Raw genomic sequence first — 54,371 nt, 5'->3', positions numbered from 1 at the left:
TCGCGCGCCGTCACGAGCCCTGCATCGCCCGTCGGCGGCACCCGTCCCGCATCGCCCGGCGCCACACGCCCCGCGCCGTGCGCCGCCACACGCCCCGCATCGCGCGCCGTCACGAGCCCTGCATCGCCCGTCGGCGGCACCCGTCCCGCATCGCCCGGCGCCACACGCCCCGCGCCGTGCGCCGCCACACGCCCCGCATCGCGCGCCGTCACGAGCCCTGCATCGCCCGTCGGCGGCACCCGTCCCGCATCGCCCGCCGCCACACGCCCCGCGTCATGCGCCACCACGAGCCCTGCATCATCGCGCGCCGTCACGAGCCCTGCATCGCCCGCCGGCACGCGTCCCGCATCGCCCGGCGCCACGCGCCCCGCGTCGTGCGCCGTAACACGCCCCGCGTCGTGCGCCTTCAGGAAGGCGTCCACCGCGGCGCCCCAGCTGAAGCACTCCGCACGCGCGCGTGCCGCCTCCCTGCGTTCGTCCCCGTTCCGTGCGACAAGGTCCTCCACCGCTGCGGCGAACGCCTCCCCGGTGTCGGCCGCGACTCCCCCGGCGGGCCCCACGATCTCGGGCAGGGCGGAGGAGGCGCTGGCGACGACAGGGGTGCCGCAGGCCATCGCCTCGAGCGCGGCCAGCCCGAACGTTTCCGCGGGACCCGGCGCGAGACACACGTCGGCGGCGGCCTGCAGCGCGGCGAGCCGCCCCCGGTCGGCGACATGCCCGAGGAACGTCACCGGCAGGCTCCGCGCGCGTGCCCGCTGTTCCAGCCTCGCCCGCAACGGCCCGTCCCCGGCGACGACGAGCACCGCCGGCGTCCCCCCGCGGCGCAGGGCGGCCAGGGCGTCGAGCGCGGTCCCGGGCCGCTTCTCCACCGACAGGCGCGAGCACAGGACGAGCAGCACCTCGTCCACGCGCGCGTACCTCTCGCGCACGGCGGCGTCCCGCAGGCGCGGGTGGCAGCGCTCCAGGTCGACGCCGAGCGGTGCCCGTACGACGTTGCGCGCCCCGATGCGGACGAACTCGCGCTCGGCCCACTCGGTCGTGCACACCACGCGCGCGTAGGCGTGCGCGGTACGGGAGTTGAGGGCGTCGGCGGCGCGCAGGGCGAGCCGCTCGGGCAGGCCCCAGGTCCGCAGGACCCCGTCGGCCGTCTCGTGGGACACCATCACGGCGGGCACGCGGGCGCGGCGTGCCCACTCCCCCGTCCACCGCAGGGTGGTGCGGTCGGAGACCTCGATCCGGTCGGGGGCGAGGTCTTCGAGGAGGGCGGCCACGCGCCGCCGGTCCGTGAGGACGCGGTAGCCGCCGGTGCCGGGCAGCGGCGCCCCGGGCAGGGTGATGACGCGCCCCTGTGGGGTGTCCCGGTCGTCGGCCCGCTCACCGGGCACGATCAGGACGGGCTCGTGGCCTGCGGCGCGGTAGCCGGCGCCCAACTCCCGCAGGGCGGTGCGCAGTCCGCCCGACGCGGGCGCGACGAAGTTCGCGAGCCGCACGATCCGCAGCGCCCCGCTCATACCGCCACTCATGCCGCCGCTCATGCCGCCACCGCCGTCCGTGCGTCGAGGATCTCTTCGTAGTGGCCGAGGAGCTGGTCCCCGACGGCTTCCCAGGTCCGCCCTTCGACGGCCCGGCGGCCGGCGGCCCCGTAGGCGAGGCGGCGCAGCGGGTCCTCGGCGAGGGACCACACGGCGTCGCACACGGCGGACGCGTCGCCGGGGGCGACCAGGACGCCGGTCCGGCCGTGGGCGACGAGGTCGAGGGGGCCGCCGGCGGCGGGCGCGACGACGGGCACGCCGCTGGCCATGGCCTCCTGCACGGTCTGGCAGAACGTCTCGTAGGGCCCCGTGTGCGCGAAGACGTCCAACGAGGCGAAGATCCGGGCGAGTTCGGCGCCGGTGCGGCGGCCGAGGAAGACGGCGCCGGGCAGGGCCTCGTGCAGGCCGGGGGCGCTGGGGCCGTCGCCCACGACGACGAGGCGCACTCCGTCGAGGGCGCACACCCCGGCCAGCAGGTCGACCTGTTTCTCGGGGGCGAGGCGGCCCACGTAGCCGACGATCAGCTCGCCGCCGGGGGCGAGTTCGCGCCGCAGGGCCTCGTCGCGCAGGGCGGGCCGGAAGCGGGCGGTGTCCACCCCGCGCGGCCACAGGCGCACGCGGGGCACCCCGTGCGCCTCCAGGTCGTGCACGGCGGCGGTGGACGGGGCGAGCGTGCGGTCGGCGGCCGCGTGGACGCCGCGGATCCGCCGCCACGCGGTGGCCTCACCGGCGCCCATGTACGTACGGGCGTAGCCGGCGAGGTCGGTCTGGTAGACGGCGACGGCGGGGATCCTCAGCCGTGCGGCGGCGGCCATGCCGCGTGCGCCGAGGACGAACGGGCTGGCGAGATGGACGAGTTCGGCGCCGTGCGCGGCGACGGCCGCGGCCACCCGGCGGCTCGGCAGCGCCACCCTGACCTGCGGGTAGCCGGGCAGCGGCAGGGAGGGCACCCGTACGACGGGGCAGGGGGCGTCGGTGTCGACGTCAGGGCCCGGCGCGGTGGCGGGGGCGATGACGAGGGGGTCGTGGCCGCGCGCGGCGAGGTGCCGGGCGGTCTGCAGGGCGCAGTGCGCCACACCGTTGATGTCGGGGGGAAAGGACTCGGTGACGATGACGACACGCATACCCGTGTTGTCGTCGCGCGGAGCGTGGGCACGTCAACGTGGATCTTTCCTGGCGAGGAACGTCCCATGAGCGTTCGCCCTCGGCCGCGGCGGCCGGGAGGGGGCGCGCACGCGCGCTCCACCTCCCGGAAAGCTGCCGGTCCCCCTCCCGGAAAGCTGCCGGTCCCCCTCCCGGAAAGCTGCCGTTCCCTCTCCCGGAAAGCCGTCGGTCACATAGCCGTCGCGTCCGGTCCGATCCTGCTGCGCACGGCGGTCTGCACCTCGGCCTCCTCGGCCGGATCGGCGGCGAGTCTCCGGAGCTGGTCCACGACGCGCGCGTCGCCGGTCTCCGCGTGGCGGGCGGCGACCTCGCGGGTGGACTCCTCGCAGTCCCACAGGCATTCGACGGCGAACCCGGCGGCGAAGGAGGGGTCGGTGGCGGCCAGCGCCCTGGCGGCGTGGCCGCGCAGATGGGACGAGGCGGTCTCGCGGTAGACGTGCCGCAGGACGGGGGCGGCGCAGCCGATGCCGAGCCGTCCGGCCCCGTCGACCAGGGGCCACAGTGAGGGTGCGTCGGCGCCTTCGCCGCGCACGGCCTCGCGCAGGGCGGCGAGGACCAGTTCGGCGTCCTGGGCTCCGCCGCGGCAGGCGAGCATGCGTCCCGCCGCGGCGCCGAGGGCGTCGGGCCGGGGGGCCCAGCGGCGGGCCCGCTCCAGCGCCTCGGCCGTCCTCATGCGTTCGAAGGCGTCGAGGGCAGCGTCCACCACGGCGTGCGCGGGACTTTCCACGGCGGCCTCGATCAGGTCGAGGACGGCGGGGTCGTGGGCGTCGGCGAGGTAGCGCAGCGCGGTGCTGCGGCCGCCGTCGTGGCCGGTGAGGGCGGCCCGGACGATCTCGGCCCGGTCCTCGGGACCGGCGACGGCGCCCAGGCAGCGCGCGGCGGGCACGTACAGGACGGCTCCCCGTTCGAGGCCTTCCTGCGCCCAGTCGAGGACGGCCCGCACGCTCCATCCGGGGCGTGGCCCGGCGGGGCGCAGCTGACGCTGCCACTGGTCGAAGGAGCCGCGCTCCTGGGCCGCGCGGATCCGGGCGCCGATGGCTTCGCGGGGGTCGTCGGCCCACAGCCGCCAGGGCCGCGGTTCGTACGCGTCCCGCACGGCGGCGGCGAGTTCCGCGTCGCCTTCGGGGCCTTCGGGGAATCTGTCGAGGATCGGGGCGGCGAGCAGGCGCAGGCCCGCGTCGTCGTCGCGCAGGGCGAGCTCGTCGAGCGCCCAGGCCCAGCTGGTGCCGAAGGCGGCGTAGCGGCGCAGCAGTTCCAGGGCGTCGCGCCTGCCGTAGGAGGCGAGGTGGCCGAGGACCGCGAGCGCGAGGCCCGTGCGTGACTCGTCCGTGTTCAGGACGTCGTCGGGGTCGAAGAGGTGGCGCTCGATCTCCCCGAGCTCTCCGTGGAGGTCGAGGTAGAGGCGCGCGTAGTAGAGCGAGCGGTTCTCCACCTGCCAGTCGTGGCGGGGATCGCTCAGCACACAGTGATTGAGAGCCGCGAGCGCTTCGTCGCGCGGCGCCGTCAGCGCGTGCAGGGTGCCGTCGCCGCGGCCCCGCTGCAGCAGGCCGAGCAGCGTACCGCTGGGCGCTATGACCGGATCGAACATGGGAAACAGCCTCACATCAAGCGTCGACGCAACCGGGGGAACCGCATTACCTGGCCGCGCGACAACACTGCGGGGCGCCCGCCGTCTCTTGCTTGCTGAAGACCATCTTCCTCTGCCTCTCGTTCTGTGGCCCGAATCGGACCGTTCAGGGTCCACGCGGTGTGGCACCATCTGCCCCGCCGTCGCGTCCGTGAATCACGTCGTCATGATGACCCAGCGGTTCTTCCCCCCGCGACCACATTTCCTGCTCCCCCGTTCTGCCTGGTCAGAGGCGGTGTGTCAGGACGCCCCGAAGAGTTCGAGCAGCTCGCCCTTGCCGAACATCCGGGCGGTGTCGACGGCCGACGGGGTCCCCGCTGCCGGGTCGGCCCCGCCGTCCAGGAGTGCCCTGATCACCTCGTCCTCGCCCTTGAAGACGGCGCCGGCGAGCGGGGTCTGGCCGCGGTCGTTGGCGCGGTCGGCGTCGGCGCCACGGGACAGGAGCTCGCGGACCGCGCCGGCGTGCCCGTGATACGCCGCGAGCATCACCAGGGAGTCACCGCGGTCGTTCGTGAGGTTCGCCGGGACGCCCGCGTCGACGTAGGCGGCGAGCTGGTCGCTCTCGCCGCGGCGCGCCAGGTCGAAGACCTTGGACGCCAGTTCCACGACCTCCGGGTCGGGGGCTTCGCTCATCGGGACGGACCGCCTTTCCGTGTACGGGCTGTGACGACCGTGCGGCCGTACGAGTGAATCGACAGAGTACTGCCCGGTTCGGTACATGAGCAGGCCCGGCCGAGGCGAAGATCACGAAGAGCCCCGGAGGCCGCACGGCACTCGCCCAGGAGGCTCAGCAGACGCCTGTCAAACGGGTGAAATCGAGAATAATCCACCCATTTGCACCTTTTATCGTATGGATACATGCTGTGAGCCTGGAAGAACTCATGGTGACTGTCCCCATCAACCAGGAGAACTCAAATGATCCTGTCCATCTCAGGCGTGGTGCTGCTCGGAATCATCGTCTTCCTCTTCTTCCGCAAGGACGGACTCAAGGCCTCGCACGGCCTGGTCTGCGCCCTCTTCGGGTTCTACCTGGCGGGAACCGCCATCGCCCCGAGCATCAAGGCGGGCGGCGCGAGCCTGGCCAGCCTGCTCGGCGGGATCAAGTTCTGACCCTCACCCCCCTCGCACGCACCTTCAGGAGACAGACGTGGCCCGGCGCCCCCTCCCCCGCATTCTGAGCAACGGCAGCGCCCCCATCGCCCGGAGCCGGGAACTGGCACGGACGGCAGCCGACGGGGCCACCGACGTACTCCATCCCCTGATCACGATCACCCGTGGCCTGCGCCGCCTGGCATCCGCCGGACGGCGCAAGTGGGCCGACACCCCCAAGGACCGGCGCGGACCGCTGCTGTTCCTGGTGGCGGCGGTGATCCTGGTCGTGGTGCTGATTCCGTACGGGCCGCTGCTGGCGCTCATCACCCTGATGGCAGCGGCCGCATGGACGGGCCGGGACCGTACCCCGCCGGCGCCCACCGGCCCCGACGAGTCACAGGTCCAGCGGCTCACCGCGCTCTACGAAGCGCTCGTCCCGTACTTCTCCGTCCCAGAGGACCCCAGCCCGCTCTTCGCCCACGGCGGCGAGTGGGAGAAGGCCTTCGAGTCGTACGACTTCGACGACACCGGGCGCGTCTCACGGATCGTGCTGCGCTACCCGGCGTACTTCACGGACGGCGAGGCCGACTCCCGCGCCCGGATCGAACAGCTCCTGCACGCCAAGTCGGGCCGGGGCCGTGAGTACCGCTTCGAGTGGGACGAGGAGGGCAACCGCCTCTCGGTCACCGTCCTGCCGCCGCTGCCCACCGACATCGCCGCCCAGCGGTTCGTCACCGCGCCCGGCGAGACGGTCCTCGGCTTCACCGACGAGAGCGGCACCCAGCGGACCCTGCCCGTCACCGACGGCGGCGAGCGGCGCGACATGCCGCCCGTCGTCTGGCGTACGGGCGTCCGCTCCACCGAACCCCACCTCCTCGCCGTCGGTCACCCCGGCAGCGGGACCACCACGCTCCTGCGCTCGATCGCCCTGCAGGCCCTCCAGCACGGTGACGTCCTCATCGTGGAGGGCAGCGGCACCGGCGACTACGCGTGCCTCGCCGGGCGCAGCGGAGTCCTCGCCGTCGAGTGCGGGCTCGCGGGCGCGCTGGCGAGCCTGGAATGGGCGGCCCACGAGACGGAACGGCGACTGATCGCCGCCAACCGCGCACGTCAGGCCGGCCGCCCCGCGCCGGACGACACCCGGCGTCCGCTGTGGATCCTGTTCGACCGGCCCAGCGTCCTCGGTCATCTGGCCGCGGCCGACGGGCGCAAGGACCCGCAGGCCCTGCTCCAAGTCCCCCTGCGGCACGGCCGCGCGGCCAACGTGACGGTGGTCGTGGCCGACCAGTTCGACAGCCTCGACGCCCTGACGGACTCCGTCTGTCAGCACACACGCGCGCGCGTGGTGCTCGGTCCGGCCACGTACGACCAGATCGAGGACGTCCTCGGCGTCGCGCCCCACACGACGCCCACACCCGACGTCCCCGCGGGGCGTGGCTACGCGCGCCTCGGCGCGAGCGCCGTCCACCGCCTCCAGGTCCCGGCCACCCCCGACCCGTACGACGACGCGACGAGCGACGCGGACCGGCAGGCCGTGCTCGCGCTGCTGCCGCTGCGGACGACTCCGGCCGACGACAGCCCGGAGGTCCGGGCGAGCGACGGGCCCGAGCCGGTCGAAGCGGCCGAGCCCGCCGAGCCGGTCGAGGTCGAAGCGGTGGGGACGGTACGCGCGGTGGCCGCCGAAGGGTGACGACCGGGGCCGCGTGCCCCGGGCGAACTGTGGCCCCGTGCCGAACGAGAGGTCCTAGGCGATGAGCGTCCGTGGCGGTTCCGCCCCGGACGCTCCGCCTTCCCGGACGAGGCGGGCCGCCGCGGCGAGCCGTACCGCCGCCTCGTCGGCGACCGCCCCGGCCACCGTGAACGGCAGCCGCACGTACCCCTCGAAGGCGCCGTCCACCCCGAAGCGGGGACCCGAAGGGACCCGTACGCCGACGCGTTCGCCGACCTCCGCGAGACGGGACCCGGAGAGCCCTCCGGCGCGCACCCACAGCGTCAGTCCGCCGACCGGCACGTCGAACTCCCAGTCGGGCAGCTCCCGGCGCAGCGCGGCGATCAGAGCGGCGCTGTTCTCCCGGGCCTGGCTGCGCCGCAGCTCCACCGCCTCCTCCCAACCACCCGTGCTGAGCAGCCAGTTCACGGCCAGCTGCTCCAGGACGGGGGTGCCGAGGTCGGCGTAGGCGCGCGCGGCGACCAGGCTGCGGATCACGTCGGGCGCGGCCCGTACCCAGCCGATGCGCATGCCCGCCCAGAAGGCCTTGCTCGCCGAGCCGACCGTGATGACGGTGGAGCCCGCGGGGTCGAAGGCGCAGACGCGGCGGGGCATCTCCAGGTCGCGGTCGAAGTGGAGTTCGGTCATGGTCTCGTCGACGACGAGGACGGTGCCGGCGGAGCGCGCCGCCTCGACGAGCTGCCGGCGCTGGTCCTCGTCGGCGAGCGCGCCGGTGGGGTTGTGGAAGTCGGCGACGACGTAGGCGAGCCGGGGCGCGGCGTCCCTCAGGACCTGCCGCCAGCGGTCGAGGTCCCATCCCGTGAGCCCCTCGGCCATGGCGACCGGAACGAGCCGGGCACCCGCCTCGCGCATCAGCTGGAGGATGTTGGCGTAACTGGGCGACTCGACGGCGATGCGCTCGCCGCGGCCCGCGAACAGATGGCAGATCGCGTCGATCGCGCCCATGGCGCCGGTGGTCACCATGATCTGCTCGGGCATGGTCGGGATGCCCTGGGCGGTGTACCGCTCGGCGAGCATCTCGCGCAGGGCGGGCAGGCCGGCCGGGTAGTCGCCGTGGGTGTGCGCGTAGGGCGGGAGTTCGCCGAGGGCGCCCTGGACGGCGCGGGTCAGCCAGGGTTCGGGGGCGGGCAGGGCCGCGGTGCCGAGGTCGATCATCGAGCCGAGGGCCTCGGGCGGCAGGGGCTCGAGACCGCGCGCGGGCAGCGGGTTGCCGGCCGGGACGGCGGTCCAGCTGCCCGCCCCTCTGCGTGATTCGAGGAACCCCTCGCCGCGCAGCGCCTCGTAGGCGGCGGCGACGGTCGTCCGGCTGACCTTCAGGGAGACGGCGAGCTCGCGTTCGGCGGGCAGGCGCGCCGCGACGGGCACGCGCCCTTCGAGGACGAGGAGGCGGATGCCGTCGGCGAGGGCGCGGTAGGCGGGCGGGCGGCGGCTGCCGGGGCCCCCGGGCCGCGTCTCCTGCTGGGAGGTGAGCAGCCGCGCGAGCTGAGCCGCGCCGACCGCCGAAGTCCACTGAGCCATGTCAGTCCAGTCCACCTTCCCCGAATTGGCCATGGTTGGCCTGCGTTCCCCTGCCACAGAGTGTCACGGGTCAGTCCACCACCACCACAGGGGGCACCACTTGTCCGCGTCGTCCACGCCACCCGGCGCCGGTCTCACCCGCCGGCTTCTCCAGCTCTACGTCGGTCTTGCGCTGTACGGCGTGAGTTCCGGCCTCCTCGTCGAGGCGGGGCTCGGTCTGGAGCCGTGGGGCGTGCTGCATCAGGGGCTCGCCGAACGGACGGGGATCTCCATCGGCGTCGTGTCGATCATCGTCGGCGCCGTGGTGCTGCTCCTGTGGATCCCGATCCGGCAGCGCCCCGGCCTCGGCACCGTCTCGAACGTCTTCGTGGTCGGCCTCGCGATGGACGGCACGCTGGCCCTGGTGCCCGACGTGCACGCCCTCGCGGTCCGGATCCCGCTGATGGTGGTGGCGATCGTCCTGAACGGCGTCGCGACGGGCCTCTACATCTCCGCGTCCTTCGGGCCCGGCCCGCGCGACGGTCTGATGACGGGGCTGCACCGGCTGACCGGCCGCTCGATCCGGCTGGTGCGGACGACGCTCGAGATCGCCGTGGTCGCGACCGGCTTCGCGCTCGGCGGCACCATCGGCGTCGGCACCGTTCTGTACGCCGTGGCGATCGGCCCGCTGGCCCAGCTGTTCCTGAAGGTGTTCGCCGTCCCGGCGAAGCCCGCCGCACCCGCCCCGGTTCCCGACGGGTTTACCACCGCGTCACCCGAAGGGACGATACTGCCGCAGTGACCACGCGCGTACGCCATCCGTATCTCGACCATCCCACCCCGCTCGCCTTCGCCCATCGCGGCGGGACCGCGGACGGCCTGGAGAACACGATGGCCGCGTTCCGGCGCTCCGTGGACCTCGGCTACCGCTATATCGAGACCGACGTGCACGCCACGGCCGACGGCACCCTCGTGGCGTTCCACGACACGACGCTCGACCGGGTCACCGACGCGGCGGGCCGGATAGCGGACCTCCTGTGGAGCGACGTGCGCCACGCGCGCGTGGCGGGCCGCGAACCGCTCCCGCTCTTCGAGGAGCTCCTGGAGACCTTCCCCGACGTGCGCTGGAACGTGGACGTCAAGGCCGAGTCCGCGCTGCTCCCGCTGCTCGACCTCATCGGCCGCACGGACGCGTGGGACCGGATCTGCGTCGGCTCGTTCTCGGAGGCCAGGGTGGCCAGGGCCCAGTCCCTCGCCGGCCCCCGCCTCGCCACGTCGTACGGCACGCGTGGCGTGCTCGGTCTGCGGCTGCGCTCCCTGGGCCTTCCGGCGGCGCTGCGTCCCTCCGCGGTGTGCGCCCAGGTACCCGTCGCGCAGTCCGGCATCCCTGTCGTCGACCGCCGCTTCGTCCGCGCCGCCCACGCGCGCGGGCTCCAGGTCCACGTCTGGACGGTCAACGACCGTGAACAGATGGGCGAACTCCTCGACCTAGGGGTCGATGGCATCATGACCGATCACATCGAGACGCTGCGTGACGTGCTCAAGGACCGGGGATCCTGGACCTGAGGGTGCGGGGGCGCCGCGTCCGGCCACGGGGATCACGGGGACATCGAGGGGGCGCGGGTGGGCATCGACACCGTGCGGGCGGACACGGCGGCCGACGAGGCGGCGCGGCGGCGGGAGCAGCGCGGCTGGTACTTCTACGACTGGGCGTGCTCCGTCTACTCGACGAGCGTCCTCACCGTGTTCCTGGGGCCCTATCTGACGGCGGTCGCCAAGTCGGCGGCCGACGCGGACGGCTTCGTGCATCCGCTGGGGATACCGGTCAGGGCGGGCGCGTTCTTCGCGTACACCGTCTCCCTGTCGGTGATCGTCTCGATCCTGGTGATGCCGCTCGCCGGGGCGGCGGCGGACCGGTCGGGGCGCAAGAAGCCGCTGCTCGCCGTCGCCGCGTATCTGGGGGCGGCGGCGACCGCCGGGATGTTCTTCCTCGACGGCGACCGCTATCTCCTCGGCGGCGCCCTGCTCGTCGTCGCCAACGCCTCGCTCGCCGTGTCGATGGTGCTCTACAACTCCTACCTGCCGCAGATCGCCACCCCGGAGGAGCGCGACGCCGTCTCCTCGCGCGGCTGGGCCTTCGGCTACGCGTCCGGGGCGCTCGTCCTCGTGGCGAACCTCGTCCTGTACTCCGGCCACGACTCGTTCGGGGTGTCCGAGTCGACGGCGGTGCGGATCTGTCTGGCGTCCGCGGGCGTGTGGTGGGGCGCGTTCACCCTCGTACCGCTGCGGCGGCTGCGGGACCGGCGTACGGCGCCCGCCCCCGGCGAGGTGGCGGCCGTGCCCGGCTGGCGCCAGCTGGCCGTGACGCTGCGCGACATGCGCCGCCGCCCGCTGACGCTCTCCTTCCTGCTCGCCTATCTGGTCTACAACGACGGCATCCAGACGGTGATCTCCCAGGCCTCTGTGTACGGCTCCGAGGAGCTGGGCCTCGGCCAGTCGACGCTGATCGTCGCGGTGCTCCTCGTCCAGGTCCTGGCCGTGGCGGGGGCGCTCGCGATGGGCCGCCTCGCCCGTACGTACGGCGCCAGGAACACGATTCTGGGCTCGCTGATCGCGTGGACCGTGACGATCGGGGCCGGTTACTTCCTGCCGTCGGGGGCGCCGGTGTGGTTCTTCGTGCTGGCGGCAGGGATCGGGCTCGTCCTCGGCGGCACGCAGGCGCTCTCGCGCTCCCTCTTCTCCCATCTCGTACCGGCCGGCAAGGAGGCCGAGTACTACTCCGCGTACGAGATGAGCGACCGGGGGATGAGCTGGCTCGGCCCGCTCGTTTTCGGCCTGGCGTACCAGCTGACCGGCAGTTATCGGGCGGCCATCGTGTCCCTGGTGGTGTTCTTCGCGGTCGGCTTCGTCCTGCTCGCCCGGGTTCCGGTGAGGCAGGCGGTGCGCGACGCGGGCAATCCCGTACCGGCCCGGATTTAGCACCTGGGGCCAAAGGCCGGTAGTGTACGCGTTTGGCCTGCCAGGCGTACCGTTACTGCACGTCAATAACGCGAAACCCTGGGTGACATCTGCTGGCAGATGTGACAAACCGGGCGCCGGTGGGTACAACAAGGGGCGGCTACGACGGCGACGCATGACCCGACACGGGAATCTTTACCGCCGACCGGACGTTGACCGGATGACGACGACAGCGACACCTGTCCTGTGGGCGACAAGCCCGGGAGGCACGATTCATGAGTGAGCGAGCTCTTCGCGGCACGCGCCTCGTGGTGACAAGCTACGAGACGGACCGCGGCATCGACCTGGCCCCGCGCCAGGCCGTGGAGTACGCATGCGAGAAGGGACATCGCTTTGAGATGCCCTTCTCGGTGGAGGCGGAGATTCCGCCGGAGTGGGAGTGCAAGGTCTGCGGGGCCCAGGCGCTTCTCGTGGACGGCGACGGCCCTGAGGAGAAGAAGGCCAAGCCGGCGCGCACACATTGGGACATGCTGATGGAGCGGCGTACCCGCGAGGAGCTCGAAGAGGTCCTCGAGGAGCGGCTGGCCGTTCTCCGTTCGGGCGCCATGAACATCGCGGTGCATCCGCGCGACAGCCGCAAGTCCGCCTGATCCCCCGGGAGCAGCGGGACCGCGACTGACAGAAGCCGTGGGCCGGACACACGTCACGTGTGTCCGGCCCACGGCTTTTCGCATGTACGTCCAGCACGCCCGGAAACCCTCGGCCCCCGGAAACGCTCGGCTCCCGGAAACGCTCAGTGGGCTTCTGAGGGCCGCGCGGACTCAGGGAGTGATCGGCGGGCGCGGGCCCGCGTCCGGGCGCTGTGACGACCGCTCACCGTTCTTGATCACCTCGCCCTGGATGACCGTGCCGTCGGGCCGGTGCATGCGCGCCTGCTGGAAGGCGTCACCGAAGGTGCCGGGGGCGGCCGACTGCATCTTCCGCTCGATGGTGCGCTCCGTGTAGCGGCCGACCGCCTTGCGGACGGGCGGCACGAGCAGAACGAGACCCAGGACGTCGGAGACCAGGCCGGGGATCATCAGGAGCAGGCCCGCCAGCATCAGCAGACCGTTGCCGCCGGGGCGCTGCCCGTCGGCCGGGACCGCGCCGTTCTGCTGCTGTTGCTGTTGCCGTTGCAGCGTCTCGCTCAGGTTCTTGAAGGCCCGGCGCCCGGCGCGCTTGATCACGACGGCGCCGCACACGAGCCCGGCGACCAGGAGCAGGAAGACGGTGAGGCCGCCGGCCGCGCCCGCCACCATGGTCAGCAGCCAGATCTCCAGGACCAGCCACGCGGCGACGCCGAGCGGCAGGAACCGGCGCACCCGGGAACGCGGGGCCGTGACGGGACGCGAAGGGGGCGGTGTGCCTGTGGTCATGCCCCCAGTGTGCCTGGGCGCCCGCGCGAGTGGCGTAAGAGGGGGATCAAGATCGACGCGGGGGCGGGTTCAGCGCCGCTTGCGGCCGATCACACGCCCCACGCGCTCCCCGACGCCCCACGCGGTGACCCGCCACAGCGCCTCGACGACGATGTCACGGCTCATCTTGGAGTCACCGAGTTCGCGCTCGACGAAGGTGATGGGCACCTCGACGACGTGACAGCCGGCCTTGACCGCGCGGCGCGCGAGGTCGACCTGGAAGCAGTAGCCCTGCGACGACACGTCGGCGAGCCCGAGGCCTTCGAGGGTCTCGCGGCGGAAGGCGCGGAAGCCGCCGGTGACGTCCCGGATCGGCACGTCGAGCAGGAGGCGTGAGTACGTGCTGCCGCCGCGGGAGAGGAACTCGCGCGACCTGGGCCAGTTGACGACCCGTCCGCCCGGCACCCAGCGCGAGCCGAGCACCAGGTCGGCGCCCTTCAGCGCGGTCAGCAGCCGGGGCAGTTCCTCGGGCTGGTGGGAACCGTCGGCGTCCATCTCCACGAGGACGCCGTAGCCATGTTCGAGGCCCCAGCGGAACCCGGCGAGATAGGCCGCGCCGAGACCCTCCTTGCCCTGCCGGTGCAGGACCCGTACCTGGTCGTCGGCGGCGGCGAGCTCGTCGGCGAGCTTTCCGGTGCCGTCGGGGCTGTTGTCGTCGGCGACGAGGACGTGCGCCTCGGGCACGGACGCGCGCACCCGGGCGACGATCGACTTGATGTTCTCCGCCTCGTTGTAGGTCGGGATGATCACCAGCGCCGTGCCGAGAGGGCCGAACTGCCGCCCACCGCCGTCTTTCACAGCTTCCCCTTAAGACTCCAGTACGAGGGGACCACCATAGCCATGCCGCTTCTCGGCGAGGGTGAGGCGCCCTGCGCGGGAGTGCGGGATCGGGGCCCGGCGCCCTTCGGGCCGACCTGGGACCCGCTGGCTGCGGGTCTACCGAAAGCCGTTGTCTACTGAGCGTCCGGGCCCCACCCGGGTCGCACCTTCCCCCGTGCTCCCGAGGAGCAGGGAGGGACCCCCGTCCGGCCGGAACGTTCCAGCGCCCCATGGCGCGGGTGCTGGGCCTGGCTCCCAGTGGTGGTGCGCCGGTGCGGCACACCACCCCATGACCCAGCGGCGTTCATCGTCTGCGCGGAGGTTCCCCGGTCGGACGTCCTGTGGTGGACCCGCCGAACCTACCCGCCGACCGCGCCCAGCTGTCAACACCCTCTCCACCTGCGGAGATTGGGGAAACTGCCTGGTCAGCGAGGAGGATCCGCAGGTCGCACGAGCCCGCGCGCGGCCGCGACCGGCGGTAGCGGGCCGGCTACATCACTCGTCCGGCCCTACGTACACCGTCCGCCCGGCGACCACCGTGCGCAGGCAGAGCGGGAGTTGGGCGCCGGGCGTGAGGTCGGGCAGGCCGGGCGTCCCGGAGCGCGGGTCGGTCGACCAGCGCGCCACCCGGTCGTCCGGGGCCTGGACGACGAGTTCCTCGGTGCGCCACACGGCATAGTCAGCCGGAGCGCCCGGGACCAGGATGCCCGCGTCGTCCCGGCCGACGGCGCGCCAGCCCCCGCGGGTGTGCGCGGTGAACGCGGCCCGCACCGACACCCGGTGCTCGGGCGTGCGGTGGAAGGCGGCGGCGCGGACCGTGCCCCACGGGTCGAGCGGGGTGACGGGGGCGTCGGAGCCGAAGGCCAGCGGGACGCCCGCGCGCAGGAGGGCGGCGAACGGGTTGAGGGCGCGGGCCCGTTCGGCGCCGAGGCGGTCCGCGTACATGCCGTCCTCGCCTCCCCACAGCGCGTCGAACGCGGGCTGCACGGAAGCGGTGAGGCCGAACTCGGCGAAGGAGGCGATGGTTTCGGGCGACAGCATCTCGGCGTGCTCGACGCGGTGCCGGGCGGCCCGGACGCGGGCGAGGCCGACCTTGTCGACGGCGGCGCGGACACCGTCCACCACGGCGGTCACGGCGGCGTCCCCGATGGCGTGGAAGCCCGCCTGGAGCCCCGCCTCGGTGCAGGCGACGACGTGGGCGGCGACGGCGTGGGCGTCCAGGTAGGAGGTGCCGGTGTGCCCGGCGTCGGCGTACGGCTCGAGCAGGCAGGCCGTGTGGGAGCCGAGGGCGCCGTCCACGAAGAGGTCGCCTCCGGCTCCGGCGGCGCCGAGCGCGCGGGCGCGTTCGACGTCCCGGTCGGCCCAGTAGCCGACGACCCGGGGCCCGGCCTCGTCGGCGGCGAGGCGCAGCAGGCCGGTGAAGTCGTCCTCGGAGGAGATGTCGGGGCCGCCGCACTCGTGCACGGAGCCGATCCCGAGGGAGGCCGCGTGCCGCAGGGCCGCGCGCTGGGCCTCGGCGCGCTGGTGCGGGGTGACGGCGGCGTGGGCGGCGGCGCGGACGGCGTGGTGGGCGTCGCGGGTCAGCGGTCCGTCGGGGGCGAATCCGGGGCGGTCGGCGATGCCGGGTACGAGGTCGAGGAGCGCCGTGGTGACGGCGGCCGAGTGGACGTCGATACGGGAGAGGTAGAGGGGGCGTCCGGCCGCGGCCTCGTCGAGTTCGGCGCGGGTGAGGGGCAGTCCGTCCGGCCATCGGGCGGCGTCCCAGCCGTGGCCGAGGAGGATCCGGTCCGTGGGGCGGGCGGCGGCGTGGGCGCGGACGAGGGCGAGCGCCTCGCCCCGGGTGCGGGCCGCCGAGAGATCGAGGCCGGTGAGGGCGAGCCCGGTCGACGTGGTGTGGACGTGGGCGTCGGTGAACGCGGGAGTGACGAGGGCGCCCTCGAGGTCGACGACCTCGTCGACCCCGTCGGCGAACGCGTCGGCCGCGCCTTCGGAGCCGACCCAGGCGACGTGCCCCCGCTCGACGACCATGGCCGTGGCGAAGGGGTCGGCGGGGCTGTGGACGTCGCCGCCGCGGAGCAGGGTGGTGCGGGCCGCGGACGGGGCGGGCGAGGTGGGGGTCGTACTCATGGGGACAGTTTCCCGCCTTCGTGCCCCCGGGACGCACCCGGGGGCCCGGCCCGGTCAGACGCGGGGCGGCCGTGCCTCGTACGGGGTGGAGAGGACCACGGTCGTGCGGGTGGAGACGCCGGCGAGGGAGCGCACCCGGGCGAGCAGGTTCTCCAGCTCGTGCGGGGTCTCCACGCGGACCTTGAGGATGTAGTTCTCGTCGCCGGCGACGCTGTGGCAGGCCTCGATCTCGGGGACGCCCGCGAGGCGTTCCGCGATGTCGTCGGGGGCGCTCGGGTCGAACGGTTTCACCGAGATGAAGGCGGTGAGCGACAGGCCGACCGCCTCGGGGTCGACGACCGCGGCGTAGCCGCGGATGACGCCGCGCTGTTCGAGGCGGCGCACGCGCTGGTGCACCGCTGACGTGGACAGGCCCGTGGCCTTGCCCAGGTCGGTGTAGCTCATCCGCCCGTCCTTGACGAGCAGCTGCACGATCTGTCGGTCGAGCTCCTCCATGGCGCAGAACCTACAGTGCGCTTGATCCCTACGGATACCCGGAAGGGCCGTGAAGAGCGATGACGCCTACCGCCCGGCGAACATCGGCAATCGATATGTGACGAAGACCACACCTGTCGAACCGTGTCCTCGCGCGTGCCACGATTACCCCCACGACGGGACGGGAAGTGCTTGCTGTGGTCGAGGCCGCAGCGCCTTGTCGGCCCACCCGAGGGGGAGAATCCCATGCAGAATGTGAAGCGTCCCGGTCGTCCTGCCCGCAGCCGGCAGCAGCCGGTGGTCGAGCCCGAGCCGGAGGGCGTCGAACCGGCACACTCCGATGACGAGGGCGCCGACGCCTTCGACGCGTACGACACCTTCGAGATGTACCGGGTGTTCTGCCCGGACTGCGCGCAGCCGATCGCGCTGCTCGCGGACGAGGACGTACTGCCGGAGCACGCACTGTGCGCCTCGCCGTGGAACCCGTTCGGTCTCACGGTCTGCTCCGGCACGGGACGCGCGGCGGCCGACGCCCGGTCCGTGGACGATTCGACGGACGCTCAGGAGCAGGACACCGCCCTCCTGTTGACGCTCCCTCAGGGGCTCGACTGGCGGATGCAGCCCTTCTCGCACGTGGGCGGCCCCGGCTCCCGTCCGCTGCGCGTGCCCGAGCAGGTGCGCCGCACGGCCGCCTGACGCCGCGTCAATTCCAGTAACTGCCCTGCACCATGGCCCGCAGACTGGCGTGGTGCAGGATCAGTGTGTCCGGGTCCTCGGGCACGGCCACCTCCCCGAAGTACGCCTGCCGGTAGGCGACGCGCAGCATCACGACGGCGTGGCGCAGGGCGGCGTACAGGGTGTGGAACTCCATGTCGCGCGGTGTGTGGCCGGTGAGTTCGGCGTAGCGGCGCTCGATGTGCTCGCGGCGCAGGAAGTCCGGCAGGCCGGGCTGGCCGAAGCTCTCGGTCAGGTCCTGGAAGAAGCGGTGCAGGTACACGGTCCAGCCGAGGTCGACCTCGCGCGGGGCGAGGGCCGCCATCTCCCAGTCGAGGACGGCGGCCGGTTCGAAGCCGTCGTAGATGATGTTCCCGATACGGGCGTCGCCCCAGTTGAGGACGGGTTCGCCCTCGTCCGCGGGCCAGAGTTCGGCGAGCCGGTCGAAGGCGCTCTCGATGAGCGGTGAGGGCGGCAGACCGTCCACCACCCAGGCGTAGTAGGCGCGTTGGGCCTCCACGTGGCGGCGCAGGGCGCTGCCCTGGCCCGGCGTGGCCAGGAACGGGGCCTCGGCGGCCGGCACCCCGTCGTGCAGCCGCGCGATGAGGCGCACGGTGGCGTCCTCCAGGCGTGCGCGTTCCGCATCGGTCGCGGCGTGCAGCCAGTTGCCCTCGTACGTGTAAGGCATGACGTCCGGCGGTACGCGGCCCTCGACGCGCTCCATCACGAAGAACGGCGCGCCCAGCGGCCCCGGATCCTCCTCCAGCCACAGCACCCGGGGCACCGGAAGCCCGGTCCGCTCGGCGGCGAGCCGCATCGTGCGGTACTGCCGCGTCATGTCGTAGACGGGGAAGATCGTGTAGGCGGACGGGTCGGCAGCGAGCCTCAACGCGCAGGCCCTGACCGGGGGTTCGGGGTGTTCGATGTCGAAGAGCAGGGTCTCGCTGGACATGCCGTTGGAGGCGGGGACGGTCACGTTCACCGCCTTGGCGCCCGGCAGGCGGACGGCCAGCCACGCGGTGAGCCTGCGGGCCACCTCCTCGGGATCGCGGGTGCTGGTGCGCGGTCGGGGTGCTGTCGCCATCGCAGGCTCCTTTCAGGGCTCCGGGGGAATTCAGGGCGCCACGGAGTCGTAACCCGTGAAGCCGCTCGGGTCGTGCCGGCCGAAGCTGCCGTGCTCGAAGATGCCGTGGCCGACCTGGCCGTCGAGGGTGAAGCGGGCCGCGTGGTCGATGACTCCGTAGGCGGCCAGGGGGTGGGCGGCGGGGTCGGAGAGGTCGTAGCTGCGGCGGTCGCTCCAGTCGCGGCCGCGCCAGGTGCCGTGCTGCCAGTCGTCCGCGGGCGGATAGCCGGCGCCGACGGCGAGGGGTGAGGAGGCGAGGATCTCGACGCCGAGTTCGAGGGGCTTGCGGGAGAGCGGGTCGGTGAGGTGGATGACGGCGCTCTCGGGGTGGCGGGTGCCGGGCCGGTAGGCGATGTCGGCCTGGGGCCAGCCGAGTTGGAGGTCGGGGCGGCCGTCCCGGACGAGGGTGGCGTCGTTGAGGGTGCGGTAGCCGTCGGCGTCCTCCTGGAGGATCACCATGAGGAAGCGGTCGTCGAAGCGGACCGGTGACCAGATCCAGTGGAAGCCCTCGGTCCGGTGCTCCTCGGCGAGCCGGCCGCCCTCCTCGCCGGGGACCGGCCGCACGCCCCAGCTGCGGTCGCGGGTGCCGGTCCAGCCGTCGACGGAGATCTCGCGTCCGCCGATCCAGAGCCGGCCGTCGCAGCGCCCGGCCTGCACGAAACGCCGGCCCTCCAGCGTGAGCCGGCCACCGCGGCGCTGGGTGTGGTGGGGCTCCCAGAGCGCGGGGAAGTCGGCCGACCAGTTGATCTCGTACGAGAGTCCGTCGGCGTCGTCCGGGTCGGCCCGACAGGTGAGGATGAAGTCCTTGAGGGGGCGTTCGACATGGATCCTGAGCGGTCCGACGGCGAGTTCCATGCGGGTGTCGTCGCTCAGGGCGTCGGAGGCGCGGACCGCGTGGAGGGTGTCGCCGACGCGCAGGGTCGCGTACGCGTCGATGACGCCCAGGTTCGGGTACACACCGAGGCCGAGGATGAGCAGGAACTCGCCGGTGGGGTCGACGAGGTGGAAGATGCACCGGTCGTAGGCGTTACGGTCGCTGGTCGCGACGTGCTTCATGGACAGAGGGACCTGGTGGACCGGGTATTCGTCGAGTGCGACGGGGCGTTCGTCGGCCACGCGTTTCCTCCCTGGGCGTACGGCGGTTGACGTCGCCCGGAGGGGTGCGGCCCCCGGCGGCGAAGGAATTGACGGTACGTCAGATCCAATGCCGGGGGCCAGATGCGTGCGCGGAACCGGATGCGGCGATGGCTAGAACTCACGCCCGGATGCCAGGAAGGGTGACCGGCTCGGCGCGGACGCGTTGGCCCGGGCATGACCCTCACGCAGGCCGGCACCGGCCGTCGCCGCCGCATCCTGGTACCCGTCGCCGCAGAATCGGTTCCCCCGCCGCCGCCCCCGGAGCGCCCCGCACATCTCCAGGACCCGCCGATCTACCGCGCCCTGATCGGCCACTGGGCCGACAGAGGCAAGGCGGTGCCGGGGCGCCCCGACCCGGAGTGGGCCCGGCTCGTGGCGCCCCCGGGCTCGGGCGGCCGGTTCAGCGGCTTTCCGGACCGGCGAGGTGCCGGGCGATGACCATGCGCTGGATCTGATTGGTGCCCTCCACGATCTGGAGCACCTTGGCCTCCCGCATGAAGCGCTCGACCGGGAAGTCGGCCGTGTACCCGTACCCGCCGAGCACCTGGACGGCGTCCGTGGTGACCTTCATCGCGGCGTCCGTGCACATCAGCTTGGCCATGGCGGCCTGCTTGGAGAAGGGCCGGCCCGCGTCGCGCAGGCGCGCCGCCGTCAGATAGAGCGCGCGGCCGGCCTCGACCTGTGTGGCCATGTCGGCGAGCATGAAGCGCAGCCCCTGGAAGTCGGCGATGGGCCGCCCGAACTGCTCGCGCCCGCGCGCGTACGCGACGGCCTCGTCGAGGGCGGCCTGGGCCACGCCGATCGCGCAGGCGGCGATGCCGAGGCGCCCCGAGTCGAGGGCGGACAGGGCGATCGCGAAGCCCTGCCCCTCGTCGCCGATGCGGTGCGCGTCGCTCACGCGCACGCCGTCGAAGTGGACCTGGGCGGTGGGTGAACCCTTCATGCCCATCTTCTTCTCGGGCGTCGCCGCGCTCAGCCCCTCGGCGTCGCCCGGGACCAGGAACGCGGTGATGCCACGCGCTCCCTCGCCGCCGCTGCGCGCCAGGACGGTGTAGAAGTCGGCGACGCCGCCGTGCGTGATCCAGGCCTTCGTGCCGGTGATCGCCCAGTCCCCGCCGGCGTCCCGGACGGCCTTGGTCCGCAGGGACGCGGCGTCCGACCCGGAGGAGGGCTCCGACAGGCAGTACGCGCCGAGCAGGCCGCCGCCGAGCATGGCGGGCAGATGCTCGGCCCGCTGCTCCTTGGTGCCGAAGTTGGCCAGCGCGTGGCAGGCCAGCGAGTGGACGCTGACGCCGAGGCCGACGGTGAGCCGCGCGGCGGCGAGCTCCTCCAGGACCTGGAGGTAGACCTCGTACGGCTGGTCGCCGCCGCCGAAGTCGGAGTCGTAGGGCAGACCGAGCAGGCCCGACTCGGAGAGCAGCGAGAACGTCTCGCGCGGGAAGCGTCCGGCGTCCTCCTCCTCGGCCGCGCTCGGAGCGATCTCGCGCTGCACGAGCTCACGTACGAGCGAGAACAGGTCCCGGGCCTCGTCCGTGGGCAGTTGACGGTCCACCGGCTGCGGGGCGCGGTCGGGCATATCGACGCTCTCCTCCCTGTCGGGCGCTGGGGCGGGTCGCGCGCGGGGTGGTGCGGCGTCGCCGGATATCGAGCCGCCACCGAGGACGCACTCCGGGTCTCGGAGGGCGCTGACCAGCGGCTGCGGCCCGTTGAGTATGCCCGTTCGACGGCGACCAGTCACCAGTTAACGACCGCTCACTTCAAAGATACCGAAAAGACGCCCACCGGGCGGCCGGGAGCCGTCGGACGCCCCTCGACGCGAAGCGCATCGGTCCGCACCATTGCCCCCACTGGTCTAGTCCTTCCAGCGTCCCGACTCAGACCTGTGGCCCCTCCCGGACGTACCGGGAGGGGCCACGGGTCCGGCAGGTTTCTCAGCGGACGCCGACCGCCTCCAGCGCGCGGCGCTGCTTCGGGGTCGGGTGGGCCGGGAAGTACAGGTAGCAGACACCGCCGGTACCGGAGACGACCTTGCCGGTGGCGTTGTACCGCTTGGTGCGGAGCCAGATGGTCTCCCACTCGGACCGCTTGTAGACGCGGCGCACGGCCGGGTCGCTCGGCGACGCCGGGTCATTGGCGATCACGTCGCCGTCCGCGGTGAAGCCGATCACCGTCATGAGGTGTCCGGAGGTTCCGTATCCGGCGCCCGTCAGCTCCTGCTTCAGGAACGACTGCGACGTTATGGCCGGGATTCCGGCAGCGATCAGCGTCTCCAGGTCGGTGAGCGAGCCGAGCCGCGTCACGACTCCCTGGAGATCCTTGTACGTCGCCGCGTACGCGGCGTTGAAGGGCCAGTTGCCGCAGCCCTCGTACTGGTAGTCGTACGTGAAGCGGGCCGCGTGGCAGACCTGTGGGTCGGCGTAGGCCGGGTTCACCCAGGACAGGTCGTCCGCGGAGGGTTCGCGGCCCCAGTACTCGATGATCATCTGCGAGGAGGTGGGACTGCACCAGGCCTCGCCGCCGTTGTCGTACTCCGGGTACTGGCCCGCGTGGATGTTCTGCGAGTAGCGCGGGACGGTCAGTTCCCGGGCGAGCCCGGGAGTGGAGGCCGGTACGGAGAAGCGGTCCGGGATGTCGGAGCCCATCGCGCCGAGCCGCCACACGAGGGGCGACGCCTCGGAGCCCGGGGCGCGGTACAGGGTCAGCCGCAGCCGGTAGGAGACGAGGCGCAGGCCGGAGGCCGCGTCGTCGATGGAGAACGTGTCCGTCCAGATGCTCGACCTGCCGTCCGACTGGCCGTCGACGGAGGTCCGCCGGATGTCCTGGTCGCCGGCGGCCCAGCGGCCCATCACGTACCAGGGCGTCGCCGCGCCGTCGGAGTAGGTGCCCTGGAGCTCAATCTGGATCCAGGTGCCGGCCGGGGTGCGGGCGTTCCAAGAGGCGATGACCTCGGTGGCGGGCACCGACAGGGGGTGGGCCGGCGACGTCCAGCGGCCGTACTCCCAGGTGGCGGTCTTCCCCGTGTGCGGATCCTTGTAGTCGGTCCGGCCCTCGGGGGTCGCGAGCGTGAGTCCGGGGCGGGCCCCGGCGACGGCGCGGGTGCCGGCCGCGGTCCCGGAGCGCCAGTCGGTGTACGTGGTCCAGGCGTGGTTGTCCACGAGGCGGGGGGCCGCCTCGGCGGAGGCCGGGGTGCCGGTGGCGGGTGGTGCGGCGGTGGCTGCTGCGGGGACGTTCCCGGTGGCCGCGGCGGCGGGGCCCGCCGTCGTGGCGAGCGCCGCGACGCCCGCGGAAGCCGCGGCGGCGCCGAGCAGGGTTCTACGGGACAGAGGTTCGGGTCGGGTCATGGACGGGGCTCCCCCAGTCGACGAGATATCCGTAATGGGGCGGGTGCGGTGCACGACAGTGGGCCAACTATGGCCGGTACCCGCTGACTTCCACCAGCGTTTCCGGGCCTGTCGTGGCTACCAATATTGGCCTGTACCACTGGCATGACCTGCGGCGGCGCGCGCGAAACCGGTCGGGGGCCTCCCGTACCCTTGCGGGCGATGACCTTCCAGCACCTGCCGCTCCCCCAGCTCGCCGAGACCCTGCGCGCGCTGCCGCCCTCGTGCGGCCCGGTCCGGCTCGTCGGCGTCGACGGGCACGCGGGCTCCGGCAAGTCGACCTTCGCCGCCCGGCTCGCCGAGGCGCTGGGCCACGCGCCCGTGCTGCACCTCGACGATCTCGCCAGCCACGACGCCCTCTTCGACTGGACGGCGCGGCTGCGCGAGCAGGTCATCGATCCGTTCACCCGGGGCGAGAGCGCCCGCTACGCGCCGTACGACTGGAACGTCCGCCGGTTCGGCGCCCCGCGTGCCCTGGAGCCCGCACCCGTCGTCCTGATGGAGGGCGTGGGCGCGGGCCGGCGCGCCCTGCGGCCGTTCCTGGCGCGACTGTTGTGGATGGACACACCCCGGGAGGTGTCCTGGGAACGGGGACGCCGGCGGGACGGACCGGCACAGAGCGACTTCTGGGACGGCTGGGTCCGCGCGGAGCACGAACACTTCGCCCACGACCCTTCGAGGCCCTTCGCCGACACATTGGTGCGCGTGTGTCAGGAGGGATACGAGGTACGTCAGATGCCTCCCGGGACCGCCCGCCGGGCCCGTTCCGTCACGCACCGTGAGGGCCCGTCGGCAGCGCGCTGACCCCTTCCGGAGCACCCTCCGCCAGATCCCGGGAGTGCCTCAACTCGGCTTGACCGAGGGGCCGTACAGGACTTACGTTCTGAATGTGCGGCCATACAGCGCCGCCGGCAGACGCGAAGCCCCCGGTTGTTCCCCCGTGATCGGGGGCTTCGTTCTGCCCTCCTGGCGTTTCCGGGGGTGCGGTGAGCCGCGATTCGTTCACCCTCGGTCACGATCCGGCCCCTCCTCCCCCGCGCCCTCCGCCCCGGATCCGGGCCTGCGGCGCCCTCGGCCGACGACACCTCCGCAGGTACGATGCCTTTCGGTGCGGCCTACGGACGGCTGGCTGTCCGCATCGTGACAACTCCCGTCCACAGCACATCGGTTCGGCGACGGAGCCGACGGGCACCGGCCCGGCGGCGCACCACGGGGGCACGGTTTGTGGGGGACGTGATGGACTTCGGCACACAGGGCTCGCCCGGCCCGGCCGACCTCGCCTGGGTACGTGGGGTGGACGCGTACACCATGGGCGCCTATCCGCAGGCCGAGGAGGAGTTCCGGGCCGCGGTCCGGATGGATCCCGGCATGGCCGACGGCTGGCTCGGGCTGCACGCATTACGCATCGACACGACGACCGCGCTGCTGCGCATGTTCCGGCACCGCGACCGGTTCGGCGAGCAGCGCACCCGCCACCGGCGCACCCTGAACTCCTGGTACTGGCTCGGCTGGTGGGTGCAGCCCGTCCTGGAACGGCCGCGCGACCTGCTGCTCGCGCACGCGTCGCACTGGCTCGACGGGCGTCATGTCCCGGACCTGGACCGGGCGTTGGCGACGCTGCCGCCCGTGGACGCCGACCCGCAGGTGCGGTTCCTGCACGCCTGCCGGTCCTACCTGGTCAAGGACTGGGATCAGCTGGTCCGGCACACGGACCCGCTGATCGACGACGGGCTCCTCGGCATCGAGGCCGGGCTCTTCGGCGGCATGGCCCGGGTCCGCCTGGAGATGTACGGGCAGGCCGAGCCGCTGCTGTCCGCCGCGCTGATGCGCTGCCGCAGTGAGCAGCCCCAGCGCAAGGAGCTGCGGTACTGGCTGGCCCGCGCGCACGAGGGCACCGGCCGGTCCGCCGCCGCGCTCCCCCTGTACCGGGCGGTGCACCGGGTGGACCCCGCCTTCATGGACACCTCGGCCCGCCTCGCGGCGATCGCCGAGGGCGACGGCTACGGCGACTTCGGCGACGTCACGGACCTGACGCCCCTCAGCCTGACCGGGCTCGGCCAGGACGTCCTCGACGGCTCCGAGTCGGTGGACCCGCTGTACGAGGGCGACGGCCGGGACCTGAAGGTGAGCGAGCCCGATCTGCCGCCGCCCGGCTCGGTCTCCGCCGACACGGACGCGGTCCGCGAGAAGGCGGCGGTGCCGAGGGCGGCGCAGATGCCGGCCGGACCCGCCGACCCCGGACTGCTGGAGGAGGCCCTTGCCGAGCTGGAGCGGATGGTCGGGCTCGAACCCGTCAAGCGCCAGGTGAAGGCGCTGTCGGCGCAGCTGAACATGGCGCGCCTGCGCACCGGGGAGGGCCTGCCCGTGCAGCCGCCCAAGCGGCACTTCGTCTTCTCGGGCCCGTCCGGCACCGGGAAGACCACGGTGGCCCGCATCCTGGGGCGCGTCTTCTACGCGCTCGGGCTGCTCGGCGGCGACCACCTCGTGGAGGCGCAGCGGGCCGACCTGGTCGGCGAGTACCTGGGCCAGACGGCCGTGAAGGCGAACGAGCTGATCGACTCGGCGATCGGCGGCGTCCTGTTCGTCGACGAGGCGTACGCCCTGTCGAACTCGGGTTACGGCAAGGGTGACGCGTACGGCGACGAGGCGCTGCAGGTCCTCCTCAAGCGCGCCGAGGACAACCGCGACCATCTCGTGGTGATCCTCGCGGGCTACCCGGAGGGCATGGACCGCCTCCTCGCCGCGAACCCCGGCCTGTCCTCGCGCTTCACGACCCGGGTCGACTTCCCCTCGTACCGGCCGCTCGAACTCACCGCGATCGGCGAGGTCCTGGCCGCCGAGAACGGTGACGTGTGGGACGAGGAGGCGCTCGACGAGCTGCGCTCCATCAGCGGGCACGTCGTCGACCAGGGCTGGATCGACGAACTCGGCAACGGCCGCTTCCTTCGCACGCTGTACGAGAAGTCGTGCGCGTACCGCGATCTGCGGCTCACGGGATACGCGAGCACGCCGACGCGGGACGACCTGGCGACGCTGCGGCTGCCCGACCTGATGCAGGCGTACGGCGAGGTCCTTTCCGGACGCGGACCTCAGGACCCGTCGGCGCTGTGACATGGCTAGGGGGTGTCTGACAATTCCCCGTGGAGCAAGGAGCGGCGTCCGGTGCGTGCGATCGCAAGGCGCCGGAGCGTCCTAGATGGGGCCCCCGCTCGAGCGAAGCCGAGAGTGGGGGAGGAGCTACTCGGACGTTTCGGCAACGCCACGAGCGTGCGTGCCGGACGCCGCGGGGAATTGTCAGACACCCCCTAGGGGGCGGGCCCCGTGCGGGACCCGCCCCTTCGGCCTCATGTCCGGATCAGCTCGCCAGTGCCCCTTCCGGTGCCTCGGCCCGCGGCTCCGCGAGCCGCGTCGCGGTCGCCGGAGCCTCCCGGTGCGCGGGGTCCCGGACCTCGCCCACCAGCATCTCCAGTACGTCCTCCAGGGCGACGAGGCCGAGGACACGGCCCGTGGCGTCGGCGACCTGCGCGAGGTGCGTCGCGGCGCGGCGCATCACCGTCAGGGCGTCGTCGAGCGGGAGTTCGGCGCGCAGCGTCGTCATGGGCCGCCAGACCTGCTGCGGCACCGCACGGTCGTGGTCCGCGGAGTCGATCAGGTCGAGGACGTCCTTCACGTGCAGGTAGCCCATGAAGGCGCCGCCATCGGCGCAGACCGGAAAGCGGGAGAAGCCCGTGCGGCCGGTGAGCTCGATGACCTGGCCCGGGGTGACCGAGGGGCCGACCGTGACCAGGGACGCCCGGTCGAGCAGGACGTCGGTGACCGGGCGCGAGCCCAGTTCCAGCGCGTCCTCCAGGCGTTCCTGCGCCTCGGGTTCGAGCAGGCCCGCCTGGCCCGAGTCCTCGACGAGCCGGCCGAGCTGCACGCTCGTGAAGACCGCCTCGACCTCGTCCTTCGGCTCGACCCCGAACAGCTTGAGGACGAGCCGGGCACAGGCGCCGAGGGCGACGGTGACCGGCCGGCACAGCCGGGCGAAGGCGACGAGGCCCGGGCTGAACCAGAGCGCGGTCTTCTCCGGGGCGGCCATCGCGAGGTTCTTGGGGACCATCTCGCCGATGACGAGGTGCAGGGACACGACGAAGGCGAGCGCGATCACGTAACCGAGGGGGTGGATCATTCCCTCGGGCAGGCGCATCGCCTCGAAGACCGGCTCGAGCAGGTGGGCGACCGTCGGCTCGGCGACCGCGCCGAGCGTCAGGGAGCACACGGTGATGCCGAACTGGGCCGCCGCCATCATCTGCGGCAGGTGCTCCAGGCCGTACAGGACCTGGCGGGCCCGCTTGGTCTCCAGGGGCTCGATCTGGCTGCGGCGCACGGAGACGAGGGCGAACTCGGCGCCCACGAAGAAGCCGTTGGCCAGTACGAGCAGGAGGGCGAAGAGAAGTTGGAGGGCGCTCACCGGGCGGCCTCCGCGAGCGGGGCGACGTCCGCGGTCCGTACGATCCGGACCCGCTCGGCGCGGTAGTGGTCGACCTGGCGCACCGCGAGGCGCCAGCCCGGGAGTTCGGCCCGGTCACCGGGGGCCGGGATCCGGCCGAGCAGGTCGGCGACGAGCCCGGCGACGGTCTCGTACGGGCCTTCCGGTACGTCGAGGCCTATGCGCCGCAGGATGTCGACGCGGCAGCTGCCGTCGGCGTCCCACGCGGGCCGGCCGTCCTCGGACGGGGCGGCCGCCAGCTCGGGCAGGTCGAGTCGGTCGTGCTCGTCGCGGACCTCGCCGACGAGTTCCTCGACGATGTCCTCCAGGGTGACGACCCCGGCCGTGCCGCCGTACTCGTCGACGACGACGGCTATGGGCTGCTCGCTGCGCAGGCGCTCCAGGAGGGGCTGCACGGGCAGCGTCTCCGGGACGAGCAGCGGGGCCTGGGCGATGCGGCTCACGGGGGTGCGCAGCCGCTCGTGCGCGGGCACCGCGAGGGCGTCCTTGAGGTGCACCATGCCGACTATCTCGTCGATCCGCTCCCGGTAGACCGGGAAGCGCGAGAGGCCGGTGGCGCGCGTGAGGTTGACGACGTCCTCGGCGGTCGCCGATGACTGGAGCGCGCTGACCTTCACGCGCGGGGTCATGACGTGCTGGGCGGTGAGCTCGCCGAGTGACAGGGTGCGGACGAAGAGGTCCGCCGTGTCCTGCTCCAGGGTGCCCGCCTGCGCGGAGTGCCGCGCCAGGGAGACGAGTTCGCCGGGGGTGCGGGCCGAGGCCAGCTCGTCGGCGGGCTCGACGCCGAGGGCCCGTACGGCGCGGTTGGCCACGGTGTTGAGCAGGGCGATCACGGGCCGGAAGAGGCGCGAGAACACGTGCTGCGGGCCGGCGACGAACCGTGCGACCTGGAGCGGCTTGGACACCGCCCAGTTCTTCGGCACGAGCTCGCCGATCACCATCTGCACGGCCGAGGCCAGGAGCATGCCGATGACGACCGAGACACCTCCGACGGCGCCTTCCGGCATGCCGACGGCGGTGAGGGGCCCCGCGAGCAGGGTCGCGAGCGCCGGCTCGGCGAGCATGCCGACGACCAGCGAGGTGATGGTGATGCCCAGCTGGGTGCCGGAGAGCTGGAAGGACAGCTCCTTGAGGGCGCTCACGACCGTACGGGCCCGCCGGTCGCCGTCGGCCGCGGCCTTCTCGGCGTCGGCGCGCTCGACGGTGACGAGGCCGAACTCGGCGGCCACGAAGAATCCGTTGGCCAGAATCAGCAGGAATGCCGCTCCGAGGAGCAACAAGGGGATGGTCATGCCGCCGCCTCCGCGCACACATCGCGCGATCCGGTCGCGCTATGTCGGGAGGGGGCGGCGCAGGTACTGCAGGACGAACCGTCCATCGCCGGAGGGAGTCACTCCTCGGGTAGCAGGAAACCCCCGGGCCCGGGCGGGCCCTTGGTCGGGGGCGGGGCGGCGAGGTGCGCGCGCTCCGCCACCAGATTAATCAAGACAGGGGTCGAAGCGTCAGGGCGTGCGCCCCTGAGTCAGCCCTGAAGTTGCCCGGAGGCCGTGGAACGGGCCTCGGCGAGGGCGCGCAGGGCACGCGCGTCGGTGAGGGCGCTCTCCTTGGCCATGCCGGGCTGGATGCCCATGGCGGCCAGGCTCGTGCCGTCGCTGAGGTTGAGGAACACCCAGGGGTCGCCGGGCCGCAGGGTGACCTGGACGATCTCCGCCCAGGCCAGGCGGCGGCTGCGGGCGATGTTGACCACGGTGACACCGGTCTCGTCCGCGACGATCCTGGGCCGGGCGAGCAGGGCGAGCCCGCCGAACAGGACCGCCCCGGTGAACACGAAGCTGAGGCATTCGCTCGTCCGCAGACCGAGCACGAACGGGACGACGGAGACCGTCACGAACATGACCGCACCGAGCGCGAACAGAATCGCCCGGGTGCGGGACGGCCGGAAAGTGACGGGCAGAGCGGGGAGTTCGGACATGTCGGACATGATTGGTGCCTCAGAGTCGGCAGGCGTGGATGGCCGTGGTCAGGATGGCCCGCGCGCCCAGGTCGTACAGGTCGTCCATGATGCGCTGGGCGTCCTTGGCGGGGACCATCGCACGGACGGCGACCCAGCCCTCGTTGTGCAGGGGCGAGACCGTCGGCGACTCGAGGCCCGGGGTGAGGGCGACGGCCTTCTCCAGGTGCTCGGCGCGGCAGTCGTAGTCCATCATCACGTAGGTCCGGGCGACGAGGACGCCCTGGAGACGGCGCAGGAACTGCTGCACCTTCGCGTCGTCGGCGTCGGCGCCGGTGCGGCGGATGACGACCGCCTCGGACTTCATGATCGGCTCGCCGAACACCTCGAGGCCCGCGTTGCGCAGCGAGGTGCCGGTCTCGACGACGTCCGCGATGACCTGGGCGACGCCCAGCTCGATGGCGGTCTCGACGGCGCCGTCCAGGTGGACGACGGAGGCGTCGACGCCCGCCTCGGCGAGGTGCTTGCCGACGATGCCCTCGTAGGAGGTGGCGATCGTCTTGCCCGCGAGGCCGTCCAGGCCGGTGACGGTGCCCGGCTTGGCGGCGAAGCGGAAGGTGGAGCGGGCGAACCCGAGGGGCAGGATGACCTCGGCGTTCGCGCCGGAGTCGATCAGCAGGTCCTCGCCGGTGATGCCGATGTCGAGCTTGCCGGCGGACACGTAGATCGCGATGTCCTTGGGGCGGAGGTAGAAGAACTCCACCTCGTTGGCCGGGTCGACGAGGACGAGTTCCTTGGACTCCTTGCGCTGCTGGTATCCGGCCTCATGGAGCATCGCCGACGCAGGTCCGGACAGTGAACCCTTGTTGGGGACGGCGATGCGCAGCATGAGGTCGGATTCCTTTGCGTGAGGAGTGCGGGACAGGCGGGTGTGTGCGGGGCGGTACGGCGTCGGCTCTGGAGGTCTGCAGGCCTGGAGAGAGGTCTGCAGACCTAGAGGTGGGCGTAGACGTCGTCGAGGGAGATTCCCCGGGCGACCATCATCACCTGGACGTGGTAGAGCAGCTGCGAGATCTCCTCGGCAGCGGCCTCCTTGCCCTCGTGCTCGGCGGCCATCCAGACTTCGGCGGCCTCCTCGACGACCTTCTTGCCGATGGCATGGACGCCCTTGTCCACCAGTTCGGCGGTGCGGGACGTCGCGGGGTCGCCGTTCTTGGCCTTGAGCTGCAGCTCGGCGAAGAGCTCTTCGAAGGTTTTGTTCGCCATGATGGTCCTAAGACTACGGGGTTGTGCCCGGCCACTCAGCGCCAGGGTTCGCTGACCGAGCGCAGTGTGGCCGCGGTCGCGACGGCCGCCGTGACGGCCTCGTGGCCCTTGTCCTCGTTCGAGCCCTCGATTCCTACACGGTCGAGGGCCTGTTCCTCGGTGTCACAGGTGAGGACGCCGAAGCCGACGGGAACACCGGTGTCGACGGTGACCTGGGTCAGCCCCAGGGTGACGCCCTGGCTCACGTACTCGAAGTGCGGGGTGCCGCCGCGGATGATGACGCCGAGGGCGACGATCGCGTCGTAGCCGCGGCCCGCGAGGACCTTGGCGACGACGGGGAGCTCGAAGCTGCCCGGGACCCGCAGGAGGGTCGGCTCGTCGATGCCGAGCTCGTGCAGGGCGCGCAGGGCGCCGTCCACGAGGCCGTCCATCACCTTCTCGTGCCACTGCGCCGCGACGACGGCGACGCGCAGGTCACCGCAGTTGCGTACGGACAGTTCGGGTGCGCCCTTGCCACTCACGTTGCTCCTAGGTGTTTCGCGTGTTCGATGGTGCTGGTGCTTCTGGGGGTTACTGGTTACTGGTTGCCGCAGGCCGTCGGCGCCGGGGCGTCCAGCCAGGGCAGGTCGTGGCCCATCCGGTCCCGCTTGGTGCGCAGGTAACGGAGGTTGTGCTCGCCCGCCTCGACCGGCATCGGCTCGCGGGCGACGACCTTGAGGCCGTACCGGACGAGCGCGTCGGTCTTGTCGGGGTTGTTGGTCAGCAGGCGCAGGCCGCGCACGCCCAGGTCGTCGAGGATCTGGGCGCCCGCCGCGTAGTCCCGCGAGTCGGCCGGCAGGCCGAGTTCCAGGTTGGCGTCGAGGGTGTCCCGGCCGCGCTCCTGGAGCTCGTAGGCGCGCAGCTTGGAGAGCAGGCCGATGCCGCGCCCCTCGTGGCCGCGCAGATAGACGACGACTCCGCGCCCCTCCTCGGTGATGCGCTTCATCGCCTCCTCCAGCTGGGGGCCGCAGTCGCAGCGCAGCGAGTGGAAGACGTCGCCGGTGAGGCATTCGGAGTGGACCCGGACGAGGACGTCGTCGCCGGCGCCGATCTCGCCGTGGACGAGGGCGACGTGTTCGACGCCGTCGACCGTGGAGCGGTACCCGTACGCCGTGAAGTCGCCGAAGGCGGTGGGCAGGTTGACCTCGGCCTCGCGGCGGACGGTCGGCTCGGAGGAGCGGCGGTAGGCGATCAGGTCCTCGATGGAGATGATCGTCAGGCCGTGCTTGCGGGCGAACGGGATCAGTTCGGGCAGGCGGAGCATCGTGCCGTCCTCGCCCGCGATCTCGACGATCGCTCCCGCGGGGCGCAGGCCGGCGAGCCGGGCGAGGTCGACGGCGGCCTCGGTGTGTCCGTTCCGCACCAGGACGCCGCCCGGCTTGGCCCGCAGCGGGAAGATGTGGCCGGGCCGCACGAAGTCGCCGGCCTGGGCGGTGCCGTTCGCGAGGAGCTGGAGCGTGGTGGCGCGGTCGGCGGCGGAGATGCCGGTGGTCACGCCGTGCGCGGGGCCCGCGTCGACGGAGACCGTGAAGGCCGTGCGCATCGACTCGGTGTTGCGCTCGACCATCTGCGGGAGTTCGAGCCGCTCCAGCTCGTCGTTCTCCATGGGGGCGCAGATGAGGCCGCGGCACTCGCTCATCATGAAGGCGATGATCTCGGGCGTCGCCTTCTCGGCGGCGATGACGAGGTCGCCCTCGTTCTCGCGGTCCTCGTCGTCGACGACGACCACGGGCCGGCCGTTCGCGATGTCGCGGATGGCCTGCTCGACGGGATCGAGCACGAAGTCGTCCTCGTCGTGGGTGCTGTAGGCGATGGGCGTCGTGGTCATGCCGGGGCTCCTTCCAGGGCGGGCTGGGCGGCCGTGCGGGACCGCAGCCACCAGTCGCGCATGCCCCACAGGACGAGCGCGCCATAGATCACGTAGACGAAACCGGAGAAGGCGAAGCCGTTGGCGAAGTTCAGCGGTACGCCGACCAGGTCGACGAGCAGCCAGGCGAACCAGAACTCGACCATGCCGCGCGCCTGGGCGTACATGGCGACGATCGTGCCGACGAAGATGTACGCGTCCGGCCAGGGGTCCCACGACAGGGTCGGGAACACGGTGAACAGGCCGCCGACGGCGAGCGTGCCGAGTGCGGCCCCGCCCGCCAGGTAGCCGCGCTCGCGCCAGGTGGCGAACCGGACGGCGAGCGAGCCGTCCTGGGCCGTGCCCTTGCCGCGGTTCCACTGCCACCAGCCCCACGCGGCGACGCCGATGACCACGAGCTGCTTGCCCGCGCTGCCCGAGAGGTGGGCGGTCGCGAAGGCGGCGAGGAGGATGAGGCCGGAGACGAGCTGCGCGGGCCAGGTCCAGATCGAGCGGCGCCAGCCGAGTGCGAGGGCGACCAGACCGACGGTGTTGCCGATCATGTCGGACCACATGATGTGCTGGCCGAGGAGCGTGAAGGCCTCGGAGTTGAGCCAGTGCAGACCGTTCACCGGGTTCCCCCCTGGGCGCCGAGCAGCCGCTCGACGTACTTGGCGATGACGTCGACCTCGAGGTTGACCGGGTCGCCGGGCTGCTTGTGGCCGAGCGTGGTCAGGGCGAGGGTGGTGGGGATGAGGCTGATGGTGAAGTAGTCGGGGCCCGCCTCGACGACGGTGAGGCTCACTCCGTCGACCGTGATGGAGCCCTTCTCGACGACGTAGCGCGCGAGGTCCGCGGGGAGCGAGACCTTGACGATCTCCCAGTTCTCCGACGGGGTGCGCGCGACGATCGAGCCGGTGCCGTCGACGTGTCCCTGGACGATGTGTCCGCCGAGGCGGTCGCCCACCGCGGTGGGGCGCTCCAGGTTGACCCGGGAGCCGACGGCGAGAGCGCCGAGGCTGGACCGCTTGAGGGTCTCCGCCATCACGTCGGCGGTGAACTCGTCGCCCTCGTGCTCCACGACCGTGAGACAGACGCCGTTGACGGCGATGGAGTCGCCGTGCCGGGCCCCTTCGGTGACGACGGGGCCGCGCAGCCTGAAGCGGGAGGCGTCGCCGAGTTCCTCGACGTCGGTGATCTCGCCCAGCTCTTCGACGATTCCGGTGAACACGTCAGTGCTCCTTCGCTGCAGGGCCCGCGGGGGCCACGACGCTAGATCGTGAAGCGGCGAAGGACACGTGCGTGTTCCCGGCACCCGGGAAGTGCACTGCGAAAGTGGGGGCCACCGGGTCCTCCTGCCTCTTCGGGCACGGACTCCGGGGCACTGTCGCGATACGACGACAGAACGTACGGGCGAGGACACCGAGGCCGACGCCGCATGAGAGACCTGTCCCTGGGACAGGTCGAAACAGACGGCGGCGCGCACGAATGCCCGCCCGCCGCGCACTGCCTCCCATCCGGACTTTAACCGTCGGTCCAGGAATTCCACCTGGTCAACCGGCCGCCGAGGCGACCGGGTCGCGGACTATAACCGCCGGTTCGGACTTTCACCGACCCCGGAGTGCGCTGCTTCTGGTACAGGGCCAGTGTGCCACGTCCTCACATCGGCCAAACGAGTGATCCGCTGTGGGCTGCCTCACAGGCCGTAGGCGTGGACTCGCGCAGCGTTCCGGGGTGCGGTGATCCGTCTCGCGCTACGGGGTGCTGATCCTCCGGCTCGCGCTACAGGGTGTCGGTGGGTGCGAAGAGGTCTTCCTGCGCGCCGTCGCGCGCCATGAGCAGTGCCCCGCGCAGCACCGCGCCGCCTCCGAGGGCGGTCGGCCGCACCTCGGTGGGCAGGGGGGACATGGCGGACAGGCGGGCGGCGACCAGGCCCGCGAGCCGGTCGCCGCCCGCCCGGCCGACCTCGCCGGCCAGGACGAGGCAGCCGGGGTCGAGTACGGCGACGACGGAGGCGGCCCCGAGGACGAGCCGGCCGGCGAGCGCGTCGAGGAAGCGGGCGGCGGGCGTGCCCGCGTCCGCGGTCACGGCGTCGCGCACGAGGGCCGCGGCGGCCGGCTCGCCGGGGGCTACCGGGGGCGCCACCAGGCCGTGCGCGCGGGCGAGTTCGGTGACGGCGGCGGATCCGGCAAGGGAGTGGAAGCCGCCGTCGCAGTCGGTGGCGGACGGCAGTCCGGCCGTCCCGGGCACGGGCAGGAAGCCGATCTCGCCGGTGCCGCCGGAGGCCCCGCGGCGCAGGACGCCGTCGAGGACGACGGCGGCGCCGATGCCGTGGCCGAGCCAGAGCAGGGCGAACGTGTCCCGGTCGCGGGCGGCGCCGTCGCGCTGTTCGGCGAGGGCGGCGAGGTTGGTCTCGTTCTCCACCAGGACGCGGGCCGGGAGGCGTTCGTGGAGGGCGGCGACGAGGCGGCGGTGCCACTCGGGCAGGCCGGACGAGTCGCGGAGTTCGCCGGTCACGGGGTCGATCAGGCCGGGTGCGCCGATTGCCACGGTGTGCAGGGGCGCGGCGCCGGCCTCCTCGGCGGTGCGCTCCACCAGGGCGACGGCCCGCTCGACGGCCGCGCCCGTGCTGTCCTCGGCGTCGACGGGCACGGACGCCTCGGCGAGGACCGTGCCGACGAGGTCGGCGACGGCGAGGGTGACGCCCTCGGTGCGGACGTCGAGGGCGGCGAGGTGGGCGAGGCCGGTGACGATCCCGTGGAGCTTGGCGTTGGGGCCGCGGCGCCGGGACCCGGCCTCCCCGACGACCTCGATCAGGCCCTGGGCCGTGAGCCGGTCGACGAGGTCGGCGACAGTAGGCCGGGACAGACCGGTGAGTTCCTTCAACTGCCCGGCGGTCAGCGGTCCTTCGCTCTGCAGGAGGCGCAGCGCGAGCCGGTCGTTGATGGCCCGGGCGGTACGGGGGGATGCGGGCATGGCGCGGATCCTTCCAGATCACGGGACCGGGCTCGCGTGCCGTCGGCCGGCACCGGCCGATATCAGCCGATACCGGCTGCTGTCAGCTGGTATCAGCTACTTATCAGGCAGGGTTCCTGATAGTTTACGCGGCGGAGGGCGGAGGGCAGCAGCCCGGGACGGTATCGGGAGGGGCGCGTCGGGTGACTGAAGTCGGTTACGGTGCAAGGGAGTTGAGGCGCGCACGGTACGCGGTCGCGGTCGTCTTCTGCGTCCATGGAGCGGTCACCGGGTCCTTCGCGACGCGGGTGCCCTGGATCCAGGACCACGCGGGCGTCAGCGCGGGCCGGCTGGGGCTCGCGCTCGCCTTCCCCGCCCTCGGCGCCTCGGTGGCGATGCCTCTCGCGGGCTGGGTCAGCCACCGGTTCGGGGCGCGCACCGCGCTGCGCGGGCTGCTCGCCCTGTGGACGCTGGCCCTGGTCCTGCCCTCGCTCGCGCCGAACCTGGTCGTCCTGTGCGCGGCGCTTTTCGCGTACGGCGCGGCCGCGGGCATGTCGGACGTGGCGATGAACGCGCTCGGGGTCGAGGTGGAGAACCGTCTCGGCCGGTCGATCATGTCCGGTCTGCACGGCATGTGGAGCGTGGGCGCCCTCATCGGCTCCGCGGCCGGCACGCTCGCCGCGCACCTGGGCTCCGACGCGCGTCTGCATCACGTACTCGCCGCGGCGACCCTCACGGTGGTGGGGCTCGTGGCCTGCGGCGGTGTGCTCGACCTGCGCCCCGCGGAGGACGAGGAGGCGCCGCCGCGTTTCGCGCTGCCGCCGAGGTCCGCGCTCCTGATCGGCGCGGTCGGCTTCTGCGCGGTCTTCGCGGAGGGCGCGAGCCTGGACTGGTCGGCGGTCTATCTGCGGGACGTCCTGGACACCTCGGCGGGACTCGCCGCCGCGTGCACCACCGCGTTCACGCTCACGATGGCGGTGGCGCGGCTCGCCGGCGACAGGGTCGTGGACCGGTTCGGCGCGGTGCGTACCGTGCGGGTCGGCGGGGTGGGCGCCGCGCTCGGCGGGCTGCTCGTGGTCGTGGCGCCGGACCCGGCCGTCGCGATGGGCGGGTTCGGTCTGATGGGACTCGGGATCGCGGTGGTCGTGCCGCTCGCGTTCGCGGCGGCAGGGAGGAGCGGGCCGAACCCGAGCCAGGCCATCGCGGGCGTCGCCACCATCACGTACACCTCGGGGCTCATCGCGCCGTCGGCGATCGGGACGGTCGCCGACGCGACGAGTCTGGTGGTGTCGTTCGGCCTGGTGACGTTCCTGACCTGCGGGCTCGTGGTGCTCGCGGGGGTGCTGCGCACCGGGGACCGTACGCGGACGAAGCCGGCCGGCGTCAGTCCCGCGGGCGCAGGAGCTCGCGGCCAAGGGTCCTGAACGGCTCGCTCCAGGGGGCGGGACGCAGGGTGGCCGGATCCAGTCGCACAAGCACGCGGGTGCCGCGGGCGTAGGTCGTCGTGCCGTCCGCCGAGCAGAAGCGGAAGCCGTACGTCAGGCCGGTGGTGCCGACCCGGTCGAGCCACAGGTGCACGGCGTACGCGCCGGGGCGGCTGACCGGCGCGTCGTAGGTGATGCGCAGGTCCTTGACGGCGTTGCAGAAGTCGCCGGCCGCCTCCCAGTCACCCTCGAAGCCGAGCCCGCGCTCCGCCCACAGCGCGGTCCAAGCCCGCCCGACCATTGACCGCCCCACCGTACGACGCCTCCCTAAGCAAACGCTCAGCAGGCCGGTGCGGGCCCGCATGCGACTCCGGTGCACTTACGTCGCATTAACATGGCGGGCGGCCATTTCAGGCCATAGAAGCAAGTCACAGAAGCACCACAGAAAGCAGAACTCACATGGATCTCGGCGTGCGCTGGAAACTTCACGGCGACGGGCGCACCCCGGCTCCCGGCGCCGTCGTGCGCCCGGACGAGCGGCTCACCTGGCCGCGCACGTTCGGGCTCGGCGCCCAGCACGTCGTGGCGATGTTCGGCGCGTCCTTCGTCTCGCCGGTCCTGATGGGTCTCGACCCGAACCTCGCGATCATGATGTCCGGCGTCGCGACGGTGATCTTCCTGCTCGCAACCCGTGGCCGCGTGCCCAGCTACCTCGGCTGCTCGCTGTCCTTCGTGGGGGTCGCCGCGGTGATCCGGGCGCAGGGCGGGACGAGCGCCACGGTGACCGGAGCGGTCTTCGTGGTCGGCGTCGCGCTGTTCCTGGTGGGGCTCGCGGTGCAGAAGTTCGGCGCGCGGATCATCCACGCGGCCATGCCGCCCATCGTGACCGGCGCGGTCGTCATGCTGATCGGCTTCAACCTCGCGCCGGTGACGGCATCGACGTACTGGCCGCAGGACCAGTGGACCGCGCTTCTGGTGATGCTGTTCACCGGTTTGGCCGTGGTCTGCCTGCGCGGTTTCTGGTCCCGCATCGCGATCTTCCTCGGGCTGCTCTTCGGCTACGGCATCTCGTGGCTCCTCGACCGGATCTTCGGCAAGATCCACTCGGTGAGCGGCGGCGGCCAGGCCGTCGACCACTGGCGCCTCGACCTGTCCGGCGTCGGCAAGGCGGACTGGATCGGCCTGCCCTCCTTCCACGCCCCCTCGTTCCAGTGGTCGGCGATCCTCGTCGCCCTCCCCGTCGTGATCGCGCTGATCGCCGAGAACGCCGGACACGTCAAGGCCGTCGGCGAGATGACCGGCGACGACCTCGACGACAAGCTCGGCACCGCGATCTCCGCCGACGGCGCCGCGTCGATGCTCTCCACCGCGGTCGGCGGCCCGCCCAACACCACGTACTCCGAGAACATCGGCGTCATGGCCGCGACGCGCGTCTACTCGACCGCCGCGTACTGGGCGGCCGCGGGATTCGCCCTGCTCTTCGGCCTGTGCCCGAAGTTCGGCGCGATCGTGGCCGCCATCCCGGGCGGCGTCCTCGGCGGCATCACGGTCATCCTCTACGGCATGATCGGCCTGCTCGGCGCGCAGATCTGGATCAACGCCAAGGTCGACCTGCGCAACCCGCTGAACCTCGTCCCGGCCGCCGCGGGCATCATCATCGGCGTCGGCAACGTCTCGCTGAAGTTCACCGACAACTTCTCGCTGAGCGGCATCGCGCTCGGCACGATCGTCGTCATCACCGGCTACCACGCGCTGCGCGCCATGGCCCCCGCGCACCTCAAGACGCAGGAGCCGCTCCTCGACGCGGGAACCTCGACGTACGACGACCCGTCCGCCAAGGCGTAGGCGCAGCCCTCTCCCCACCCGCGGTGCCCGGTCTGTTCCCTCGTTCTGGGGAAGCCCCGGGCCAGGCGCCGCGCGCGCCGGTCCGCACTTGAGAACCTGCCCCCATGGCGCACAGGGAACGGTTCGCAGAGTGCACGCCGGCCGCGGGCGGGGTCGCCGCCGTCCTGGCCCGGATGCGTGACCTGGCAGGCTCGTGGCCGGCCCGGGACGGGGTGGCCGTCTTCAACCGGGTCTATCTGTCCGTCACGGAAGAGGTCGGCCGGCACGTCGACGACGGCGGGTTCCCCGACGCCGGGACCGCGGTCACGCTGGACGTACGGTTCGCCGAGCGCTATCTGACGGCCGTCGGCACCTCCTCCCCCGAGCACCCCCCGCCCGCCTGCTGGCGCCCGCTGCTCCAGTACCGGCGCCATCCCGGCGTACGCCCGCTGCAGTTCGCGCTCGCGGGCATCAACGCGCACATCGGCCACGATCTGGCGCTCGCCGTCGTGGACACCTGCCGCGCGCTCGGCTGCGAACCGGCCGACGTGGAGGACGAGTTCGACCGTGTGGGCGACCTCCTCGTCTCGCTGGAGGAGCGCATCCGCGAAGATCTGATGCCGGGCCCCGACCTGCTCCAGATCGCCGATCCCCTGACCCATCTGCTCGGTTCCTGGACCCTGGAGCGCGCCAGGGACGGGGCCTGGGCCGCGGCCCGTGCCCTGTGGGCGCTGCGCGGGTTCCCCGATGTCACGGAGGACTTCACCCGGCGCCTCGACACCTCGGTGGGCCTGGTCGGCCGCATGCTGCTCACCCCGCTGCCGGACTGATCCGGCCATACGTCCGCCATCGCCGCGGAACTCCCTCTCTCCCCCTGTACGTTGACAAGGCGTTACACGAGGACAAGGCGTTACACGAGAGATCCAGGATGCGAACGCGAAGGAGCTCCGGCATGGCGACCCGACTGGGCCTCAGCCTCCCCCAGATGAAGCAGTACGACATCGGGCGCGACATTCCGGCGGTGGCGCGCGCCGCCGAGGAGATCGGTTACGAGAGCCTGTGGGTCTTCGAGCGGATCCTCTTCCCGGAGCCCGCCCGCCAGGGGCTCTACGGGATCCCGGGCCTCGCCTGGCCGGACCAGTACCGCTCCGTCGCCGACCCGCTGGTCTCGCTCACGCTGGCCGCCGCCGCCACGGAGCGCGCGCGGCTCGGCACGAGCGTGCTGGTCGCCCCGCTGCACGTGCCCTTCCAACTGGCGCGCGCCCTGGCCTCGTTGGACGCGGCGAGCGGTGGCCGCGTCGTGGCGGGCCTCGGCACGGGGTGGTCCCACGACGAGTACGCGGCCGCGTCCGTCGCCCCGTTCGAGCAGCGCGGCAAGGTCCTGGACGAGCTGCTCGACGTGTGCGCCGCCGTGTGGGGCCCCGACCCCGTGCACTACGAGGGTGAGCTGACGGTGATCGCGCCCTCCGTTGTCGGCCCGAAGCCGGCCCGGCCGATCCCCGTACTGCTGCCGGCGAACAGCCCGAAGGCCGCGCGCCGCCTCGTCGACCGCGCGGACGGCTGGATGCCGGGAGCCGCGGGCGCGGAGGAGCTCGCGCGGCAGTGGCGGGACCTTCAGGAGATGGCCGAGGAACGCGGCCGCAAGGAGCCGCTGCAGAGCGTGCTGCGGGTGAACACGGTCTACACGCGCGACGAGTACACGGGCGACGACCGCCGCCCGTTCCAGGGCAGCGTCCCGCAGATCGTCGAGGACCTGGTGGCGCACGACGAGGTGGGCCTGGAGGAGATCCTCATCGATCTCCAGGGCCGCGTCCGTGACGCCCAGGAGCTGACGGACCTGGCGGCCGAGGTCTACGAGCAGGCGAGGGCGGCCGGCATCTGAGCGATGAGGGCCCCGGCTTCGCGCCGGGGCCCTCACCACTCAGTCCTCCGCTCAGTCCTCCGGCAGCTCCACCGGGGCGATCTCGTCGTAGACGTCGCCGGGGCCGGGGTTCGTCCCGTCCGTGGCGCCGCCGAACTGGTGCATGACGCCCCACACGGCGTTGAGCGCGGTCTGCACGGCGCCCTCCGCCCAGCCGGCCGTCCAGGAGATGTCGTCGCCCGCGAGGAAGATGCCCCGCTTGTCCTCGGGGAGGCGGTCCTGCATGAAGTGCGTGAACAGGCGGCGCTGGTAGCGGTAGTGGCCCGGCAGGTTGGCCTTGAACGCGCCCATGAAGTAGGGCTCGTTCTCCCAGGACACGGTCACCGGGTTGCCGATGATGTGCTTCCGGATGTCGACCTTCGGGTAGATCTCGCCGAGCGACTTGAGCATGACCTCCATGCGCTCGTTCGCCGACAGGGGCAGCCACTTGAGGCTGTCGTCGCACCAGGTGTACGACAGGCAGATGGTGGCCGGCTTGTCCGGGCCGTCGTCGAGCAGGTAGGTGCCGCGCGTCATCCGGTCGGTGAGGGTCATCGACATGGTGTCGCGGCCCGTGACCTCGTCCTTGTCCAGCCAGAACGGCCGGTCGACGGGGATGAAGAGCTTGGAGCTCTCCATGTAGTGGGTGCGCTCGATCGCCGTCCAGTGGTCGATCGGGAAGAGCGAGTCGTCGCACGCGACCTTGGAGAGCAGCATCCAGGACTGCGCGGTGAAGATCGCCGCCTGGTAGGTGCGGATGTCACCGGAGGCGTCGGTCACCGTGATGTGGTTGCCCGCGGTGCGGTGCAGCCGGGTCACGGCCGGACGCGGCTTGCCGCTGTCGTGCAGGGAGGCCAGCGAGGTGCCGTACGCCCAGTGGACGATCTTCTCCGGCTCGCGCTCCCACAGGCGCAGCGGGAGCTGCTGGCTGCCGCCGACGATGCCGCGGTGGTGGTCGTCGGCCTCGGTGTAGACGACGCGCAGGATCTCCAGGATGGAGTTCGGGAAGTCGGTGTCCCAGCCGCCGGTGCCGAAGCCGACCTGGCCGAAGATCTCGCGGTGGCGGAAGGACTTGAAGGCCTCGGAGTCGCAGAGGAACCCGTAGAACGTCTGGTTGTCGAGCTTGTCGACGAGCTTCGACCAGATCTCGCGGATGCGCGGCACGTCGCGCTCACGCATGGCGCGGTTCATGTCGGAGAAGTCGGCGCCCTCTTCGAGGCAGGCGTTCCACGCGTTCATGACGTCGCGGTAGACCTGCGGCAGGTCGTCGACGGTGACGGCGTAGTGCGACTCGCCCTTGAGGTCGACGACGGTCGAGGGGGTCTCGGGGGCGAGCGGGTTGGGGAACGGCCGCGTCTCCAGACCGACCAGGTCGATGTAGTGCTGCAGCGCGGTCGACGACGGCGGGAAGCGCATCGCGCCCATCTCGGCGGTGAGGCCGGCGGCCTCGGCCGGGGTGCCGTCGAAGCCGACGGTACGCAGCCGGCCACCGATCTGGTCCGCCTCGTACACGACGGGCTTGAGGCCCATCTTCATCAGCTCGTACGCGGCGACGATGCCGGACAGGCCACCGCCGATGACGGCGACCTCGGTGCCGTGCTCGGTCGCGGGTATCTGGCCGAGCCCCGCGGGGTGCGCGAGGAAGTCGTCGTACGCGTACGGGAAGTCCGGCCCGAACATCGTGATGGGGGGCTGCGCGTCGGTGTGCTGGACGGCGTTGGGCACCGTGGACGTCATGGGGTACGGACTCCTTGCGGGAACTGAGGTACTGAAGGTTCGGGGGGGGCGGCCGGGCTCGCTCGGACGAGCGACGGTCAGCGGCTGGTCAGCGGCTGACCAGCGGCGTGTACAGGCCCGGGCGGCGGTCGTTCAGGTACGGGTTGGCTTCGCGGGACGCGGCCAGGAAGGCGGGGTCCACCTCGGCGGTGACCAGCTCGTCGCCGCGGCCGGCGCGCGCCCTGGCGACCCCGTCGGGGCCGACGAGTGTGGAGAGCCCGACGAACTCGAACTCCCCTTCCTGGCCGACCCGGTTGACGTACGCGACGTACATCTGGTTCTCGAAGGCGCGGACCGGCACGAGGGACTCGGGGACGAACTGGTAGGGGTGCATCTGGGCCGTCGGCACGAGCAGCAGGTCGGTGCCGGCGAGGGCGTGCGCCCGTACGTTCTCCGGGAACTCGACGTCGTAGCAGATCATGAGGCCGACGCGGACCCCGTCGAGGTCGGCCTGGACGACGGCCTGGTCGCCGGGCGTGAACACGTCGCGCTCGAAGCAGCCGAAGAGGTGCGTCTTGCGGTAGTTCGCGAAGCGCGTGCCGTCGGCGGCGATCAGCTGGGCCGAGTTGTAGACGGTCTCTCCGTCGCGCTCCGGGTAGCCGTAGGCCACGGCGACGCCGTGCCGGGCGGCGATCGCGGCGATCGCCTGCGCCGAGGGGCCGTCGGCGGGCTCGGCGAGGCGGGCGACGTCGTCGCCGATCGCGTACCCGGTCAGGAACATCTCGGGGGCCGCGAACAGCCGGGCTCCGGTGGCGGCGGCGCGGCCCGCGGCGTCGTCGAGCACCTTGAGGTTCTCGTCGACGGATCCGGGGCGGCCGGAGCTCTGGAGCAGGGCGGTGCGCAGCGGCGGCATGGCAGTCCTAGGAGGCGTACGGAAGGGGAGGAGGGATCGAATAGACGGTACGTTTCCCGGCACCTACCGGACAAGACGGGACTGTTGCGTCTTGTCGCACGATCTGTTGCGCCTGAAGTGGCGTTCGCGGCGATTCGTTGCGCGTATGCGGGAGCCTTCGGCAGTAGTGCATACGACAACGCGCGCCTCCGCCGTGGGGCGGAGGCGCGCGGAGTGGGTGTCAGGCGGGCGAGCCCGACGTGTAGCGCCGCATCAGCGGCGACAGGACGAGCACCGACTTGGTTCGCTCCACGAAGGGCTCCCCCGCGATGCGCTCCAGGACCCGCTCGAAGTGCCGCATGTCGGAGGCGAAGACCTGGACGATCGCGTCGGCGTCACCGGTGACGGTGGAGGCGGACGCGACCTCCGGGTACCGCTCGAGGCCGCGTTTGATGGCCTCGGGCGAGGTGTTGCGGCGGCAGTACATCTCGATGAACCCCTCGGTCTCCCAGCCGAGTGCGGCGGGGTCGACCCGGACCGTGAACCCTGTGATGGCTCCGGTCGCCCGCAGCCGGTCCACGCGCCGCTTCACGGCGGGCGCGGACAGGCCGACGATCTGGCCGATGTCGGCGTAGGAGCGGCGGGCGTCCTCGGCGAGGGCGTGCACGATGCGTTCGTCGAGATCGTTCAGCAAGGCAGGTGGTTCACTTCTCTTGGGCAGGCTCTGAGGCGAGTCGGGAGCGACGGGCCCCGTAGAGGAAGTAGAACACGAGGCCGACGGCCATCCACACGCCGAAGACCACCCAGGTGACGGCGTCGAGGCTGAACATGTTGTACGCGCAGAAGACGAAGCCGAGGACCGGGAAGACCGGACCGAGCGCCACCTTGAAGGTGCGCGGCATGTCCGGGCGTGTGTAGCGGAGCACGATGACCGCGATGTTGACCAGGCCGAAGGCGAACAGGGTGCCGATGCTGGTGGCGTCGACGAGCTTGCCCAGCGGGATGAGCGAGGCGAGCAGACCGCAGAAGAGCGACACGATGACCGTGTTCACGCGCGGGGTGCCGGTCTTGCCGCTGACCTTGCCGAAGGCCTTCGGGACCAGGCCGTCGCGGGACATCGCGAAGAGGATCCGGGTCTGGCCGTAGAGGACGGTGAGGACGACGCTGGCGATGGAGATGACCGCGCCGGCGGCGAGCATGGTGCCCCAGAAGGTCTGCCCGGTGACGTCGTTCATGATCGCCGCGAGCGTGGCCTCGGAACCCGCGAACTCCTTCCAGTTCCACGCACCGACCGCGACCGCGGCGACCAGGACGTAGAGGACGGTGACGATGAGCAGCGAGAGCATGATCGCGCGGGGCAGGTCACGCTTCGGGTTCTTGGCCTCCTCGCCGGCCGTGGAGGCGGCGTCGAAACCGATGTACGAGAAGAACAGGCTGGCGCTCGCGGCGCCGACGCCGGTCATGCCGAGCGGCATGAAGTCCTTGTAGTTGCCGGACTTGAAGCCCATGAAGCCGATCGCGCAGAAGATCACGAGGGTGACGATCTTCACCCCGACCATGATCGTGTTGACGACGGCGGACTCGCGGGCGCCGCCGAGCAGGAACACCATGGCGAGCATCACGACGATCAGGCCGGGAAGGTTGATCACACCGCCCTCGCCGGGCGCCGAGGAGAGCACGTCGGGGATGGTGACACCGATCGTGCCGTCGAGCAGCTCGTTGAGGTACTCGCCCCAGCCGACGGCCACGGCGGCGACGGAGACGCCGTACTCCAGGACCAGACACCAGCCGCAGACCCAGGCGACGAGTTCGCCCATCGTTGCGTACGCGTACGAGTACGAGGACCCGGCGACCGGTATGGTGCCGGCCAGCTCGGCGTACGAGAGGGCCGAGAACAGGGCCGTGAGGCCGGCGATGACGAAGGCGAGCGTGACGGCGGGGCCGGCCTTCGGGACGGCGCCGCCGAGGACGACGAAGATGCCGGTGCCGAGCGTGGCGCCGATGCTGATCATGGTCAGCTGCCACATGCCGAGCGAGCGGCGCAGAGCGCCGCCCTCACCCTGGCCCCCCTCGGCGACCAGCGCTTCTACCGGCTTGCGCCGCATCAGCCGGGCGCCGAGCCCCGGGACGGAGGTCTCGAGCGGGGGGGTGCGCGGGGGTGCGCCGTGGTCGAGCACGGGCTGGCTCCTTCATCGCTGCCGGTCAGGTGTGACGGGGGCCGACAAGCCTCGGCAGCCCGCACCAGACCGGGGGAACCGCCGTGCAGGCCGTCCCGCCACGCCACGTACAGCGCCTGACTCTAGATGGTTTCTGTTCCCAGCTGTAATGCAGCAACCTTGCGTATGCGCGCACGAACGTTGCGTGGTGCACGCAGAGTCGGACAAACGTTGCGCGGTCCGTTTAGTCCATTGCGCGGGCGGCGCCCGGAAAGCTTCCGAAAAACGCGAAACCCCGCGCCCCTGAAAGGGGCGCGGGGCAGCGTCCATATGCGGCTCCGCCGCGCGGGCGCGACCAGCCACACTCAACCCGCGGCCGGAGAACAACCGAACCGCGGAGCGACTAGCTCCAGCTGGCGTGCAACGGCTTGCCCTCCGCATACCCGGCCGCACTCTGGATTCCGACGACAGCCTTCTCCTCGAACTCGCGGAGCGAAGACGCCCCGGCGTACGTGCAGGAGGAGCGGACGCCCGCGATGATCGAGTCGATCAGGTCCTCGACGCCCGGACGCTGCGGGTCGAGGAACATGCGCGACGTGGAGATGCCCTCCTCGAACAGCGCCTTGCGGGCACGGTCGTAGGCGGACTCGTCGGAGGTCCGGTTCTTGACGGCACGCGCCGACGCCATACCGAAGGACTCCTTGTACGCGCGCCCCTGGGCGTCGTGCTGGAGGTCGCCCGGGGACTCGTACGTGCCCGCGAACCAGGAGCCGATCATGACGTTCGACGCGCCGGCGGCGAGCGCCATGGCGACGTCGCGCGGGTGCCGGACGCCGCCGTCGGCCCACACGTGCTTGCCGTACTTCTTCGCCTCGGCGGCGCACTCCAGGACTGCGGAGAACTGCGGCCGGCCGACGCCGGTCATCATGCGCGTGGTGCACATGGCACCGGGGCCCACACCCACCTTGATGATGTCGGCGCCGGCCTCGATGAGGTCCTTGACGCCCTCGGCGGCGACGATGTTGCCCGCCACGATCGGCACCTGCGGGTCGAGGCCGCGGACGGCCTTGATCGCGGAGATCATCGACTCCTGGTGGCCGTGCGCGGTGTCGACGACGATGGTGTCGGCGCCCGCGTCGAGCAGCTGCTTGGCCTTGCCCGCCACGTCACCGTTGATGCCCACGGCTGCCGCGATGCGCAGCTTGCCGTTCGCGTCGGTGGCCGGGGTGTAGAGCGTCGCGCGCAGGGCGCCCGTGCGGGTCAGGATGCCCGCCAGGCGGCCGTCCTGGCCCACGGCGGGGGCGTAGCGGCGGTTGGCGTGGTCCAGCTTGTTGAACGCGTCGCGGGGGTCGATGTCCGCTTCGAGGAGCAGCAGGTCCTTGGACATGACCTCGGACAGCTGCGTGAAGCGGTCGACGCCGGTCAGGTCGGTGTCGGTGACGACGCCGATCGGCCGCTGCTCCTCGTCCACGACGACGCCGGCGTTGTGCGCGCGCTTGTTCAGCAGCGCGAGGGCGTCGGCGACGGTCTGGTGCGGGGCGAGCACGATGGGGGTGTCGAGGACCAGGTGGCGGGTCTTCACCCAGGAGATGACCTCGGTGACCACCTCGATCGGGATGTCCTGCGGGATGACGACGAGGCCACCGCGGCGGGCGACGGTCTCGGCCATGCGCCGCCCGGCGATCGCGGTCATGTTCGCGACGACCAGCGGAATCGTGGTTCCGGAGCCGTCGGGCGACGCCAGGTCGACCGCCTGCCGCGAACCGACGGCGCTACGGCTCGGCACCATGAAGACGTCGTCGTAGGTCAGGTCGTACGCAGGCTTGATGTCATTGAGGAAACGCACGTGCTGCTCATCCCAGTCGATCAGAGGTGGACCCCGGGCAGGTCAGCCTCGGGGAAAAGCACGTACTTCAGTGTCACATGCGGTGGATACCCCATGCTCACGGACGATTATCCAGTGGTTTCGGAGGGTGGGTGGTCCGATCCTCCAAGGGTCAGCGCGACCAGGAGCCTCGGATTCCGGTCGCGCCTGCGGTCGACGGCGTCGGAGAACACGTCGAGGGCGGTCTCCCACTCCTCGGGGCGCGCGGCGGCGTACGCGCGCCAGCCCACGACGGACAGGAGCAGTGCCTGGTCGCTGCCGTCGGGCCAGAACGAGACGTCGGTGAGGACGTCGAACAGCGCGTCCCAGTTACGGCCGAACCAGTCCGGCAACTCCAGGTCGCGCACACACCGGTCCATGAACTCGGCCTTGTCCTTGACCCCTTCGAGGTCGAGGACGCGGATCCGGTCGGGGGCAAACCCGGTCATCGCAGCACCGCCTTGAACGACTGGTAGTGGTCATCGGTGTAGTACGTCTCGTGGCCCTGCCCGGTGACGAGGCGCCGGGCGCCACGGTCCCGCTCGCCCGGGGTGGGCACGGTGTACTCGTGGTAGTACCCACGGCTCTGCCGGGGCAGCTCCCGCTCGAAGTTCCCGAATACGCTGCCGTCCTTGGCGTACGGGAAGGGCCCGCCCTTGTCGATGAGGCGCAGGGTCGTACGGGCCTCGGCGGGGAGCGCCGACTCGGTGACCGTGGCCATGCCGTGCGCCCAGGCGGGTGCGGAGCGGGTCGGCCCCGCCGAGGTGCCCTGGGTGGAGGTGGCCTGTGCGGAGCACCCGGTGACCAGCAGGGCCAGGGCTACGAGCAGGATCCCCAGGAGCCGGGTGGTGGGGAGACGGGGAAGAAGCCGCGGCAGCATGCCGCCGATGCTGCCACAGCCTCTTCCGATGAGCGCGGTGCGCGACGCGGTTGCCCGCTCGGCTCAGGAGCCGTCGGGGTCCGCGCGGTTCAGTGCCGGCTTCGGCGTGGGGCCCGCCGTGAGGAGGAAGTCCGCGGCGGCCGTGTCCGTGACGAGGCTGGTGACCAGGCCCGACCGGAGCACCGCGTCGATGGCGGCGGCCTTGCGCTGGCCACCGGCGATGGCCACGACTTCCGGGATCCGCCGCAGGCGGTCCGCCTCGACGGTGATGCAGCGCTCCCCCAGGTCGCGGCCGACCCGGCGGCCCTCCGCGTCGAAGAGGTGCGCGGACATCTCCGCGGCGACGCCGAGCGAGGCGTAGTGGGCCCGCTCCTCGTCGCTGAGCATGTCGTGCACGGTGGAGATGCCCGGCTCCCAGGAGCCGATGGAGACGCAGGCGACCGTGACCTTGTCGAAGTACTCGAAGGCGCGGGCGATGCCCGTCTGGTTGCGCAGCGCGGCCGCGGTGGCGGGGTCCGGCAGCAGCATCGGCGCGTAGATCGGGTGCGCCTCGCCGCCGGAGACCTGGGCGGCGCGCCGCACGGCCTCCACGGAGCCGCGCTCGGCGGTCCCGGCGTCGTACACGCCCGTGAGCTGCACGACCGTGCAGGGCGGCAGCCGGTCGAGCGCGGCGGCCATGTGGATGGTCGAGCGGCCCCACGCGAGGCCCAGCACGTCGCCCTCGGAGACCAGCTCGCCCAGGAGGTCGGCGGCGACCTCGCCGAGATTCTCGGGGTCGGGAGACTCCTCGGCCTCGGCCGGGGACTCGACCACCACGGCGTGCCGCAGGCCGTAGCGGGCGCGCAGCGCGTCGGAGCGCTCCGCGTCGAGCTCGGCCGGTACCCGGATCTCGATGCGTACGAGATCCCGTTCGAGCGCGGTCTCCAGGACCCGGGCCACCTTGAAGCGGCTCACGCCGAACTCCTCGGCGATCTGGATCTTGGATTTGCCCTCGAGATAGAAGCGGCGGGCCATGGCCGCCGCCTGCACCAGCTCAGCGGGTCCCATCCGCATCGCTGATCGACCCGGCGACAGTGCCGACACGGCGATCTCCTCACTGCTGTTCACAACCTGGATTCGCCGTTCATCCTTGCAGATGTGGCGGACTTGATCAGCCCTGATGGGCGGCGTTCACGTTCCTGTGGCTCAGTGGCCGCATGCCCAGGCTGCAGCGGCCGACACCGTCTCCGCCTGCGTGCGCAGTGCACGTACCGCCTGGGCGGGGTCGGCGGCGCCGTACACGGCAGATCCGGCGACGAAGACGTCGGCGCCCGCCTCCGCGCAGCGCTCGATGGTGGAGGCCGAGACGCCGCCGTCCACCTGGAGCCAGAGTTCGAGGCCGTGCTTGTTGATCAGCTCACGGGTGCGGCGGATCTTCGGCAGCATGATGTCCAGGAAGGACTGCCCGCCGAAGCCCGGCTCGACCGTCATGATCAGCAGCATGTCGAGCTCGGGGAGCAGGTCCTCGTACGGCTCGATGGGCGTCGCGGGCTTGAGCGCCATGGAGGCGCGGGCGCCCTTGGCGCGGATCTCGCGGGCCAGGCGGACGGGGGCGGCGGCGGCCTCCGCGTGGAAGGTGACGGACCCGGCGCCGGCCTCGACGTACTGCGGCGCCCAGCGGTCGGCGTCCTCGATCATCAGATGGCAGTCCAGCGGGGTGTCCGTCGCCCGCGCCAGTGACTCCACGACCGGCACCCCGAGGGTGAGGTTCGGGACGAAGTGGTTGTCCATGACGTCGACATGGAGCCAGTCGGCGCCCTCGACGGCCTTTGCCTCCTCGGCGAGGCGGGCGAAGTCGGCGGACAGGATGCTGGGGTTGATCTGCACGGCCATGACCCAAGACTGCCATGCCCGGCGCCGGTTGCTCCCCCCGGTCCAGACCTGTCCCACTTCCCGGATACGGCACCGGCTCCCCGCTGGGCGGAGAGCCGGTGTACACGCCTCAGGCCGTGCGGCGGATCAGGGCCAGATACATCGCGTCCGTGCCGTGCAGATGCGGCCAGAGCTGGATGTCGGGCCCGTCGCCGAGCGCCGGTACGCCGGGCAGCAGCGGGCGCGCGTCGAGGAGCTCGACGCCGGGGTGGTGCTTCATGACGTCGTCCACGACCGCGCGGGTCTCCGCGAGGTGCGGCGAGCAGGTCGCGTAGCCGACGACACCGCCCACCCGGACGGATTCGAGCGCGGTGTTCAGGAGCGCGCGCTGGAGCGGCGCGAACCCCTCCAGGTCCTCGGGGCGCCGCCGCCAGCGCGCCTCGGGCCGGCGGCGCAGTGCGCCCAGACCCGTGCAGGGCACGTCCATGAGGACGCGGTCGAAGGTCCCGGGACCCCACGGCGGGCGGGTGCCGTCGGCTGCGATGACCTGGTACGGGCCCGGGTTGCCCGCGAGCGCGTTCGCCACGAGACGGGCGCGGTGGGGCTGCTTCTCGGCGGCGAGCAGGGCGGCACCGCGCTGGGAGGCGAGGCCGGCGAGCATGGCCGCCTTACCACCGGGACCGGCGCAGCCGTCGAGCCACTTCTCGTCGCGGCCTTCCAGGGGCGCGTTCGCGAGGGCGATCGCCACGAGCTGGCTGCCCTCGTCCTGGACTCCGGCGCGTCCGGTCCGCACGGGGTCGAGCGAGCCGGGCTCGCCCCCCTCCGTGAGCCGCACGGCGTACGGGGACCAGCGGCCCGGCAGCGCGGACTCCTCGCCGACCTCCTCCAGGACGACGTCCGCCGTCGTCCGGCCCGGCCGGGCCACGAGCGTGACCTCGGGCCGCTCGTTGTCGGCCTCCAGCAGGTCCTCGATCCCCGCTCGGCCACCGCCCAGCGAGTCCCAGAGCGCCGACACGATCCATCGCGGATGCGAATGCACCACGGCGAGATGGTCCTCGGCGTCCTCGTCGTACGGCGGCGCGACCTTCTCGACCCATCCGTCGAGGTCGTCCTGGGCGATCTTGCGGAGCACGGCGTTGACGAACTTGGCGCGCCCGTCGCCGAGCACCACGCGTGCCAGCTCCACGGACGCCGACACGGCCGCGTGCGTGGGGATGCGGGTGCCGAGCAGCTGGTGAACGCCCATGTTCAGCACGTCGAGCACGGGCGGGTCGACCTCCCGCAGCGGCCGGTCGATACAGGCCGCGACGATCGCGTCGTACGTGCCCTGCCTCCGGAGCGTCCCGTACACCAGCTCGGTGGCGAGCGCCGCGTCACGCGCGTCGAACTTTTCGGGTCCCTCCTTCTCCCGGGCCTTGCGCAGCAGCGGAGGCAGCACGAGATTCGCATACGCATCGCGCTCGTCCACGGCCCGCAGCGCCTCGAAGGCGAGGAGGCGGACCGGGTCCTTCTGAGGGCGGCGGTACGGCTTACCGGGCTTGCCCTGCTTCCCGGAGGTGCCGGGCTTGCCTGACTTCTGGGGACGCCGGCCGGGCTGGTCGTTCAAAGGTGCTCCGCTACTGGTTTCAGCACTGAATTCGGCACTGGGTTCGGCACCGGCTTTCAGCACTGGTCTCAGCACTGGTTCCGGCTCGAACCCATTCAGCCTACGTCGGCCGCGCCGAGGCGCTCACCCGGGGCGATCCGCACCCCGCGCGCCCAGTCGGCGGCGGCCATCGGCTTCTTGCCCTGCGCCTGCACCCACAGCAGCTGCACCGCGTACGAACCGGTGCCGACGTGCAGGTCCCGCTTGCCGACCGCCAGCTCGCCGGGCACGAGGTCCGTGCGAGCCGGCGCGAGTACGGCCTGGATGAGCTTGAGACGCTCGCCCCGGAAGACGGTCCACGCGCCGGGCGCGGGTGTGCAGCCGCGCACGACCCGGTCCACGCGCAGGGCGGGCGCCGTCCAGTCGACGTGCGCGTCCTCGACCGTGATCTTCGGGGCGACCGTGATGCCTTCGGCGGGCTGCGGCACGGCCTTCAGGGAACCGTCCTCGATGCCGTCCATCGTCGCGGAGAGCAGGCCGGCGCCCGCGAAGGCGAGCCGGGTCAGCAGGTCGCCGCTGGTGTCGGTGTGCCGCACCGTCTCGGTCACCGTCCCGTATACGGGACCGGAGTCGAGGCCCTCCTCGATCAGGAACGTGGACGCCCCGGTGATCTCGTCGCCGGACATGATCGCGTGCTGCACGGGGGCCGCCCCGCGCCAGGCCGGCAGCAGCGAGAAGTGCAGGTTGACCCAGCCGCGGGCGGGGATGTCGAGGGCGACCTTCGGCAGGAGCGCGCCGTAGGCGACGACCGGGCAGCAGTCGGGGGCGATCTCCCGCAGCCGGGCCAGGAACTCCTCGTCGCGCGGCTTCGCGGGCTTGAGGACCTCGATCCCCGCCTCCGCCGCGCGCTCGGCGACCGGACTGGCGACGAGCCTGCGGCCACGGCCCGCGGGAGCGTCCGGCCGGGTGACGACCGCGGCGACCTCGTGGCGGTCGGAGGCGATCAGGGCGTCGAGAGCGGGAACGGCGACCTCGGGGGTGCCTGCGAAGACGAGCTTCATAGGTGTCTTTCGGCCTCTCGGGGCAGGGACTTGACGGGCAGCGCACCAGTCTATTGCCGTTCCACCAGCCCGTTCCCTCCGGTTTTTCCGGGCGGCGGCCCCCCGGGGGCGTACGCCTCGACGCGCGCCCTGCGCATATGCGCATACGCCCCTCCAGCGTGACCCCTCACGAGCTGGCGCGTTGGTCAAGGAAGAGTTGACCAACCAAGGGCCACAGATGCGGCCCGATCCGTTTCAACGCCGGTTCGAGAGGCTTGTTCATGGCCGACCACGCAACCCACGACGCCCAGGCACGGGCCAGCCTGCACCTCCTGGTACGGGACATCGAGCGGGTCCGCCGGCAGGTGGACGCACTGCGCACCCTCACCGCCCAGCTGGGCAACGTCTACCGCCCGCGCCGCTCCGGCCCCTCCGCGGGCTTCGTCGTCTACGGGCGCGCGCCCGCCCCGACCGTCCGCCTCGCCCAGGAGCTGCGCGACAGCGTCGAGACCCTGGTGACCGCCGCGGTGGACTTCGACCGCTCGCTGGGCTTCTCGTGGGACGCCGTGGGCTCGGCGCTCGGCGTGACGAAGCAGGCGGTGCACCGCCGGTACGGGGCCCGCAGGGCGGCGGCCCAGGCGGCCGCCGACGCCGAGCGCGCCACGGAGACGGTGGGGGCACGGCCCCCCGTCCCCATCGGTACGGCGACGATCCCGACCGTGCCGGCCGCCCGCTCCATGCCCACGCAGCCGACCGCCGGCAGCGCCGTCCTCCGTGAGGAGGCCCGCCCGACCGCCTTCCCCGGCCCACGCAACGGGTAAGCCCACCGGCTCCCCGCACGGGGCCGTCGCCCCCGGCTCCGGTCGATTGCCCCGACCGGAACGGGGGGCGGCGGCCCCGTCGCGTGCCGTGAGCCATGCTGCGGGTCGGTGGGGGCTGGTCGCGCCCCGCGGCGAAGCCGCTGATGACACGGCCCCGCGCCCCTGAAGGCTTGCGGCTTCGCCGCGCCTTCCCCGATGAAGGCTGCCGCTCAGCTCATCGGGGAAATGCTGCGCGCAGCGCACGCATTTAAGGGGCGCGGGGAACTGCGCGACCAGCCCCCACGAACCCGCAGACAAACCCCCGCACCGTAAAGCGCCCCGTCAGCCGATGTCCGGTGGATCCACCCGCACCCGCACCGGCTCCACCCCACCCCTCGCCATCCGCGCCGCCTGCGCCCGCTTCAGCGCCGCCGCGAGAGCGGAACCGCTGCCGGGGGGCACCCTGACCAGGACCCTTTCCCAGTGCTCCCCCGGCGGCGGCGCCCCGGGCCGGCGCGACGGGCCCGCGGGCGCATCCGGCACCGGGACCGGGCCCAACACCTCGGCGTCTCCTGGCAGTTCCACCGCCGACAGGAACTCGGCAAGGGCGTCGGGCGTGCCGGACACCGCCGCCATGCGTGACACGGGCGGGAACCCGAGCTCGGCGCGCTCGGAGAGCTCCCGCACCGCGTGCCCCACCGGGTCCCACCGCACCAGCGCCTGGACCGGCCGCAGCGTCGGCTCGGCCACGATCACCACCGTGCCGCCCGTCCCCTGCGGTCTGACCAGCGAAGCCGCCGCGATCCAGCGCCGCAGCGCGTCCTCGCCCGCCCGCAGATCGGGGCGGCCCAGCATCGCCCAGCCGTCGAGCAGGAGCGCCGCCGCGTACCCGCCCTCGGCCACCGGCTCCGCACCCGGCGTACTCACGACCAGGGACGGCGCCCCCGGCACCGTGTCGAGCACCTGCTCACGCCCTGACGTGCGTACCGGCACCGCGGGAAACGCCCGGCCCAGTTCCTCCGCCGTCCTGCGTGCCCCCACGACCTGCGCCCGCAGCCGGAAC

Annotated in this window: 49 protein-coding genes, 2 pseudogenes and 1 riboswitch (1 of these 52 only partly in view); of the genes and pseudogenes, 15 read left to right on the top strand and 36 right to left on the bottom strand. The window is 72.3% G+C overall.

The window, feature by feature from the left end:
* Positions 1-392: 392 nt before the first annotated feature.
* The 4 genes and pseudogenes from EOT10_RS14570 to EOT10_RS14555 all read right to left on the bottom strand — a co-directional run.
* A pseudogene (locus tag EOT10_RS14570) lies at positions 393-1,511 on the bottom strand (glycosyltransferase); the annotation flags it as partial.
* 20 nt (positions 1,512-1,531) lie between these two features.
* Positions 1,532-2,656, bottom strand: a complete 1,125-nt coding sequence (locus EOT10_RS14565; protein ID WP_127828587.1) for a glycosyltransferase family 4 protein — start codon at positions 2,654-2,656, stop codon at positions 1,532-1,534.
* A 209-nt stretch (positions 2,657-2,865) separates the two neighbouring features.
* Positions 2,866-4,284 (bottom strand): HEAT repeat domain-containing protein, encoded by a 1,419-nt coding sequence (locus EOT10_RS14560; protein WP_127828586.1) that lies wholly within the window; start codon positions 4,282-4,284, stop codon positions 2,866-2,868.
* A gap of 279 nt (positions 4,285-4,563) precedes the next feature.
* Positions 4,564-4,956 (bottom strand): ankyrin repeat domain-containing protein, encoded by a 393-nt coding sequence (locus EOT10_RS14555; RefSeq protein WP_127828585.1) that lies wholly within the window; start codon positions 4,954-4,956, stop codon positions 4,564-4,566.
* A 282-nt stretch (positions 4,957-5,238) separates the two neighbouring features.
* Here EOT10_RS14555 and EOT10_RS14550 point away from each other — a divergent pair, with 282 nt between their 5' ends.
* Positions 5,239-5,433, top strand: a complete 195-nt coding sequence (locus EOT10_RS14550) for a hypothetical protein (protein ID WP_077974404.1) — start codon at positions 5,239-5,241, stop codon at positions 5,431-5,433.
* A gap of 37 nt (positions 5,434-5,470) precedes the next feature.
* Positions 5,471-7,105 (top strand): hypothetical protein, encoded by a 1,635-nt coding sequence (locus EOT10_RS14545; RefSeq protein ID WP_127828584.1) that lies wholly within the window; start codon positions 5,471-5,473, stop codon positions 7,103-7,105.
* A gap of 54 nt (positions 7,106-7,159) precedes the next feature.
* Here the strand turns inward: EOT10_RS14545 and EOT10_RS14540 are convergent, their stop codons facing one another.
* Positions 7,160-8,662 carry an SCO1417 family PLP biosynthesis transcription factor gene (locus EOT10_RS14540; protein WP_127828583.1) on the bottom strand — a complete coding sequence of 501 codons (1,503 nt, stop codon included), beginning with the start codon at positions 8,660-8,662 and terminating at the stop codon, positions 7,160-7,162.
* Between the two features lie 100 nt (positions 8,663-8,762).
* On the opposite strand from EOT10_RS14540, the gene yczE reads away from it, so the two are divergent.
* The 4 genes from yczE (at position 8,763) to EOT10_RS14520 (ending at position 12,249) form a co-directional block, all read left to right on the top strand.
* Complete coding sequence (gene yczE / locus EOT10_RS14535; protein WP_223280968.1) at positions 8,763-9,443, top strand: membrane protein YczE; 681 nt, start codon at positions 8,763-8,765, stop codon at positions 9,441-9,443.
* Positions 9,440-10,207, top strand: coding sequence for a glycerophosphodiester phosphodiesterase family protein (locus tag EOT10_RS14530; protein WP_127828582.1), 768 nt, complete (start codon positions 9,440-9,442; stop codon positions 10,205-10,207). The genes yczE and EOT10_RS14530 overlap by 4 nt, the downstream gene beginning before the upstream one ends.
* A gap of 57 nt (positions 10,208-10,264) precedes the next feature.
* On the top strand, positions 10,265-11,620 hold the full coding sequence (locus tag EOT10_RS14525; RefSeq protein WP_127828581.1) for an MFS transporter: 1,356 nt from the start codon (positions 10,265-10,267) through the stop codon (positions 11,618-11,620).
* 254 nt (positions 11,621-11,874) lie between these two features.
* Positions 11,875-12,249: an RNA polymerase-binding protein RbpA gene (locus EOT10_RS14520; protein WP_003977404.1), complete on the top strand. Its 375-nt coding sequence runs from the start codon at positions 11,875-11,877 to the stop codon at positions 12,247-12,249.
* 171 nt (positions 12,250-12,420) lie between these two features.
* On the opposite strand, the gene fxsA is transcribed toward EOT10_RS14520, so the two are convergent.
* From fxsA to EOT10_RS14500, 4 genes are all read right to left on the bottom strand, one after another.
* Positions 12,421-13,014 (bottom strand): FxsA family membrane protein, encoded by a 594-nt coding sequence (gene fxsA / locus EOT10_RS14515; protein WP_127828580.1) that lies wholly within the window; start codon positions 13,012-13,014, stop codon positions 12,421-12,423.
* A gap of 69 nt (positions 13,015-13,083) precedes the next feature.
* Positions 13,084-13,851 (bottom strand): polyprenol monophosphomannose synthase, encoded by a 768-nt coding sequence (locus EOT10_RS14510; RefSeq protein ID WP_127828579.1) that lies wholly within the window; start codon positions 13,849-13,851, stop codon positions 13,084-13,086.
* Positions 13,852-14,367: 516 nt separating this feature from the next.
* Positions 14,368-15,999 (bottom strand): amidohydrolase, encoded by a 1,632-nt coding sequence (locus EOT10_RS14505; RefSeq protein WP_127828578.1) that lies wholly within the window; start codon positions 15,997-15,999, stop codon positions 14,368-14,370.
* 54 nt (positions 16,000-16,053) lie between these two features.
* A complete protein-coding gene (locus tag EOT10_RS14500; RefSeq protein ID WP_127828577.1) occupies positions 16,054-16,494 on the bottom strand; it encodes an Lrp/AsnC family transcriptional regulator in 441 nt (146 codons plus the stop codon).
* Between the two features lie 225 nt (positions 16,495-16,719).
* On the opposite strand from EOT10_RS14500, the gene EOT10_RS14495 reads away from it, so the two are divergent.
* Positions 16,720-17,169, top strand: coding sequence for a hypothetical protein (locus EOT10_RS14495; protein ID WP_127828576.1), 450 nt, complete (start codon positions 16,720-16,722; stop codon positions 17,167-17,169).
* A gap of 7 nt (positions 17,170-17,176) precedes the next feature.
* On the opposite strand, the gene EOT10_RS14490 is transcribed toward EOT10_RS14495, so the two are convergent.
* Positions 17,177-18,271 carry a phosphotransferase family protein gene (locus EOT10_RS14490; RefSeq protein WP_127828575.1) on the bottom strand — a complete coding sequence of 365 codons (1,095 nt, stop codon included), beginning with the start codon at positions 18,269-18,271 and terminating at the stop codon, positions 17,177-17,179.
* A gap of 30 nt (positions 18,272-18,301) precedes the next feature.
* Positions 18,302-19,426 carry an Rv3169 family protein gene (locus EOT10_RS14485; RefSeq protein WP_127828574.1) on the bottom strand — a complete coding sequence of 375 codons (1,125 nt, stop codon included), beginning with the start codon at positions 19,424-19,426 and terminating at the stop codon, positions 18,302-18,304.
* Between the two features lie 195 nt (positions 19,427-19,621).
* On the opposite strand from EOT10_RS14485, the gene EOT10_RS14480 reads away from it, so the two are divergent.
* The gene (locus EOT10_RS14480) at positions 19,622-19,885 is read left to right on the top strand and encodes a hypothetical protein (RefSeq protein WP_127828573.1); all 264 of its coding nucleotides are present in this window, start codon (positions 19,622-19,624) and stop codon (positions 19,883-19,885) included.
* On the opposite strand, the gene EOT10_RS14475 is transcribed toward EOT10_RS14480, so the two are convergent.
* Together EOT10_RS14475 and EOT10_RS14470 are read right to left on the bottom strand one after the other, a co-directional pair.
* Positions 19,848-21,023, bottom strand: coding sequence for an acyl-CoA dehydrogenase family protein (locus EOT10_RS14475; protein WP_127828572.1), 1,176 nt, complete (start codon positions 21,021-21,023; stop codon positions 19,848-19,850). The genes EOT10_RS14480 and EOT10_RS14475 overlap by 38 nt on opposite strands.
* Before the next feature lie 355 nt (positions 21,024-21,378).
* Positions 21,379-22,788: a C39 family peptidase gene (locus tag EOT10_RS14470; RefSeq protein ID WP_127828571.1), complete on the bottom strand. Its 1,410-nt coding sequence runs from the start codon at positions 22,786-22,788 to the stop codon at positions 21,379-21,381.
* Between the two features lie 201 nt (positions 22,789-22,989).
* Here EOT10_RS14470 and EOT10_RS14465 point away from each other — a divergent pair, with 201 nt between their 5' ends.
* Both EOT10_RS14465 and EOT10_RS14460 read left to right on the top strand, forming a co-directional pair.
* The gene (locus EOT10_RS14465) at positions 22,990-23,631 is read left to right on the top strand and encodes a uridine kinase family protein (RefSeq protein ID WP_127828570.1); all 642 of its coding nucleotides are present in this window, start codon (positions 22,990-22,992) and stop codon (positions 23,629-23,631) included.
* Positions 23,632-24,063: 432 nt separating this feature from the next.
* Positions 24,064-25,938, top strand: coding sequence for an AAA family ATPase (locus EOT10_RS14460; RefSeq protein ID WP_127828569.1), 1,875 nt, complete (start codon positions 24,064-24,066; stop codon positions 25,936-25,938).
* A 244-nt stretch (positions 25,939-26,182) separates the two neighbouring features.
* On the opposite strand, the gene EOT10_RS14455 is transcribed toward EOT10_RS14460, so the two are convergent.
* The 10 genes from EOT10_RS14455 to EOT10_RS14410 all read right to left on the bottom strand — a co-directional run bounded on the left by EOT10_RS14455 (position 26,183) and on the right by EOT10_RS14410 (position 35,397).
* Entirely contained in the window at positions 26,183-27,280 is a 1,098-nt protein-coding gene (locus EOT10_RS14455) for a hemolysin family protein (protein WP_127828568.1), read from the bottom strand.
* Positions 27,277-28,611 (bottom strand): hemolysin family protein, encoded by a 1,335-nt coding sequence (locus EOT10_RS14450; RefSeq protein ID WP_127828567.1) that lies wholly within the window; start codon positions 28,609-28,611, stop codon positions 27,277-27,279. The genes EOT10_RS14455 and EOT10_RS14450 overlap by 4 nt, the downstream gene beginning before the upstream one ends.
* Before the next feature lie 230 nt (positions 28,612-28,841).
* Positions 28,842-29,291, bottom strand: a complete 450-nt coding sequence (locus EOT10_RS14445) for a PH domain-containing protein (RefSeq protein ID WP_127828566.1) — start codon at positions 29,289-29,291, stop codon at positions 28,842-28,844.
* A 19-nt stretch (positions 29,292-29,310) separates the two neighbouring features.
* A complete protein-coding gene (gene hisG / locus EOT10_RS14440; RefSeq protein ID WP_127828565.1) occupies positions 29,311-30,159 on the bottom strand; it encodes an ATP phosphoribosyltransferase in 849 nt (282 codons plus the stop codon).
* A gap of 104 nt (positions 30,160-30,263) precedes the next feature.
* The gene (locus EOT10_RS14435) at positions 30,264-30,536 is read right to left on the bottom strand and encodes a phosphoribosyl-ATP diphosphatase (protein ID WP_100597453.1); all 273 of its coding nucleotides are present in this window, start codon (positions 30,534-30,536) and stop codon (positions 30,264-30,266) included.
* Positions 30,537-30,571: 35 nt separating this feature from the next.
* Positions 30,572-31,057 (bottom strand): 6,7-dimethyl-8-ribityllumazine synthase, encoded by a 486-nt coding sequence (gene ribH / locus EOT10_RS14430; protein WP_127828564.1) that lies wholly within the window; start codon positions 31,055-31,057, stop codon positions 30,572-30,574.
* A gap of 56 nt (positions 31,058-31,113) precedes the next feature.
* Positions 31,114-32,403: a bifunctional 3,4-dihydroxy-2-butanone-4-phosphate synthase/GTP cyclohydrolase II gene (locus tag EOT10_RS14425; RefSeq protein WP_127828563.1), complete on the bottom strand. Its 1,290-nt coding sequence runs from the start codon at positions 32,401-32,403 to the stop codon at positions 31,114-31,116.
* On the bottom strand, positions 32,400-33,044 hold the full coding sequence (locus tag EOT10_RS14420) for a nicotinamide mononucleotide transporter family protein (protein WP_127828622.1): 645 nt from the start codon (positions 33,042-33,044) through the stop codon (positions 32,400-32,402). Before EOT10_RS14420 ends, EOT10_RS14425 begins: the two co-directional genes overlap by 4 nt.
* A gap of 5 nt (positions 33,045-33,049) precedes the next feature.
* Positions 33,050-33,652: a riboflavin synthase gene (locus tag EOT10_RS14415; protein ID WP_127828562.1), complete on the bottom strand. Its 603-nt coding sequence runs from the start codon at positions 33,650-33,652 to the stop codon at positions 33,050-33,052.
* A 268-nt stretch (positions 33,653-33,920) separates the two neighbouring features.
* A riboswitch (FMN riboswitch) is annotated at positions 33,921-34,050 on the bottom strand.
* A gap of 153 nt (positions 34,051-34,203) precedes the next feature.
* Positions 34,204-35,397, bottom strand: a complete 1,194-nt coding sequence (locus EOT10_RS14410) for an ROK family transcriptional regulator (protein WP_127828561.1) — start codon at positions 35,395-35,397, stop codon at positions 34,204-34,206.
* Positions 35,398-35,579: 182 nt separating this feature from the next.
* On the opposite strand from EOT10_RS14410, the gene EOT10_RS14405 reads away from it, so the two are divergent.
* Positions 35,580-36,800 (top strand): MFS transporter, encoded by a 1,221-nt coding sequence (locus EOT10_RS14405; protein WP_127828560.1) that lies wholly within the window; start codon positions 35,580-35,582, stop codon positions 36,798-36,800.
* Here EOT10_RS14405 and EOT10_RS14400 read toward each other — a convergent pair.
* Positions 36,760-37,101, bottom strand: a pseudogene (locus EOT10_RS14400) (acyl-CoA thioesterase); the annotation flags it as partial. The gene EOT10_RS14405 and the pseudogene EOT10_RS14400 sit on opposite strands and share 41 nt — an antisense overlap.
* 158 nt (positions 37,102-37,259) lie before the next feature.
* Between EOT10_RS14400 and EOT10_RS14395 the strand changes: the two are divergent.
* From EOT10_RS14395 to EOT10_RS14385, 3 genes are all read left to right on the top strand, one after another.
* Positions 37,260-38,645: a uracil-xanthine permease family protein gene (locus EOT10_RS14395; RefSeq protein WP_127828558.1), complete on the top strand. Its 1,386-nt coding sequence runs from the start codon at positions 37,260-37,262 to the stop codon at positions 38,643-38,645.
* Between the two features lie 104 nt (positions 38,646-38,749).
* Positions 38,750-39,454: a DUF5995 family protein gene (locus EOT10_RS14390; protein WP_127828557.1), complete on the top strand. Its 705-nt coding sequence runs from the start codon at positions 38,750-38,752 to the stop codon at positions 39,452-39,454.
* 122 nt (positions 39,455-39,576) lie between these two features.
* A complete protein-coding gene (locus EOT10_RS14385) occupies positions 39,577-40,506 on the top strand; it encodes an LLM class F420-dependent oxidoreductase (protein ID WP_127828556.1) in 930 nt (309 codons plus the stop codon).
* A gap of 51 nt (positions 40,507-40,557) precedes the next feature.
* On the opposite strand, the gene EOT10_RS14380 is transcribed toward EOT10_RS14385, so the two are convergent.
* The 11 genes from EOT10_RS14380 to fmt all read right to left on the bottom strand — a co-directional run bounded on the left by EOT10_RS14380 (position 40,558) and on the right by fmt (position 52,529).
* On the bottom strand, positions 40,558-42,261 hold the full coding sequence (locus tag EOT10_RS14380) for a flavin monoamine oxidase family protein (RefSeq protein WP_127828555.1): 1,704 nt from the start codon (positions 42,259-42,261) through the stop codon (positions 40,558-40,560).
* An 88-nt stretch (positions 42,262-42,349) separates the two neighbouring features.
* Positions 42,350-43,144 carry a carbon-nitrogen hydrolase family protein gene (locus EOT10_RS14375; protein WP_127828621.1) on the bottom strand — a complete coding sequence of 265 codons (795 nt, stop codon included), beginning with the start codon at positions 43,142-43,144 and terminating at the stop codon, positions 42,350-42,352.
* A gap of 229 nt (positions 43,145-43,373) precedes the next feature.
* Positions 43,374-43,826 (bottom strand): Lrp/AsnC family transcriptional regulator, encoded by a 453-nt coding sequence (locus tag EOT10_RS14370; protein ID WP_127828554.1) that lies wholly within the window; start codon positions 43,824-43,826, stop codon positions 43,374-43,376.
* A gap of 10 nt (positions 43,827-43,836) precedes the next feature.
* Positions 43,837-45,309, bottom strand: a complete 1,473-nt coding sequence (locus EOT10_RS14365; RefSeq protein WP_127828553.1) for an amino acid permease — start codon at positions 45,307-45,309, stop codon at positions 43,837-43,839.
* Positions 45,310-45,691: 382 nt separating this feature from the next.
* Entirely contained in the window at positions 45,692-47,134 is a 1,443-nt protein-coding gene (locus EOT10_RS14360; RefSeq protein WP_127828552.1) for a GuaB1 family IMP dehydrogenase-related protein, read from the bottom strand.
* A gap of 107 nt (positions 47,135-47,241) precedes the next feature.
* Positions 47,242-47,601 (bottom strand): barstar family protein, encoded by a 360-nt coding sequence (locus tag EOT10_RS14355; protein WP_127828551.1) that lies wholly within the window; start codon positions 47,599-47,601, stop codon positions 47,242-47,244.
* The gene (locus tag EOT10_RS14350; protein WP_127828550.1) at positions 47,598-48,032 is read right to left on the bottom strand and encodes a guanyl-specific ribonuclease; all 435 of its coding nucleotides are present in this window, start codon (positions 48,030-48,032) and stop codon (positions 47,598-47,600) included. The genes EOT10_RS14355 and EOT10_RS14350 overlap by 4 nt, the downstream gene beginning before the upstream one ends.
* A 63-nt stretch (positions 48,033-48,095) precedes the next feature.
* Positions 48,096-49,139, bottom strand: coding sequence for a sugar-binding transcriptional regulator (locus tag EOT10_RS14345; RefSeq protein ID WP_127828549.1), 1,044 nt, complete (start codon positions 49,137-49,139; stop codon positions 48,096-48,098).
* 78 nt (positions 49,140-49,217) lie between these two features.
* Complete coding sequence (rpe, locus tag EOT10_RS14340; protein ID WP_127828548.1) at positions 49,218-49,904, bottom strand: ribulose-phosphate 3-epimerase; 687 nt, start codon at positions 49,902-49,904, stop codon at positions 49,218-49,220.
* Positions 49,905-50,013: 109 nt separating this feature from the next.
* Positions 50,014-51,489 (bottom strand): RsmB/NOP family class I SAM-dependent RNA methyltransferase, encoded by a 1,476-nt coding sequence (locus tag EOT10_RS14335; RefSeq protein WP_127828547.1) that lies wholly within the window; start codon positions 51,487-51,489, stop codon positions 50,014-50,016.
* Between the two features lie 95 nt (positions 51,490-51,584).
* Positions 51,585-52,529 carry a methionyl-tRNA formyltransferase gene (fmt, locus tag EOT10_RS14330; protein WP_127828546.1) on the bottom strand — a complete coding sequence of 315 codons (945 nt, stop codon included), beginning with the start codon at positions 52,527-52,529 and terminating at the stop codon, positions 51,585-51,587.
* A 260-nt stretch (positions 52,530-52,789) separates the two neighbouring features.
* Between fmt and EOT10_RS14325 the strand changes: the two genes are divergently transcribed.
* Positions 52,790-53,329 (top strand): hypothetical protein, encoded by a 540-nt coding sequence (locus EOT10_RS14325; protein WP_127828545.1) that lies wholly within the window; start codon positions 52,790-52,792, stop codon positions 53,327-53,329.
* A gap of 321 nt (positions 53,330-53,650) precedes the next feature.
* On the opposite strand, the gene EOT10_RS14320 is transcribed toward EOT10_RS14325, so the two are convergent.
* A protein-coding gene (locus tag EOT10_RS14320) for a primosomal protein N' (RefSeq protein ID WP_127828544.1) crosses the window boundary here: on the bottom strand, positions 53,651-54,371 show its end. Its footprint extends 1,439 nt past the window's final position; 721 of the gene's 2,160 nt are visible here — the last part of the coding sequence; its start codon lies off the right edge, out of view; its stop codon occupies positions 53,651-53,653.

Source organism: Streptomyces antnestii, assembly GCF_004005495.1.
Classification (GTDB): Bacteria; Actinomycetota; Actinomycetes; order Streptomycetales; family Streptomycetaceae; genus Streptomyces; species Streptomyces antnestii.
The sequence above is the reverse complement of the archived record's forward strand: the minus strand, read 5'-3'. Positions and strand labels throughout refer to the sequence as shown.

Bases quoted from the DNA above. Each gene is read 5' to 3' on its own strand.
- EOT10_RS14540 (WP_127828583.1), bottom strand. From the start codon at position 8,662: ATGGCTCAGTGGACTTCGGCGGTCGGCGCGGCTCAGCTCGCGCGGCTG.
- EOT10_RS14500 (WP_127828577.1), bottom strand. From the start codon at position 16,494: ATGGAGGAGCTCGACCGACAGATCGTGCAGCTGCTCGTCAAGGACGGG.
- EOT10_RS14410 (WP_127828561.1), bottom strand. From the start codon at position 35,397: ATGCCCGCATCCCCCCGTACCGCCCGGGCCATCAACGACCGGCTCGCG.
- EOT10_RS14350 (WP_127828550.1), bottom strand. From the start codon at position 48,032: ATGCTGCCGCGGCTTCTTCCCCGTCTCCCCACCACCCGGCTCCTGGGG.
- EOT10_RS14325 (WP_127828545.1), top strand. From the start codon at position 52,790: ATGGCCGACCACGCAACCCACGACGCCCAGGCACGGGCCAGCCTGCAC.
- EOT10_RS14425 (WP_127828563.1), bottom strand. From the start codon at position 32,403: ATGACCACGACGCCCATCGCCTACAGCACCCACGACGAGGACGACTTC.
- EOT10_RS14445 (WP_127828566.1), bottom strand. From the start codon at position 29,291: ATGTCCGAACTCCCCGCTCTGCCCGTCACTTTCCGGCCGTCCCGCACC.
- EOT10_RS14555 (WP_127828585.1), bottom strand. From the start codon at position 4,956: ATGAGCGAAGCCCCCGACCCGGAGGTCGTGGAACTGGCGTCCAAGGTC.
- EOT10_RS14520 (WP_003977404.1), top strand. From the start codon at position 11,875: ATGAGTGAGCGAGCTCTTCGCGGCACGCGCCTCGTGGTGACAAGCTAC.
- EOT10_RS14465 (WP_127828570.1), top strand. From the start codon at position 22,990: ATGACCTTCCAGCACCTGCCGCTCCCCCAGCTCGCCGAGACCCTGCGC.
- fmt (WP_127828546.1), bottom strand. From the start codon at position 52,529: ATGAAGCTCGTCTTCGCAGGCACCCCCGAGGTCGCCGTTCCCGCTCTC.
- EOT10_RS14395 (WP_127828558.1), top strand. From the start codon at position 37,260: ATGGATCTCGGCGTGCGCTGGAAACTTCACGGCGACGGGCGCACCCCG.
- rpe (WP_127828548.1), bottom strand. From the start codon at position 49,904: ATGGCCGTGCAGATCAACCCCAGCATCCTGTCCGCCGACTTCGCCCGC.
- EOT10_RS14490 (WP_127828575.1), bottom strand. From the start codon at position 18,271: ATGGCGACAGCACCCCGACCGCGCACCAGCACCCGCGATCCCGAGGAG.
- EOT10_RS14505 (WP_127828578.1), bottom strand. From the start codon at position 15,999: ATGAGTACGACCCCCACCTCGCCCGCCCCGTCCGCGGCCCGCACCACC.
- EOT10_RS14495 (WP_127828576.1), top strand. From the start codon at position 16,720: ATGCAGAATGTGAAGCGTCCCGGTCGTCCTGCCCGCAGCCGGCAGCAG.
- EOT10_RS14435 (WP_100597453.1), bottom strand. From the start codon at position 30,536: ATGGCGAACAAAACCTTCGAAGAGCTCTTCGCCGAGCTGCAGCTCAAG.
- fxsA (WP_127828580.1), bottom strand. From the start codon at position 13,014: ATGACCACAGGCACACCGCCCCCTTCGCGTCCCGTCACGGCCCCGCGT.
- EOT10_RS14390 (WP_127828557.1), top strand. From the start codon at position 38,750: ATGGCGCACAGGGAACGGTTCGCAGAGTGCACGCCGGCCGCGGGCGGG.
- EOT10_RS14560 (WP_127828586.1), bottom strand. From the start codon at position 4,284: ATGTTCGATCCGGTCATAGCGCCCAGCGGTACGCTGCTCGGCCTGCTG.
- EOT10_RS14550 (WP_077974404.1), top strand. From the start codon at position 5,239: ATGATCCTGTCCATCTCAGGCGTGGTGCTGCTCGGAATCATCGTCTTC.
- EOT10_RS14385 (WP_127828556.1), top strand. From the start codon at position 39,577: ATGGCGACCCGACTGGGCCTCAGCCTCCCCCAGATGAAGCAGTACGAC.
- EOT10_RS14380 (WP_127828555.1), bottom strand. From the start codon at position 42,261: ATGACGTCCACGGTGCCCAACGCCGTCCAGCACACCGACGCGCAGCCC.
- EOT10_RS14450 (WP_127828567.1), bottom strand. From the start codon at position 28,611: ATGACCATCCCCTTGTTGCTCCTCGGAGCGGCATTCCTGCTGATTCTG.
- hisG (WP_127828565.1), bottom strand. From the start codon at position 30,159: ATGCTGCGCATCGCCGTCCCCAACAAGGGTTCACTGTCCGGACCTGCG.
- EOT10_RS14460 (WP_127828569.1), top strand. From the start codon at position 24,064: ATGGACTTCGGCACACAGGGCTCGCCCGGCCCGGCCGACCTCGCCTGG.
- EOT10_RS14480 (WP_127828573.1), top strand. From the start codon at position 19,622: ATGACCCTCACGCAGGCCGGCACCGGCCGTCGCCGCCGCATCCTGGTA.
- EOT10_RS14565 (WP_127828587.1), bottom strand. From the start codon at position 2,656: ATGCGTGTCGTCATCGTCACCGAGTCCTTTCCCCCCGACATCAACGGT.
- EOT10_RS14470 (WP_127828571.1), bottom strand. From the start codon at position 22,788: ATGACCCGACCCGAACCTCTGTCCCGTAGAACCCTGCTCGGCGCCGCC.
- EOT10_RS14355 (WP_127828551.1), bottom strand. From the start codon at position 47,601: ATGACCGGGTTTGCCCCCGACCGGATCCGCGTCCTCGACCTCGAAGGG.
- EOT10_RS14475 (WP_127828572.1), bottom strand. From the start codon at position 21,023: ATGCCCGACCGCGCCCCGCAGCCGGTGGACCGTCAACTGCCCACGGAC.